Origin of the sequence: Pseudoalteromonas sp. 31A1, assembly GCF_011378815.1 — a bacterium.
Classification (GTDB): Bacteria; Pseudomonadota; Gammaproteobacteria; order Enterobacterales; family Alteromonadaceae; genus Pseudoalteromonas; species Pseudoalteromonas arctica.
Genome location: NZ_WTKY01000010.1, coordinates 1 through 57,671, shown reverse-complemented (window position 1 = coordinate 57,671; position 57,671 = coordinate 1). Strand labels below are relative to the sequence as shown.

Annotated in this window: 53 protein-coding genes (1 of these 53 running past the window's edge); 25 read left to right on the top strand and 28 right to left on the bottom strand. The window is 39.2% G+C overall.

Annotation, left to right across the window (positions count from 1 at the left end):
- The 7 genes in view from GQR52_RS11005 to pelG are tightly spaced (at most 14 nt apart) and all read left to right on the top strand, a layout consistent with a single transcriptional unit that may run on beyond the window.
- Window positions 1-936, top strand: the 3' portion of a protein-coding gene (locus tag GQR52_RS11005) for an endo alpha-1,4 polygalactosaminidase (RefSeq protein WP_165728465.1). The gene continues 1,773 nt to the left of window position 1, outside the view; the window shows 936 of its 2,709 coding nt (coding positions 1,774-2,709); the start codon falls outside the window, past its left edge; it ends in the stop codon at window positions 934-936.
- Window positions 936-4,223: a tetratricopeptide repeat protein gene (locus GQR52_RS11000; protein WP_165728464.1), complete on the top strand. Its 3,288-nt coding sequence runs from the start codon at window positions 936-938 to the stop codon at window positions 4,221-4,223. The genes GQR52_RS11005 and GQR52_RS11000 overlap by 1 nt, the downstream gene beginning before the upstream one ends.
- Before the next feature lie 14 nt (window positions 4,224-4,237).
- Entirely contained in the window at window positions 4,238-4,753 is a 516-nt protein-coding gene (locus GQR52_RS10995; RefSeq protein ID WP_165728463.1) for a protein PelC, read from the top strand.
- Entirely contained in the window at window positions 4,750-6,048 is a 1,299-nt protein-coding gene (locus tag GQR52_RS10990; RefSeq protein ID WP_165728462.1) for a PelD GGDEF domain-containing protein, read from the top strand. The genes GQR52_RS10995 and GQR52_RS10990 overlap by 4 nt, the downstream gene beginning before the upstream one ends.
- Complete coding sequence (locus GQR52_RS10985; protein ID WP_165728461.1) at window positions 6,045-7,028, top strand: HEAT repeat domain-containing protein; 984 nt, start codon at window positions 6,045-6,047, stop codon at window positions 7,026-7,028. Before GQR52_RS10990 ends, GQR52_RS10985 begins: the two co-directional genes overlap by 4 nt.
- On the top strand, window positions 7,021-8,538 hold the full coding sequence (gene pelF, locus GQR52_RS10980; RefSeq protein ID WP_165728460.1) for a GT4 family glycosyltransferase PelF: 1,518 nt from the start codon (window positions 7,021-7,023) through the stop codon (window positions 8,536-8,538). Before GQR52_RS10985 ends, pelF begins: the two co-directional genes overlap by 8 nt.
- Window positions 8,526-9,890, top strand: a complete 1,365-nt coding sequence (gene pelG, locus GQR52_RS10975; RefSeq protein WP_007584803.1) for an exopolysaccharide Pel transporter PelG — start codon at window positions 8,526-8,528, stop codon at window positions 9,888-9,890. Before pelF ends, pelG begins: the two co-directional genes overlap by 13 nt.
- 48 nt (window positions 9,891-9,938) lie before the next feature.
- Here the strand turns inward: pelG and GQR52_RS10970 are convergent, their stop codons facing one another.
- Window positions 9,939-10,913 carry a DNA topoisomerase IB gene (locus GQR52_RS10970; RefSeq protein ID WP_165728459.1) on the bottom strand — a complete coding sequence of 325 codons (975 nt, stop codon included), beginning with the start codon at window positions 10,911-10,913 and terminating at the stop codon, window positions 9,939-9,941.
- 217 nt (window positions 10,914-11,130) lie between these two features.
- Here GQR52_RS10970 and GQR52_RS10965 point away from each other — a divergent pair, with 217 nt between their 5' ends.
- A complete protein-coding gene (locus GQR52_RS10965) occupies window positions 11,131-13,017 on the top strand; it encodes a hypothetical protein (RefSeq protein WP_165728458.1) in 1,887 nt (628 codons plus the stop codon).
- A gap of 213 nt (window positions 13,018-13,230) precedes the next feature.
- Window positions 13,231-14,061: a formyltetrahydrofolate deformylase gene (purU, locus tag GQR52_RS10960; RefSeq protein ID WP_007584800.1), complete on the top strand. Its 831-nt coding sequence runs from the start codon at window positions 13,231-13,233 to the stop codon at window positions 14,059-14,061.
- Window positions 14,062-14,242: 181 nt separating this feature from the next.
- Here the strand turns inward: purU and GQR52_RS10955 are convergent, their stop codons facing one another.
- A complete protein-coding gene (locus GQR52_RS10955) occupies window positions 14,243-14,893 on the bottom strand; it encodes a response regulator transcription factor (protein WP_007584799.1) in 651 nt (216 codons plus the stop codon).
- 104 nt (window positions 14,894-14,997) lie between these two features.
- Window positions 14,998-16,938, bottom strand: coding sequence for an acetate--CoA ligase (gene acs, locus GQR52_RS10950; protein ID WP_165728457.1), 1,941 nt, complete (start codon window positions 16,936-16,938; stop codon window positions 14,998-15,000).
- A gap of 440 nt (window positions 16,939-17,378) precedes the next feature.
- Here acs and GQR52_RS10945 point away from each other — a divergent pair, with 440 nt between their 5' ends.
- Together GQR52_RS10945 and GQR52_RS10940 are read left to right on the top strand one after the other, a co-directional pair.
- Window positions 17,379-18,545, top strand: coding sequence for a DcaP family trimeric outer membrane transporter (locus GQR52_RS10945; RefSeq protein WP_165728456.1), 1,167 nt, complete (start codon window positions 17,379-17,381; stop codon window positions 18,543-18,545).
- Between the two features lie 225 nt (window positions 18,546-18,770).
- A complete protein-coding gene (locus tag GQR52_RS10940; protein ID WP_165728455.1) occupies window positions 18,771-20,894 on the top strand; it encodes a TonB-dependent siderophore receptor in 2,124 nt (707 codons plus the stop codon).
- Window positions 20,895-21,277: 383 nt separating this feature from the next.
- On the opposite strand, the gene recA is transcribed toward GQR52_RS10940, so the two are convergent.
- Together recA and GQR52_RS10930 are read right to left on the bottom strand one after the other, a co-directional pair.
- Window positions 21,278-22,321 carry a recombinase RecA gene (recA, locus tag GQR52_RS10935; protein ID WP_024591486.1) on the bottom strand — a complete coding sequence of 348 codons (1,044 nt, stop codon included), beginning with the start codon at window positions 22,319-22,321 and terminating at the stop codon, window positions 21,278-21,280.
- Between the two features lie 68 nt (window positions 22,322-22,389).
- Entirely contained in the window at window positions 22,390-22,878 is a 489-nt protein-coding gene (locus tag GQR52_RS10930; RefSeq protein WP_101217726.1) for a CinA family protein, read from the bottom strand.
- A gap of 21 nt (window positions 22,879-22,899) precedes the next feature.
- Between GQR52_RS10930 and mutS the strand changes: the two genes are divergently transcribed.
- Complete coding sequence (gene mutS / locus GQR52_RS10925; protein ID WP_165728454.1) at window positions 22,900-25,485, top strand: DNA mismatch repair protein MutS; 2,586 nt, start codon at window positions 22,900-22,902, stop codon at window positions 25,483-25,485.
- A 91-nt stretch (window positions 25,486-25,576) separates the two neighbouring features.
- Here the strand turns inward: mutS and rpoS are convergent, their stop codons facing one another.
- The 11 genes from rpoS to GQR52_RS10870 form a co-directional block, all read right to left on the bottom strand.
- A complete protein-coding gene (rpoS, locus tag GQR52_RS10920; protein ID WP_149594147.1) occupies window positions 25,577-26,551 on the bottom strand; it encodes an RNA polymerase sigma factor RpoS in 975 nt (324 codons plus the stop codon).
- Window positions 26,552-26,586: 35 nt separating this feature from the next.
- Entirely contained in the window at window positions 26,587-27,411 is an 825-nt protein-coding gene (locus GQR52_RS10915; protein WP_165728453.1) for a peptidoglycan DD-metalloendopeptidase family protein, read from the bottom strand.
- A gap of 41 nt (window positions 27,412-27,452) precedes the next feature.
- Window positions 27,453-28,031 (bottom strand): YqaA family protein, encoded by a 579-nt coding sequence (locus GQR52_RS10910; RefSeq protein WP_165728452.1) that lies wholly within the window; start codon window positions 28,029-28,031, stop codon window positions 27,453-27,455.
- 9 nt (window positions 28,032-28,040) lie between these two features.
- On the bottom strand, window positions 28,041-28,679 hold the full coding sequence (locus tag GQR52_RS10905) for a protein-L-isoaspartate(D-aspartate) O-methyltransferase (protein ID WP_165728451.1): 639 nt from the start codon (window positions 28,677-28,679) through the stop codon (window positions 28,041-28,043).
- Entirely contained in the window at window positions 28,669-29,433 is a 765-nt protein-coding gene (gene surE / locus GQR52_RS10900; protein ID WP_165728450.1) for a 5'/3'-nucleotidase SurE, read from the bottom strand. Before surE ends, GQR52_RS10905 begins: the two co-directional genes overlap by 11 nt.
- On the bottom strand, window positions 29,414-30,466 hold the full coding sequence (locus GQR52_RS10895; RefSeq protein ID WP_165728449.1) for a tRNA pseudouridine(13) synthase TruD: 1,053 nt from the start codon (window positions 30,464-30,466) through the stop codon (window positions 29,414-29,416). Before GQR52_RS10895 ends, surE begins: the two co-directional genes overlap by 20 nt.
- Window positions 30,463-30,960, bottom strand: coding sequence for a 2-C-methyl-D-erythritol 2,4-cyclodiphosphate synthase (gene ispF / locus GQR52_RS10890; RefSeq protein ID WP_165728448.1), 498 nt, complete (start codon window positions 30,958-30,960; stop codon window positions 30,463-30,465). The genes GQR52_RS10895 and ispF overlap by 4 nt, the downstream gene beginning before the upstream one ends.
- Window positions 30,957-31,658: a 2-C-methyl-D-erythritol 4-phosphate cytidylyltransferase gene (gene ispD / locus GQR52_RS10885; protein ID WP_165728447.1), complete on the bottom strand. Its 702-nt coding sequence runs from the start codon at window positions 31,656-31,658 to the stop codon at window positions 30,957-30,959. Before ispD ends, ispF begins: the two co-directional genes overlap by 4 nt.
- Complete coding sequence (gene ftsB, locus GQR52_RS10880) at window positions 31,648-31,935, bottom strand: cell division protein FtsB (protein WP_165728446.1); 288 nt, start codon at window positions 31,933-31,935, stop codon at window positions 31,648-31,650. The genes ispD and ftsB overlap by 11 nt, the downstream gene beginning before the upstream one ends.
- 31 nt (window positions 31,936-31,966) lie before the next feature.
- On the bottom strand, window positions 31,967-32,608 hold the full coding sequence (locus GQR52_RS10875; protein WP_165728445.1) for a hypothetical protein: 642 nt from the start codon (window positions 32,606-32,608) through the stop codon (window positions 31,967-31,969).
- A 74-nt stretch (window positions 32,609-32,682) separates the two neighbouring features.
- Entirely contained in the window at window positions 32,683-33,162 is a 480-nt protein-coding gene (locus tag GQR52_RS10870) for a DUF2947 domain-containing protein (RefSeq protein ID WP_165728444.1), read from the bottom strand.
- 60 nt (window positions 33,163-33,222) lie between these two features.
- Here GQR52_RS10870 and GQR52_RS10865 point away from each other — a divergent pair, with 60 nt between their 5' ends.
- The 5 genes from GQR52_RS10865 to GQR52_RS10845 all read left to right on the top strand — a co-directional run bounded on the left by GQR52_RS10865 (window position 33,223) and on the right by GQR52_RS10845 (window position 36,827).
- The gene (locus tag GQR52_RS10865) at window positions 33,223-33,462 is read left to right on the top strand and encodes a DUF1653 domain-containing protein (protein WP_165728443.1); all 240 of its coding nucleotides are present in this window, start codon (window positions 33,223-33,225) and stop codon (window positions 33,460-33,462) included.
- Window positions 33,463-33,514: 52 nt separating this feature from the next.
- The gene (locus tag GQR52_RS10860) at window positions 33,515-34,363 is read left to right on the top strand and encodes a MoxR family ATPase (protein WP_165728442.1); all 849 of its coding nucleotides are present in this window, start codon (window positions 33,515-33,517) and stop codon (window positions 34,361-34,363) included.
- A gap of 1 nt (window position 34,364) precedes the next feature.
- Window positions 34,365-35,552 carry a VWA domain-containing protein gene (locus GQR52_RS10855; RefSeq protein WP_165728441.1) on the top strand — a complete coding sequence of 396 codons (1,188 nt, stop codon included), beginning with the start codon at window positions 34,365-34,367 and terminating at the stop codon, window positions 35,550-35,552.
- A 1-nt stretch (window position 35,553) separates the two neighbouring features.
- Entirely contained in the window at window positions 35,554-35,976 is a 423-nt protein-coding gene (locus GQR52_RS10850) for a hypothetical protein (protein WP_165728440.1), read from the top strand.
- 155 nt (window positions 35,977-36,131) lie between these two features.
- On the top strand, window positions 36,132-36,827 hold the full coding sequence (locus tag GQR52_RS10845; protein WP_165728439.1) for a hypothetical protein: 696 nt from the start codon (window positions 36,132-36,134) through the stop codon (window positions 36,825-36,827).
- 180 nt (window positions 36,828-37,007) lie between these two features.
- On the opposite strand, the gene GQR52_RS10840 is transcribed toward GQR52_RS10845, so the two are convergent.
- The gene (locus GQR52_RS10840; RefSeq protein WP_240914474.1) at window positions 37,008-37,229 is read right to left on the bottom strand and encodes a hypothetical protein; all 222 of its coding nucleotides are present in this window, start codon (window positions 37,227-37,229) and stop codon (window positions 37,008-37,010) included.
- A gap of 66 nt (window positions 37,230-37,295) precedes the next feature.
- A complete protein-coding gene (locus GQR52_RS10835) occupies window positions 37,296-37,751 on the bottom strand; it encodes a GNAT family N-acetyltransferase (protein ID WP_165728438.1) in 456 nt (151 codons plus the stop codon).
- Window positions 37,752-38,368: 617 nt separating this feature from the next.
- Between GQR52_RS10835 and GQR52_RS10830 the strand changes: the two genes are divergently transcribed.
- Window positions 38,369-39,148, top strand: a complete 780-nt coding sequence (locus GQR52_RS10830; RefSeq protein ID WP_165728437.1) for a hypothetical protein — start codon at window positions 38,369-38,371, stop codon at window positions 39,146-39,148.
- Between the two features lie 15 nt (window positions 39,149-39,163).
- Here the strand turns inward: GQR52_RS10830 and GQR52_RS10825 are convergent, their stop codons facing one another.
- The 4 genes from GQR52_RS10825 to tkt all read right to left on the bottom strand — a co-directional run bounded on the left by GQR52_RS10825 (window position 39,164) and on the right by tkt (window position 43,576).
- Window positions 39,164-40,399 (bottom strand): divalent metal cation transporter, encoded by a 1,236-nt coding sequence (locus GQR52_RS10825; RefSeq protein WP_165728436.1) that lies wholly within the window; start codon window positions 40,397-40,399, stop codon window positions 39,164-39,166.
- Window positions 40,400-40,541: 142 nt separating this feature from the next.
- Window positions 40,542-40,898: a ribosome-associated translation inhibitor RaiA gene (raiA, locus tag GQR52_RS10820; RefSeq protein WP_007376058.1), complete on the bottom strand. Its 357-nt coding sequence runs from the start codon at window positions 40,896-40,898 to the stop codon at window positions 40,542-40,544.
- 187 nt (window positions 40,899-41,085) lie between these two features.
- Window positions 41,086-41,400, bottom strand: a complete 315-nt coding sequence (locus GQR52_RS10815) for a pyrimidine/purine nucleoside phosphorylase (protein ID WP_002958974.1) — start codon at window positions 41,398-41,400, stop codon at window positions 41,086-41,088.
- A gap of 184 nt (window positions 41,401-41,584) precedes the next feature.
- Entirely contained in the window at window positions 41,585-43,576 is a 1,992-nt protein-coding gene (gene tkt, locus GQR52_RS10810) for a transketolase (protein ID WP_165728435.1), read from the bottom strand.
- Window positions 43,577-43,879: 303 nt separating this feature from the next.
- Between tkt and metK the strand changes: the two genes are divergently transcribed.
- From metK to serA, 5 genes are all read left to right on the top strand, one after another.
- Window positions 43,880-45,031: a methionine adenosyltransferase gene (gene metK, locus GQR52_RS10805; RefSeq protein ID WP_007584761.1), complete on the top strand. Its 1,152-nt coding sequence runs from the start codon at window positions 43,880-43,882 to the stop codon at window positions 45,029-45,031.
- Window positions 45,032-45,206: 175 nt separating this feature from the next.
- Entirely contained in the window at window positions 45,207-45,755 is a 549-nt protein-coding gene (locus GQR52_RS10800) for a hypothetical protein (RefSeq protein ID WP_165728434.1), read from the top strand.
- An 18-nt stretch (window positions 45,756-45,773) separates the two neighbouring features.
- Window positions 45,774-46,370 carry a 5-formyltetrahydrofolate cyclo-ligase gene (locus GQR52_RS10795; RefSeq protein ID WP_101164181.1) on the top strand — a complete coding sequence of 199 codons (597 nt, stop codon included), beginning with the start codon at window positions 45,774-45,776 and terminating at the stop codon, window positions 46,368-46,370.
- Between the two features lie 53 nt (window positions 46,371-46,423).
- Window positions 46,424-47,077 carry a ribose-5-phosphate isomerase RpiA gene (gene rpiA / locus GQR52_RS10790; RefSeq protein WP_101217710.1) on the top strand — a complete coding sequence of 218 codons (654 nt, stop codon included), beginning with the start codon at window positions 46,424-46,426 and terminating at the stop codon, window positions 47,075-47,077.
- 9 nt (window positions 47,078-47,086) lie between these two features.
- Complete coding sequence (serA, locus tag GQR52_RS10785; RefSeq protein WP_024594074.1) at window positions 47,087-48,316, top strand: phosphoglycerate dehydrogenase; 1,230 nt, start codon at window positions 47,087-47,089, stop codon at window positions 48,314-48,316.
- 67 nt (window positions 48,317-48,383) lie between these two features.
- On the opposite strand, the gene panP is transcribed toward serA, so the two are convergent.
- The gene (gene panP / locus GQR52_RS10780) at window positions 48,384-50,009 is read right to left on the bottom strand and encodes a pyridoxal-dependent aspartate 1-decarboxylase PanP (protein WP_024594075.1); all 1,626 of its coding nucleotides are present in this window, start codon (window positions 50,007-50,009) and stop codon (window positions 48,384-48,386) included.
- Between the two features lie 264 nt (window positions 50,010-50,273).
- On the opposite strand from panP, the gene GQR52_RS10775 reads away from it, so the two are divergent.
- Entirely contained in the window at window positions 50,274-52,157 is a 1,884-nt protein-coding gene (locus GQR52_RS10775; protein WP_165728433.1) for a GGDEF domain-containing protein, read from the top strand.
- 6 nt (window positions 52,158-52,163) lie between these two features.
- On the opposite strand, the gene GQR52_RS10770 is transcribed toward GQR52_RS10775, so the two are convergent.
- The 5 genes from GQR52_RS10770 to mpl are packed head-to-tail and all read right to left on the bottom strand — an operon-like array spanning window position 52,164 to window position 56,509.
- Window positions 52,164-52,835 (bottom strand): SAM-dependent methyltransferase, encoded by a 672-nt coding sequence (locus GQR52_RS10770; protein ID WP_007584750.1) that lies wholly within the window; start codon window positions 52,833-52,835, stop codon window positions 52,164-52,166.
- The gene (locus tag GQR52_RS10765; RefSeq protein WP_007584748.1) at window positions 52,835-53,602 is read right to left on the bottom strand and encodes an ABC transporter permease; all 768 of its coding nucleotides are present in this window, start codon (window positions 53,600-53,602) and stop codon (window positions 52,835-52,837) included. The genes GQR52_RS10770 and GQR52_RS10765 overlap by 1 nt, the downstream gene beginning before the upstream one ends.
- Window positions 53,603-54,532 carry an ABC transporter ATP-binding protein gene (locus tag GQR52_RS10760; protein ID WP_024594076.1) on the bottom strand — a complete coding sequence of 310 codons (930 nt, stop codon included), beginning with the start codon at window positions 54,530-54,532 and terminating at the stop codon, window positions 53,603-53,605. It abuts the gene before it with no gap.
- The gene (locus tag GQR52_RS10755) at window positions 54,532-55,152 is read right to left on the bottom strand and encodes a flavin prenyltransferase UbiX (RefSeq protein ID WP_007584746.1); all 621 of its coding nucleotides are present in this window, start codon (window positions 55,150-55,152) and stop codon (window positions 54,532-54,534) included. Before GQR52_RS10755 ends, GQR52_RS10760 begins: the two co-directional genes overlap by 1 nt.
- A gap of 1 nt (window position 55,153) precedes the next feature.
- Window positions 55,154-56,509 (bottom strand): UDP-N-acetylmuramate:L-alanyl-gamma-D-glutamyl-meso-diaminopimelate ligase, encoded by a 1,356-nt coding sequence (gene mpl / locus GQR52_RS10750; RefSeq protein WP_024594077.1) that lies wholly within the window; start codon window positions 56,507-56,509, stop codon window positions 55,154-55,156.
- A gap of 251 nt (window positions 56,510-56,760) precedes the next feature.
- Here mpl and GQR52_RS10745 point away from each other — a divergent pair, with 251 nt between their 5' ends.
- Window positions 56,761-57,549 (top strand): hypothetical protein, encoded by a 789-nt coding sequence (locus GQR52_RS10745; RefSeq protein ID WP_165728432.1) that lies wholly within the window; start codon window positions 56,761-56,763, stop codon window positions 57,547-57,549.
- Window positions 57,550-57,671: the final 122 nt, after the last annotated feature.

The following is a 57,671-nucleotide window of genomic DNA, read 5'->3' as shown; positions in this document are numbered from 1 at the left end:
TTAAAAAAAGAAATCACCGATTCAATAAAGTATATTGATGAAAACCTGACACCAAAAAACAAAAAAACAGTGATGATGTTATGGTCAGGCGATGCAACTCCCGGCCCTAAAGCGCTTGAATTGGCTCGCGATGCTGGCGTATTAAACGTCAACGGTGGTAATACAGATGTAAATGCCGATAACCCAAGCCTTACGCATGTTTCACCAATAGGTAGACCAGAGCACGATTTGCTGTATCAAATTTATGCCCCCATATTAAATGAAAACGTATATACAAACTTATGGCACGGGCCTTATTATGGTTTTAGACGCTTAACCGAAACATTTGAAATAACAGAAAAACCATATAGATTAAAACCCTACACTATTTATTTTCATTTTTACTCAGGTGAAATCCCTGCGGGACTAGACGCACTAAAACACAATATAGATTATGTTTTAGCTAGGCCAAATACACCGGTACATTTGAGCCATTACGCAAAAGTAGCAAAAGACTTTTACTTTTCTGCGCTAGCAAAAAACAGTAATAATGAATGGTTATTTAGCTCAAAATACATTCGTACTTTACGAATTCCTACTGATTTTGATATGCCTAACATTGCCCAAAGTGAAGGTGTGTCAGGCGTTACTGAAAAAGGTGACTATATACACATTATTAATAACGTAGCTCGTCTTAGCTTTGATCACAGTCAAAATAGTAAAAAACCTTATTTAGCGTCTGCAAATGTTGTTATTGATAACTGGCAAGTTAACGGACCTGTTAGCTTTAAAGCGTGGGTGCCTGCTTCGCTTGATTTAATTAATGCACGTTCTTGCGAATTTGTATCTAGCTTAGGAGAGCACTTTAAAGGTATTACACGCGCTAATGTGACGCACTTTAATCTTCCAAAGGGTCAATTTTATGGTTATCTTAACTGCAATGGAGTCGCTCGATAATGAATGCTAAAAAGCGCCCTCAGTTAATTTCTGTAAAAACAATATTAGCAATATTAGCTGTAAGTTGTTTTGCACTTTATGCATTATTTCCTCACACCTTATTTTTTGAAGATGATGAACTTTCACAAGATTATACCTTTGAAAAATCGTACCTTAATGCAGCGCTCAACACTGAGCCTAACAACGAAAAGCTACGCGCAAAATTGGTTGAACTACATATAGGGCTTAGTGAGTATTCACAAGCCACTAACGAGCTTGAAAAACTACCAAGAGGTGAGCGCAAAGCAACTCTTGAAATAAAGCTGCTTTACTCATTATGGCTAGCAAGCGGCGCTAAAGTTGACGATCGCTTTGAAGAGTTATCTTTAAAAATAGCTGCCCATAAAAACTGGAACGAACAAATACTAACTATTGCAAAAGCAGTTGGGTTAAACGCAAAAGTTGCTCTGTACTATCAAAAAAATAAACAACCACTACTTGCAGCTGATTACTGGTTGAGCGCTGGCGAACCAGCCAAAGCTCTCGCTATTTATAAAACAAATATAAATGCTGACATTGCAGCTAAAGCGATTGAGACTGCACTTGGCGCAAATAATCCGATACAAGCTTACGCCTGGTGGAAAACTTATGGCGACCAAGCTAATGTTAAACGCACCCTTTATTTAGCTAACTTAGCTGGCAATACAGAAGATTCAGCTCAAGCCATTGAAAGCTTATTAAAGAGCGATCCAAATAACACCGAGTACTTAACAAAAGCCATGCACCTGCGTTTAGCAAATGGGAATGCAAAAGGGGCTGAGCAATTACTCGCCAAGCTATTACTACAAACTCCAAATGACAAAGAGCTACGCTTACTAAATTGGAAAATAAAGCGCTGGCAGAACAAGCCTAAAGAAGCGCTTAAAGAGTTTAAATGGCTAATGTCGAACAGAGCTGTAACCCCAGCGATGCTTACTGACAGTGTTAATGACGCTGCGGCATTATATTTATACCAAGACGCCAACGATATATATGAATACAAAGCACAAAACCGACAATTAAAAGGCAATGGCTTTGCTAAGTGGATGCAAACAAACGAATTTATAGGCAACACAAAACAAGAACTCAGTAATATTGACCGTTTTGAACAAATAAATGGTAAGAGTGCATTATCGCAATATTGGAAAGCGAAAGTACTTCACGATTCCGGAAATTTAAAAGCACTAAGAGCTTTATGGCCTAAATATAAAGGGCCTAAAAATGAAGAAGACTTACTTTGGATAGCTCGTGCATTTTGGCTTGAGGATGACTTTAAAACAGCATTGTCTATTTTAAAAAACAAGCAACAAAGTACTAATGGAGAATTTTGGACTGCACGAGTAGATATGGCAATGCGTGTTCAAGATAAAAAAGATGAGCTTTATGCTTTTGAGCAACTAAAAGCAATCAGCACACTAAGTGTTGGCGACACGCTTTATTACCAACAGCTGCGCTTTGAAGGACGGCCTCAAGAGCTTCTCGATTATCTATGGGAAAATGAGTCACTTACAGACCGCCAACTGATACAAATTGCATTATTAAGCACGCAAGTAAACGATGCTAAATCGGTTGCCCGTATTCACACAGAGCTTGATAAACAACGTTATAATAAAGCTCTCTACCCTGCTTGGGTTATTCTTTCAAATTGGTATCAAAATCAAAGTGATTTAAATTCGGCTTATACAACTCTAAACCGCGCCGCTAAATTAAGTGAATACGACCCCGATGTTGTACTCGCACAAGGTTGGTTAGCGCTACAAATGCACGACACTATAATGATCAGCCGTATTTTAACTCGCTATTCGGACAGCGATCCTACCTACGCGTGGACGCAATTATTAGCTAGCCTATCTATTTATGAAAAATCATATAACAGTGCTTACTTTTATTTACGAAAACTAGCTGTTGCAGATCCAAGTGACTTAACAACACTGGTTAACTTAGCCGATGTAATGAAGCAGCTTGGTTATTATGCGAATGCTGCCGAGCTAAATCACTATTTATTACAGCATTTACCTAAAGATAAATACGCATACAGAGGCCTAATGTACCGCTGGGCAGGTGCAATGGCTGTTCCTCATTTAATGCAATTAAACACCATGGATGAGCTCGCGCCCGACACTATTGGTGAGCCTCAAGCAAACTGGTGGTTAGCACGTCGAGCTGCACAAAAGTTAGAACCTTGGCAAAAACTACAGCTTTATATGACCAACGGCGAGTTTAATAAAGCGAAACAGCTTATAGCTGAAGGTTCACTAAGCAAATTAGATGAGCTAAACGCCCTACTCTATTTAAAACAACCCTATGCCACCATGCAACGTTGGTACGAAGAACTTACTGGCGAGGCAAATGAATCGCAATTGAGTTTACTCAGAAATGCACGCGCATCCTATTTTAGAGCACTTGAAATAAACCTATCGCCAGAGGCTGGTTTAAACAGTAGCCAGTACGATGTAAACGTTTATTTTCCTTATGCTAATGGGCAATGGAAATTAAGTTTAAGTAATCAGCAAAATCTTGATAACAACGGATTACTGTTTGCGATAGAAGATAAGATGACATTTGGTCGTTGGTATTTTGATGCAAAAATAGATTCTCACCAAGGCAGCTTAGTTAGTCGCCAAGGTCTTAGCTTAGACTCTCGTTATCAATGGGATTCGCGTACTCAGGTAGGTTTAAAGCTTGAATATAATGTTGAAAACCGCCAATCAGAAGCGCTACTTAGCTATGCTCAGCTAGATAAAGCCACGGCCTATGTTAACTACAATATTGATGGTAGACAAAATGTACAGCTATCAGCAGCAGCGATGTCTTTTTCTCGAAGAAGCGATGGCAGCTCACTAATAAATGGCCAAGAATATAATGCACGTTACCAATACAGTATTTTAAAAGACCGCCCAATTTGGAACGCTTATTTTAGTGCACAGTGGCAAGACTTTGAACGTGTTAATGCATTAATAAATACAGATGCAAGTAGAAGACCGCTAAGAGTTGACCTTCAACCATTTAGACGTTTTGCACTAGGGACCTCATTTGCTTCAACAGGTTCGTTGGAGCCGCCTTATTTAGGCGCAAGCCCTTCATGGTTATTTGATATAAGTACTGGCTATCAAACACTTAACGATACAGTAGATGTATCAGTTTCAAGTGGCGCTGGTTGGTCTGTACTGGGCGATGATTTATTTAAATTACAGCTGGGTTACCAAAGTAGTAATAAAGTGGGTAACTCAGATACACAATTACAATTAGGTTATTACGTACATTTTTAATGTTAGGAGAGAGTATGTTTCGTTTAATTATACCGTGTTTGGTATTACTATTATCAGCATGTACCACCAGCAGAGTTGCTGATGATGTAGAGCTTAGCCCTTCAAAAATTGTGGCATTAATGCCACTTGTTAATCATGCTCAAACACCGCTTGCTGGTGAGCGTGCTGAAGATATTTTGGCCAGTATTTGGCAGCAAAATAAATTGCCAACTCTTATACGCGCTCCTCGCGTAAACACTAAAGAGCTTCCACCACTGGACGATCAATACCGTTTAGACAATGCTATGCAATGGTTAAGCACTCAACAAGCTGACTATGTACTAACAGGTAGCATTGAAGAGTGGCGCTATAAAGCCGGTCTTGACGGAGAACCTGTTGTAGCACTGACCTTATCACTCACAGTTAACGGGCAAACAACGCCAATTTGGACGGGAACTATTGCTAAAAGTGGCTGGGGTCGCGATAGCATTGCAGCAACAGCACAAGATGTGATTGCCGATTTAATTTCTTATATAGAGGTTAGTGAGTGAAAACACATTTCCTTAGACCAAGAGACGTTCCTGAGCTACAAATATGGGCTGAGGTATTTATATTTACCGCGCTTGCTTTAGGGCTGCCTGTATTATTTAACGCAGAGGACCCATTTTGGACTGAGGGAGGGTTTTCGTGGCCTGTACTTGGCCCACTTTTAGTTTCTCTACGTTATGGCTTTTCAAAAGGCTTTATTAGTATTTTATGTTTGCTTGTTGGTCAACTTTGTTTACTTCAAGCAAATATTTTATCACCACAAAGCGACTTCAATATTAACGCCATGATTGGCTACATTATTGTAATTATGATCACTGGCGAATTTAGGGATGTGTGGGAACGTACTAATCAACAACAAAGTATTCAGCTTGAGTACGTAACCGATCGCCTTGAAACATTTACTCGTCAGTATCACTTAATTAATTCATCTCACGATAGAATAGAGCAAATGCTTGCTGGCCACACGTTAAGTTTGCGTGAATCGCTACAAGCAGTAAGAACCTCTATCGGGCTATTAAAAGAAAGAAGGCTTGATAGCGCAGCGCAAAAAATAATCGACCTATTCGTTGAATATGGCTTATTAGAAAGAGCGGGATTATATAAAGTTGAAAACGACACTGTTTTAGAGCCACCACTTGCCTCTATTAGCCAAATGGGTCAAATAGCTGAAAATGATCCTCTTATATTAGCGATGATTGAAGAAAAAGAATTAGTATCAGTAAAAGACGCAAAAACTGCATTAGGTATAAGTAAATACCATATGGCAATCCCACTTATCGACGTAAATAATACAATTTACGGCGTTATTTTAGTTGAAAGAGTACAATTTTTTGCACTTAAAAATACCACTCTTACACTACTTGCTGTTATGGCTGGGCATATTGGCGACCTGCTGCGCCATGAAATAACAAACCCAGTAATGACGTATGAAGAGTCTCCATACTTTATTCGCCAAGTTAAACGCGCGAATAAAGAAGCAAAACGATACAACATTCCATCGCAGCTGCTAAAAATAAAAGCCAATAATATTACTGATAAATCGACTCAACTTATGAGTTATTTAAGTGAAGCACGCCGTGGTTTAGACATTTATTTGTATGATAATCAAAATCAGGTATTACTGCTATTAATGCCATTAGCTGATGAACTTGAAAAAGCAGGCTTTATTGCCCGAATGAACACGTGGTGTAAAGAGCGCACTGGTAGCACTTTAGCTGAGCTTGATATTGTTATTGAGCAACAACTTGCACTACCAATAAGCTCAGATGATATAAAGAGATTGGTTTCACTTTCATGATTATAATTATTATAGCGGCTATTTTAGGGTGTATTTGTCAGTACTTTGCACTAATAGAAGTACTGGAAACACCTAATTGGTTTTTAGCTATACTATTGCATGCTATTGCTAGCATCCTTTTTGCTATTGTTAGTTATGTGTTTATACCTAAAAAATACAAAACGACTCCTTATAGCTCTTTTTTGCTCATGTTTTTATTATTGTTTACATTACCAGTACTTGGAATTATAGGTGTTGTAGTAGCGCTTACGTTTGCTCTGTGTAAACCTCTAAAAAACGATGATATAGAAATTGAAGAGCATAAAATACCTGAGCTTCCTTTTGAAGCCAGAGCTATATCAGCAAATCCAACCTATTCTATGGGCGGGCTTAAAGCAATTTTAAAGCACGCGAGTGAACCAAATAAACGTTTAAGTGCTGTAATGGCAGCTCGTCACATGAGTGACTCACAAGCTATTCCTATTTTAAAGCTAGCACTTAAAGATTTAGAAGATGATATTCGCCTACTCGCCTACTCAACCCTTGATGGTAAAGAAACCAAACTCAACGAAAAAATCAGTTTATATCAGCAAGAAATAGCCGTTACGACTAAGCAGCCTAAATTGAGTCATTTACAAAAACAACTAGCCGAACTTTATTGGGAACTTAGCTACTTAGGTTTAGCCCAAGGTGCACTGCGAAAATACGTTTTAGAAAAAGCCGAAACACTTGCACAGCAAAGTATTGAGCACGTAAAAACACCTGCAACCTTTATATTTTTAGGCCGTATATCTTTAGCCTTAGACAAATACGAAATAGCCCATGAGTACTTACTTAAAGCAACCGAATTTGGTATGGCAAGGCGTCATGTTCTCCCTTATAAAGCCGAAGTTGCCTTTTGTATGAACAAGTTTGACGACTGTAAACGCTACTTAAAAGAACTCCCAGAACAACCTAAAGGCAGTGAATTACGTCATTTGCAGGAGTATTGGCATGAGTAATAAAAATGCAGACATTTTACTGCTTTTGGAAGGTACCTACCCTTACATACGTGGTGGTGTATCTAGCTGGGTTCATCAAATAATTGAAGGGTTACCTCATTATAACTTTGAGCTTGTTTTTATAGGTGGAGCGCCAGAGCATTATGGCGAGATTCAATATACTTTACCTAAAAACGTTACCAAGCTGCATGTTCATTATTTAGTGGAAAATGACACTTCTGAAATAAAAGCTAAGCATGGCATTAAATATAAAAAAGAGCTCTTTGATTTTTGGCAGCAACTACAAAATTATTTTAGAGATTGTAACGAGCCTATTCCGAGTGAATTGTTAAAATTTGCATTTGAAACTTTGGCTAAAAAAGACGGTATTAACGAAGCCGACTTTTTATATAGTGAATCATCGTGGCAAGTGCTCATCAATTACTATTCAACTTTTTGTGATGAATCCTCTTTTATTGACTTTTTTTGGTCATACCGCAATTTATATAAACCGCTATTTAAAATAGCCGAAATTGCACGTGGACTTCCAAAAGTTAAACTTATTCACTCAATATCTACCGGGTATGCTGGTATTTTAGGATCTGGTGCCAGTGTAATAAGCGATACTCCCTTTTTGTTGACCGAGCATGGTATTTACACCAAAGAGAGAAAAATAGATCTTATTCAAGCCAGTTGGATCAAAGAGTCTGAACAAAGCCTAGGTAAAAACTTAAATACCGAGATGGGCTTTATTCGCCGAATGTGGATCAGCTTTTTTGAGCAAATAGGCCGAACAACATACCAAGAAGCAGATAAGATCATTTCGCTATACGATGGTAACAGACAGCGCCAAATAAAAGATGGTGCAGCGCCTGAAAAAGCATTTGTTGTACCTAATGGTATTAAAACAGTGCGCTTTATTGAAGCGCTTGAGCAGCGTCCAAAACAGATACCACCGGTTGTTGGATTAATTGGACGTGTAGTTCCTATAAAAGATATTAAAACCTTTATACGTGCGATTAAAGAAGCGCAATCGATATTACCAGAGGTCGAAGGCTGGATCATCGGCCCTTATGAAGAAGATCCGCAATATTACAAAGAGTGTGAACTACTTGTAGGCAGCCTTGATTTACAAAACAGTGTTAAGTTTTTAGGTATGCAAGATATTACCAAAATTTTACCTAAGCTCGGAATTGTTGCTTTAACCTCGATTTCCGAAGCGCAGCCTTTAGTGCTTTTAGAAGCAATGGCGGCCGGTGTGCCTGTACTTGCTAGTGATGTTGGCTCGTGCCGCGAAATAATCGAAGGCGGCACCGATGAAGATAAAGCATTAGGTAAAGCTGGTGAAGTTGTCTCAATTGCTTCACCTAGCGAAACAGCACAACAAATATCAAATATGCTAACAAATGAGCAAGCTTGGCTTGAGTATCAAAAAAGTGGTTTAGACCGCGTACAAAAATTTTATGACGAGAGCCACATGTTTGCCCGTTACGATAAACTTTATAAGGATACAATGGCATGGCCGGAATAGGTTTTGAGATACGAAAAATTCTCAAAAAAAATACCCTGCTCTCAGTTTTTGAAGCATACGGCTACGCAGGGTTAATAGGCTCAGGCCCCTGGCTGCTCTCTATTGTAGCGTTAATGCTAATTGGTATTTTAAGTTTAGGAATTGTATTACCTAAAGTACTTATTATTCAGTTTTTAACGCTTGTTACCTACATGATGGCAGCCTCACTTATTTTAACGGGTGGCTTGCAGTTATTACTAACTCGGTTTATTGCCGATTTGTTTTTTCAAAAAGAAGAGGCAAAAGTACTCCCTAATTTACTTGGTGCGCAACTTGTAACAACAATAGCTGCGTTATTGGTGGGCTTAGCTGTATGGCCTATGCTCCCTATACCCGTTGTTACTAAGATTATAATTTTAGGTGCCTTTGTAAGCTTATGTAATCAGTGGCTTGGCGCTATTTTTCTATCAGGTATGAAAGAGTACCGGTTAATTTTAATAACTATGCTAAGTGGTTACGCCTTTATGGTATTGCTTGCATATTTATTAAGAGACTGGCAGCTAGACGGCTTATTTTTTGCGTTTTTTGCAGGCGAAGCACTGCTCTTTTTTAGCTTTTTATTTATGATTATTCGCCGCTACCCAGGTGAAAAACTTATAAGCTTTGACTTTTTAAGCAATAAAAAAGTGTATTACAGCCTATTCTTTTGTGGTCTGTTTTATAACATTGGTGTATGGGCTGATAAAATCATTTTTTGGTATTCTCCAAGCACATCAATTCAAATTATTGGTACATTAAGAGCCAGCCCAATTTATGACTTACCTATATTTTTGGCTTATTTGTCTATTATCCCCGGTATGGCGGTATTTTTAGTAAAAATGGAAACAGACTTTGTAGAAGAGTACGACCGTTTTTACACCGCTATTCGTGGTGGCTCATCTCTTGAAGAGATCTACATATTAAAAGACAGTATGATCCAAACTGCGCGTGCCGGTTTATACGATATATTTAAAATTCAGGGTATTACCGTTGCCTGCTTATTATTATGGGGTGAGCAAATACTTACCTTTATTGGCATTGATCCAAACTATAAAACGCTTTTATTTATTGATGTAGTAGGTGTAGGCGTACAAGTTATATTTTTATCTATTTTAAATATTTTGTTTTATTTAGATAAACGCTCAACAGTGCTATTTTTAGCGGGGTTATTTTTGGTAATAAACGTTGTTTTAACTTTGTTATCAATTGCTTTTGGACCGCAGTTTTATGGCTATGGCTTTGCATTAGCAACCATTATTACCTCGGTAGTAGGATTATTTTGGCTTTCAAAACAATTTGAAGATTTAGAATACGAAACGTTTATGCTGCAATAGCATAATATAAAAACTTAGCATAAAGGCTGTAAGCTACAGCCTTTATCGTTACGTTAAAAACTCTAATAAACCGCGCTCAAACCGACTAAGATACTTTGTTTTACGGGGTAATTTAAAATTGTCGCGCCAATGAGTTTGTTCTGATTCATTTTTCTTACAAAGCTCAATAACATCAGGATGAATATAAGAATTACGCGCTATTGTTGGCGTATTCCCAAGCTTTGAAGACACTTCATCAAGCATTTTTTTTAATGTAATAGCGCCTTTTGCTTCATACACTTCTTTAAAAGCAATCACACTTGCTCGCCATGTTCTAAAGTGTTTTGCGCTAAATTCTTCACCCATTATATTTTGAATATACTGATTGATTTCAGTAGAGGTAACGTTAGAGCGCTCCCCCTCTTCTATATATTGAAACAAGTGTTGCCCGGGTAAGTCCTGAAGCTCCTTAATAACACTACTCAATGCTTTATCCGTTATATTTACTTCCCTTTCTTTGCCTAACTTTGCACGGTATTTTAATCTAATATTTTTTCCTGTTAATTTTGCATGCCTTGATCTTAGGGTTGTCGCACCAAAACTTTTATTTTGTTTTACATTACGTTCATTCCCCACCCGTAAAGCACCTAAATCCATTAATCTAACAATGGCTGCTAAAGTACGTTCATAATCGAGCTCATCACCTTGCAATGCTTCCTTTAATTGAGCCCTAAGTAACGGCAGCTTATGTCCAAACACACTACAAGCTTGATACTTTTTAGCATCTTGTTGTTGTGTAAATAATGGATGATATCGGTACTGCTTTCGTCCTTTACTGTCGTAACCTGTTGCTAAAATATGCCCATTTTCTTCAGGGCAAAACCATACACTTTTATAAGCAGGCGGGAACGCGAGTGAATTTAAGCGCTCAATAACGGCCTTCTCTTTAATTATTTTTCCTATTGGGTCAAAAAACTGCCAATGTTTGTTTTTTTTCTTTCGGGTAATTCCGGGCAAACTATCATCAACGTAAATCAATTCCATCATTCCTCCTCAAGCATTTAAAAGAGATATTGTTAACTCGCTTAAGCTTATATTTCAAAGCATAGAATGTACCACTTTAAAATAACCTTAAACTGAACGACTTTATTGATATATAATCAAAAATTGAGCAAAAACAAAAATACGATATATATAATGGTTATTATAACTACGCTTATATTCTCCCTTAATTGGGCATGCTGTTTAAAAGGAGCATTCAATGGCTTTTGATTATGGATCGATTGATCTTGGACTAAAAAACCCCTTCAAACTTGAAGGTAAAGTAACAGCTGTAAGAGGACTCATTGAGTCTATAGCGGGTATTAGTTTACTTGTTATTGCTGCGGGATCAGTAAAAGAAGATACAACCGCTGGATGGATTTTAATGGTGTTTGGCATGCTTATTTTAGCATTCGGCATTCGCTCACTTTCAAGTGGTATTTATGCAACTCTTAAGTATTTTGTAGGCAGAAACCACCCTACTTCACTTGCTTATAACTACAGCAAATCACAAGCATCAACCGCCCAAGAAGAACAAAAAGAAGTAGCCTACACCGCGCAATCACTCGAAGAAATGCTGGTTGGTCGTAAAAACAGTACGTTTAAAGAGCCTAATGGTTTTTTATCACGTTTACTTCACAGCTTAATCCCTAAGTTATTATTCCTACCTTATCCTATTCGTAATGTTGCTCAGCGCTTATTTGGCTCATGGGTAAGTACCCTTGTTGCACTTATTGCTTATGGCCTTGTAGCATTTGTATCTTTATCGGGTTTTACCGGTGAAGCAGGCGAATTAGCATTTCCTGTTTATAGTGCCATATTAATGTTCTACGTGCTTTTTTCGTGGCGCTCTACGGGTAAACCTATTTCTAGAAACGCTGAAAAAAATATTGAAGCACTTGGTACTGGTGCACTCGCTAAAATTATTTCTTTATCTTTTATTCTACCAATCGCTATTGGCCTTTCTATGTCATGGCTGATGAAAGAACAACACATTAGCAAACAAGAAATAGATGGCTGGATTGAGCAACTACCTAGTCTTCATGCTGGCATGTACTTAATTGCGATTATTGTATTAGCCACTCTGAGCTGCGCAATTGCTTTTATTATGATTAAAGCGCGTTTAAATGCAGTTACCCCTTCTGCTGAAGTATCAGAACTACGTGAAAACTGGCAAGAGTCTGTTCATCCAGACGAAATTTTTATAAACCTAGACAATCTAGTAATGGCTAACCGTCGTTATAAAGAAGTACCTAACAGAGTTTATCGCGAATTAGATCCTAAGCTTCAAGAACAAATTGAAGGTAAAGGCGGTTTTAAAGGTGAAATGATCCAAGAGATTCAACCTAAACTGCACTCAATAGACTTAGGTAAAAACTTTACGCTAGCAAGGTTACTTGCTTTAGTAAGTGGTAACTTGCTTTATATTATAGCCTTAGCGTTTACTGTGTTTTTAGCGTATTCGTTTATTAATATTTATCATTACGTTGACGCTGCAAATATTAGTAGCTTTAAACAAGCATTTAATAACCAACATGTTATTCAATTTAGTGAGCTATTAATGACAAGCTTTCACTTATTGCTAATAAGTATACTTATTAAAGCATTTGCGCAATTGCTTACAAATACAGCTCATCTATTTTTTGCTGAAATGCAATTTGAATCACTACTAGTGTACTTTAAATGCGAAGGCACATTTACTGAGTCTAAAATATCAACAGGTACTGGTATTCATGATAGTACCCGCTCAGAAAATACTTTAGTACGCAGTAGCATAACGCCTTGGATTATTGTTTCTCGTGTTATTTCTACTACGTTTGCAGCAACAGGTATGAAAAATCTTGAACATCCTCGCCATATTATGGAAATGCATAAAGACGAAGGACAATTACAAGCAATCAAAAAAGACGTTATCGCGTTCTTGAAAGACCGTGAATCTATCGCCTCAATCACCAGTGAGCGTGATTTAGGTAATGCTTCACAAATACATCAATTAAATCAGCAAACGCGTGCTATACCTACTCAGCAAGCGATAGCTAAAGATGACGAAGAAGCTGCCGGGTATTTAAGACAAGAAGAAAGCTTATCTCCCGAGCCAAAGGGTTAATTAACTTAAACTCTGGATTATTAGTATTAATGCCACCTTGTAAATTAGGTGGCATTTTTTTATCCTTTATTAACCTCTATTCAATACCTTTTAACTTTACTACCTCTTTTATACTCAACAACATGATTAATATTGGATTAGTCCACAAAGCCCTTGCTTTATGTGCCAAAACACAAATAATGAAGTATTAATCACAGGGTAAGAATGAGGACAATGAGCTATATACTAACCACCCAATGTGCTGACGACGTAGGCTTAATAGCTAAAATCACAGGGCTTTGTCATAAAAATAATTTAAATATTACGCGTAACAACGAGTTTGTAGATAAAGACGCACAGCGATTTTTTATGCGCACAGAGCTTACAGGCGAGCCACAAAGCGACTTTTTAGATCAACTACGCGCACTGTTGCCACAAGGCGCTAAACTTGCCCTACATTGCGGTGCAAAAACTAAAGTAGTTTTACTTGCAACTAAAGAAGCCCATTGTTTAGGTGGTATGTTGCTAAAGCAATTTGAACAAACTCTTAATATTGAAGTATTAGCAGTTATTGCTAACTACGCTGATTTAGAGCCTTTAGCAAAAGGGTTTGATGTGCCGTTTCATGTTGTATCGCACGAAGGACTAACTCGTAGCGAGCACGATCAAAAAGTAGGTGATTTAATTGCCAGCTACAACCCTGATATTATTGGTCTTGCCAAATACATGCGTATTTTAAGCCCTGAATTTGTGGGTCGCTTTGAAGGCAAAATAATTAATATTCATCATTCATTTTTACCCGCATTTATAGGTGCTAAACCTTATCATCAAGCATTTGAGCGCGGCGTAAAAATCATTGGTGCTACCGCTCACTTTGTGAATAATGAGCTTGATGAAGGACCTATCATTCTTCAAGACGTAACAAGCGTAACGCACGCTAATACTGCAGAAATGATGGCTAAAATGGGTAAAGATGTAGAGAAAACAGTGTTTTGTAAAGCACTCCAACTTGCATCAGAGCATAAGCTATTTATTAATGGTAATAAAACTGTAGTGTTTTCTTAGCATTGTACCAATTCGCTTAATTAAGTAGTTTATTTTGAGGTAATAAAACAGTGTTGATAACAAGGTATGCATTTTGTTATTAACCTGAATTCTGATTAACTATTCTACACATAAAAATATGCCAGCATTGTTGCTGGCATTTTTTTGCTCATAATTAAGCAAGTGACTTTTTAAATGTAAATTATGCCTGCTCTATTGGCTCGAGTTTTAATTTCGCGGCAATTAAAACGGCTTGGGTACGATTGTACACGCCGAGTTTTCTAAATATGGCTGTAATGTGTGCTTTTACTGTTGCTTCTGATATGTGCAGTTCATAAGCAATTTGCTTATTAAGTAAACCTTCGTGCAGATATTGCAGCACTCGGTATTGTTGAGGTGTTAATGAGGCAACTTGCGCTGCTATTTCTCGGTCTTCACCTTCAATTTCAGCTACTTTGTTTTTTAACTCTTTTGGTAGCCATGTATCGCCTTCAAGTATTTGGTTAATTGCACTGGCAATATCATCAGACGATGACGATTTAGGAATAAAACCCATAGCGCCGTAACCCATTACTTTAGAAACTATATTAGCGTCTTCACTACCCGAAACAACGGCAATAGGTAAGCTTGGGTATTCTTCTCTAATACGAATAAGACCATATAAATCACCATTACCTGGCATGTGAAGGTCTAGCAGTAATATATCAAGATCCTCTTGCTCGCTTAACACTTGCAGTGTGCTGTCAAAATCGGATGATTCAAAAACCTCTAAACCTTCAAATTTTGCGCTCAATGCGCCCTTTAGTGCTTCACGAAATAACGGATGGTCGTCCGCTATTAAAAACTGACTCATGGTTCACTCCTAATAAATTCGGCTGCCAGTTAGGTATAAAACCCTTACTGACAGCCGATATACTACGTTTAGAATCAACTTGTAATCAAGTTTTTAACGCACATTTAACGATTTAATCTGTTCTCGATTAGTTCATCGACTACAGATGGATCTGCAAGCGTTGACGTATCACCGAGTTGTTGGTGCTCATTTGCAGCGATTTTACGTAAAATACGACGCATAATCTTGCCTGAGCGCGTTTTAGGTAAACCTGGAGACCATTGAATCATATCTGGTGATGCTATTGGGCTAAGCTCTTTACGAACCCAGTTACGTACCTCTTTGGTTAACTCATCACTGACTGTTACGCCTTCATTTGGCGTAATGTAAACATAAATACCTTGGCCTTTAATGTCATGCGGGTAACCTACAACTGCAGCTTCTGCAACTGCTGGGTGTGATACAAGAGCACTTTCAATCTCTGCAGTACCTAATCGATGACCAGATACATTAAGCACATCATCTACACGACCTGTGATCCAGTAATAACCATCTTCATCACGACGACAACCATCACCTGTAAAATACACACCTGGGTAGGCACTAAAGTAAGTTTGCTCAAAACGCTCATGATCGTTATAAACCGTTCTCGCTTGTGATGGCCAGCTATCTAAAATAACTAAGTTACCATCTACAGTACCTTCAAGTGTATTACCTTCAGCATCAAATAATGCAGGAGCAATACCAAAAAATGGATGTGTTGCAGAACCTGGTTTTGTATCAGTAGCACCTGGTAATGGCGTGATCATAATGCCACCGGTTTCTGTTTGCCACCACGTATCAACAATCGGGCAATTAGATTTACCAATACTCTCGTAATACCACGTCCACGCTTCAGGATTAATTGGCTCACCAACCGAACCTAAAATACGTAAACTATCGCGATTTGACGAGGCAATTGGCTCATCACCTTTCGCCATTAATGCACGGATTGCTGTAGGCGCAGTATATAAAATAGTAACGCCGTGTTTATCAACAATTTCACCCATGCGCCCAGCTGTTGGGTACGTAGGTACACCTTCAAATAAAACTTGCGTACAACCGTTTACCAGTGGTCCGTATGCAATGTAGCTGTGGCCTGTGATCCAACCTACATCGGCACTACACCAATACACATCGTCTTCTTTTAAATCAAATACGTACTCGTGTGTCATTGATGAGTAAACTAAGTAACCACCTGTGGTATGCACAACACCTTTTGGCTGTCCGGTCGATCCTGACGTATATAAAATAAAGAGCGGATCTTCAGCATTCATTGGCTCTGGCTCACACTGCGCTGGTAAATCAGCAACTAGGTCATGCCACCAAATGTCATGTTCATTCCAATCAACTTCGCCGCCTGTTAATTGATGTACTATAACGTGTTCAATTGAAGTCACAGTATCTTGTGCAACAGCTTCATCAACGTTTGCTTTTAGTGGTACACAATTACCCGCTCTGCGCCCTTCATCTGACGTAATAACAACCTTAGCACCCGAATCTCTAATACGGTCGGCAATCGCTGAAGGTGAAAAGCCACCAAATACAACAGAATGAATAGCACCAATACGTGCACAGGCTTGCATTGCATACACAGCCTGTGGCGTCATAGGCATATAAATCGCTACGCGATCACCTTTTTGCACACCTAACTTTTTTAAGCCATTAGCAAACTTAGCAACTTCATCATGCAGCTGCTGATAAGTAATATTCTCGCTTTGAGATGGACTATCACCTTCCCAAATAAGCGCAACCTTATCGGCTTTGGTTTTTAGATGGCGGTCAATACAATTGTACGAAGCATTTAAATAGCCATCTTCATACCATTTAATATTTATGTGACCTTTGTCGAATGATGTGTTTTTAACTTTAGTGTAAGGAGTAGACCAATCGAGGCGTTTGCCATGCTCACCCCAAAAACCTTCAGGGTCATCAATAGATTGCTTATAAAGCGTATTATATTTATTTTTATCTACAAGAGTCGCATCTTTAATATGCGTCGGAACTGGATAGATACTTTGTGACATCTTCGTCTCCATTAAATTACTTGCCTTAGGCTCTTATCAAGGATTACTCAGCAGTGCCTTATTAAGTATTAGACCTTAGTTGTATTCCTCTTCATTTTGCTCATTTGTAGTTTATAATCCTTCTGCTTTCAATTTTTTTACATAAATAATACAACGCGTTAAATGTAAGTAAATACAAACTTATCTACTCTAAAACCTTAGTCTTATAGACCAATAGGTAATTGAGTAAATATTGCACATATTTAACAGTGTTCGGTACTGTAATAAACGTATTTACTGTAGTACTTACTAAAATCTTTATTTAACGAATGAAAACAATATGTGTATTGAAAAGCTAAATTAACACCCTTTTTATTCGTAAGTAATACTCGTAGCAAGTAATACAACCTTACATGAAAAAAAAAGTAACAAACAACAAGTAGCCTATAAAGGACACCACAATGAAATTTACCCCATTAAAAACATTGGCAGCAAGCGCTGTACTATGTGCACTATCAAGTACTGCATACGCGGCAACTGCTGCAAAAATTGGTGATACCGAATTTACTTACGGTGGATACATTAAACTCGACTCTATGTGGAGTGATTATTCAGCGGGTGCGCCTGCAGGCTCAAACGTAGGCCGCGACTTTTACGTACCAAGTACACTAACAGTTGGCGACGATAACAGCTCAGATGCTGTATTTGACATGCATGCACGTGAATCACGTTTTAACTTTGGTACTTCAACGTTAATGGATAACGGTAAGACCGTAAAAACTAAAATTGAAATTGACTTTCTAGCCTCTGCAACTGGCGGAAATGAACGTGTATCAAACTCTTATGCACCACGTATTCGCCACGCGTTTGTTACTTACGATGGTTGGTTATTTGGTCAAACGTGGTCTAACTTCCAAAATGTAGGCGCACTTGCTGAAACGCTTGATTTTGTAGGGCCTGCTGAAGGCACTGTGTTTGTGCGTCAATCGCAAATTAAATATACCACTGGCGCATGGTCTTTCTCATTAGAAAACCCAGAAAGTACAATTTCTACGACTAGCGGTATGGTAGTCACTGATGATGCATCATTACCCGATTTTACAGCTCGTTACACACACAAAGCTGATTGGGGTAACATTGTTGTTGCCGCGCTTGCTCGCCAACTTACTTATAAAGTAGGCAGTGTTGATGCCGATGAAACATCGTTTGGTGTAAGTGCTTCAGGTAAAATAAACCTTGGTGAAGACAACCTTAAATTTATGCTTACGCAAGGTAAAGGCTTAGGCCGTTACGTAGGCTTAAACGTTGCTCACGGCGCAGTACTTAATGGCGATGAACTAGATGCGATTGACTCAACTTCTGGTTTTGTTGCTTACCAGCACAAATGGACAAGCAAATGGCGCTCCACGTTCTTATACTCATTCTTTAGCGCTGATAACAACACTGATTTATTAGCTATTTCTGGCGATCCGACAGAATCAAGCCAAAGCTACAGCGCAAATATTCTATACTCACCCGTTAAACGTTTAACGTTTGGTGCTGAACTAAAGCATGCTGAACGTGAAACCGAAAATGGCGTAGATGGCGATTTAGACCGTTTACAATTTTCCGTTAAATACTCTTTTTAATAGTAAAAACCTAATTAATTTATAAAGCGGCCTAGGCCGCTTTTTTTATAAGTGAAATTAAGCGCCGTTCTATATAATTCGTTAATCCGTACCTATAATCTTTATATATGACCTTAAAATTCAATAAAACAGAATAATTATAGATAAAAACCCAGAAACACGATTGCAAATCAATATCATTTAGATTAAATTGCGCACTTCTTTTTGAACTAACTGGAAAAACTTATGTCGTCCCCTCAAGTTTTGCGTTTATCTAAACTAAGCTTTGCTACTTCTTTAATTTTATCTGGCTATGCATTTGCCGATGAAGCAAATACAAAAGATGAACCTCTAGAAAAAATTGCAGTGTATGGTCAGCATCATAAAAACTACATAACAGAAGAAGCGCAATCAGCCACTAAATTAGGTTTAACAATTAAAGAAACACCACAGTCAATCTCTGTTGTATCACGCGCACTAATGGACGACTTTTCACTAGACGATATAAACTCAGTACTTGAAAGCACGCCAGGCGTAACAGTAGAGCAAATAGAAACCGACCGTACTTACTTTAAAGCTCGTGGTTTTGAAATTACTAACTTTCAAGTTGATGGATTAGGTATTCCACAAAGCTCAGGCTCTATTCAAGGAAGTCTTGATACATCAATTTACGACCGCGTTGAAATTGTGCGTGGCGCTAATGGCTTAATGACCGGCGCGGGTAATCCTTCTGCTACTGTAAATATGGTTTTAAAAAAACCAACATATAACACACAAGCTAATGCGTCTGTGTCATATGGTTCGTGGAATAAAAAACGATTAGATTTAGATGTATCGACCCCTATTAATGAAGAACACGCTGTAAGAGCTGTATTTACAAAACAAAAAGCGGATTCATACTTAGATCGTTACGAAACAGATAAAACAATTATTTACTTAGCCTACGAAGGCAAATTAACCGACAACACATTATTAAGCGTTAACTACGTTAACCAACAAAAAGATGCTGATAGCCCACTTTGGGGGGCACTACCTCTTTATTACACCGACGGCTCACCAACCGACTATGACGAATCAACCAGTACTGCTGCTGATTGGTCTTACTGGGATAACAGTGCAGAGCAAGTATATGTAACGCTTGAACAAAACTTATCAGCAACATGGGTGGCTAGAGCGCGCTATGCTCACATTGAAAACGAGCAAGACTCAGAGCTGTTCTACGTATACGGTACACCAAATAAAGACACTGAGCTTGGTTTAACCGGTTATGCAAGCCGTTATGATTACGAAGATAAGCATGATTTATTTGATCTATATGCCAGTGGTAAATTTGATTTATTTGGTCAAGAGCACGATCTATCATTTGGTGTTAGCCAAGCAAAAATGGATTACACCGAGCAGTCTCTTTACGATTACACCACAGGCAATGGCTTTCCGGCAATGCCATCACTTAAAACGTGGGATGGGGTAATGCCACAAGCAACACTTGCTGATGGCGTAAATGGAAGCAATATAACAAATGAGCAAAAATCAGCTTACATATCAACTCGTATCAGATTAAGTGAACCTTTAAGTGTACTTGCTGGCGTGCGTTATACAGATTGGGAAACAAAAGGTACAGCGTACGGTGTTGCTCAAACACGTAATGACTCTGAGCTAATACCGTACATTGGTACAGTGTACGACTTTAACGAATCTCTATCGGCTTATGCAAGCTATACAGAAACATTTGTACCGCAAAAAGAACTAGATATAAATGCCAATCAACTACCTGCTGTTACTGGTAAAAGTAGCGAAATAGGTGTCAAAGCACAGCTTCTAGACGACCAGTTATTTGTAACGTTTGCTTATTTTGATGCAAAACAAGATGGCCTTGCTGTTGCTATAGCTAACTCATTACCAAGTGATACGCGTTATTATGCAGCTGATGGCATTAGTAGTAATGGTTTTGAAGTAGAGTTAAGTGGTAAATTTACAGATGATTTAAGTGCAAGTATTAGCTTTAGTAATTTAAATATTGATGGTGATGATTTAGTAAAAGATTACACACCAGAAAACCAACTTAAAGTGGCCGCAACCTACCAAGTGCCTTTAGTTGATGGCTTATCATTTGGTGCAAATTACCGCTGGCAGGATTCAACTAGTCGAGTACAAGTTAGCGATGCTAATGGTATTGCAAGTGTTACTACCAACCAAGATGCATACGGGTTACTTGATTTAATGGCCACTTACAAAATTACAGATAACGTAGGAGTCACTTTCAACGTTAATAACACCACAGGTGAAAAATATTTGCACAGCCTATACTGGGAACAAGGTTACTACGGTGCACCGCGTAACTACGCTCTATCTGTAAATTGGCAGTTATAAATATATTTGATTAATTAAAGGCTGTAGATTTTTGCAGGTTAAATTAAAAAACGACACATTTTTAATGTGTCGTTTTTATTTTTATCTAACCTAAACTCTGGTTAAGAGATTTACTAACGTATTGAATCATAGTGGTATTTAAATTTATTTTCTCTAGCCAGAGATTTTCAGTGGAAACAAGGCGAATTTACGCGTCAATAGCTGGCCTATTGTAAGTAAATTCAACGCAGTTAGCGCTGAAAATAGCTGCTCGAGATAGATTTATTATCCAGAGCTCAGGTTATCTACTTTAAGTTTTTAATAACAAAAAAACGCTAATCATTACTGATTAACGCTTTTTAAAGCTCGGGTCAAATCAAGCTTAAAAACTCATTTTGAGGCTGTTAAAGATCAGCGTCATCGCCCAACTTATCTTCACCATCATCTGGTTCAATAGTTGCTTTTAATAAAAGCATTTCGCGTAACTTGCCTTCAATCTCATCTGCAATTTCTGGGTTTTCTTTCAAAAACTTAATTGAGTTAGATTTACCTTGGCCAACCTTGTTGCCACAGTAGCTATACCAAGCACCTGCTTTTTCAACAATTTTATGCTTAACGCCTAGGTCAATTAGCTCGCCTTGCTTAGAAATACCTTCACCATACATGATGATAAATTCAGCTTGTTTAAACGGCGGCGCTACTTTGTTTTTAACAATTTTAACGCGAGTTTCGTTACCAACAACTTCATCGCCTTCTTTAACAGAACCAATACGACGAATATCAATACGTACCGATGCGTAAAACTTAAGTGCATTACCACCCGTTGTTGTTTCTGGGTTACCAAACATAACACCAATTTTCATACGGATTTGGTTAATGAAAATACACAACGTGTTAGAGCGTTTAATGTTACCAGTAAGCTTGCGTAATGCTTGCGACATTAAACGTGCTTGTAAGCCCATGTGCGAATCGCCCATATCGCCTTCAATTTCAGCTTTTGGTGTTAGTGCAGCAACCGAGTCAATTACAACAACATCTACTGCGCTTGAGCGTACTAACATGTCACAAATTTCTAGTGCTTGCTCACCTGTATCTGGTTGAGATACAAATAATTCATCTATATTTACACCCAATTTTTGGGCATATACTGGATCTAGAGCATGCTCAGCATCAATAAAGGCACATGTTTTGCCTTCTTTTTGTGCTTCTGCGATAACTTGTAAAGTAAGCGTTGTTTTACCAGATGACTCAGGTCCGTATACTTCAACAATACGTCCCATAGGTAAACCACCTATGCCTAAAGCAATATCAATACCTAATGAGCCTGTAGATACAGATTCAATGTTTAACGCTTTGTTATCACCCAATTTCATAATTGAGCCTTTACCAAATTGACGTTCAATTTGTGATAGTGCTGCGTCCAACGCTTTTTGTTTGTTATCGTTCATTTTATTCTCCAAATCCAGCTAATGGAATCAAGTATACTGTATGAAATCACAGTATCAAGCTAATTTTTTTATTTTATCTCATCTATTACACTTTTCAATGCAAATACAATAGCTTGCAGTCTAACTTGAGCCCTATCGCCAGAGAATACTTGTTTAAAGGTCAGTACTTTGTCATTAATTTGTATGCCAAACCACACAAGTCCCACAGGTTTGCCATCAGTTGCCCCGCCAGGTCCTGCAATACCCGATACAGCTATAGATATATTTGCATTTGTTGCTTTAATAGCACCTAATGCCATTTCACGCACTGTTTGTTCGCTCACAGCACCGTACTTTGCTAATGTGCTTGCACTTACATTTAGCAAATCTTGCTTTGCTTGGTTGCTGTAAGTCACAAATGCACGGTCAATATAAGCAGAGCTTCCGGGCGTATCTGTAAGGGCATAACTCACTCCGCCACCAGTACATGACTCAGCACTAGTGATCCATAAGCATTTATCCGTTAAAATAGCGCCTAATTGCGCAGCAAGTGTTTTAATCTCTTGATGTAATTCCATATTCAGCCTTTGGGTAAATACATGTCGTTTGATCTTTATGCACCACACACTATAAAACAACAAACCCCTATGATGCAGCAGTATCTAAAAATAAAATCAGAGCATCGCGATATTTTATTGTTTTATCGTATGGGCGATTTTTACGAACTCTTTTTTGATGACGCTAAACGCGCCGCTCAATTACTCGATATTTCGCAAACTCATCGCGGTAAAGCCGGTGGCGATCCTATCCCTATGGCGGGCGTACCTTATCATGCAGTAGAAAACTACCTAGCACGCCTAGTCCAAATGGGTGAATCAGTCGCTATTTGTGAACAAGTGGGTGACCCTGCAACTAGTAAAGGCCCTGTCGATCGTAAAGTTGTTCGTATAGTTACACCTGGTACAATTTCTGATGAAGCGCTTTTACAAGAACGACAAGACAATCTTCTTACTAGCGTTTGGCAAAGTAAAAAAGGTCTGTACGGTATCGCGTACCTTGATATTAACTCTGGTCGCTTTAACGTTGTAGAGGTTAACACCGACGAAGCCTTTAGCTCAACTATTCAGCGCTTAGCTCCGGCAGAACTTCTGTATAGCGAAAGCTTTGAAAACTTTCATTTAATTGAGCATATAAAAGGTGCCCGCCGCCGCCCAGAGTGGGAGTTCGACTTAGATACGGCTCAGCACTTATTATGCGATCAGTTTGGTACTAAAGATTTAGTTGGTTTTGGTGTTGATAAAGCCCACAGCGCGCTTGTTGCTGCCGGTTGTTTAATGCAATACGTAAAAGATACACAACGTATTGCACTGCCACATATTCGTGCAATTACGCTTGAGCACAACGAACACGCTGTTATTTTAGATGCCGCAACCCGTAAAAATTTAGAACTTACCGTTAATTTATCAGGTGGGTTTGAAAATACACTTGCCCAGGTACTTGATAAAACAGCAACACCTATGGGCTCTCGTTTACTTAAGCGCCGTATTCATACACCTGTACGTAATAAAGACGAGCTAAATTCACGCTTAAATGCAATTAGCGCTATTTTAGATGTACAACTGTGCGGTGAATTACACGAATCATTAAAAGAGATTGGTGATGTAGAGCGTGTTATTGCACGCTTAGCTTTATGTACTGCTCGCCCGCGCGATTTAACTCGCCTTCGCAGCGCATTACAAGCACTTGCGCCACTACACACTTTGTTAGGCGATGCTAACGATCCTCGTATAGCGGGTATTATCAAGCACTCGCCTGAGCTCCCTGATTTACAAGAGTTATTAGAACGTGCAGTGATAGAAAATCCACCGGTACTTATTCGTGACGGTGGCGTTATTGCCCCTGGTTACAACAGCGAACTAGATGAGTGGCGTAACTTAAGTAAAGGTGCAACCGATGTACTTGATCAACTAGAGTTACGTGAACGCGAACGCACGGGTATTAGTACGCTTAAAATTGGTTATAACCGAGTACATGGCTTTTTTATTGAAGTAAGCCGCGCCAATGCCCACTTAGTGCCAGCCGACTACATTCGTCGCCAAACGCTCAAAAATAACGAACGCTATATTATTCCTGAGCTTAAAGAGCACGAAGATAAAGTACTTGGTAGCCAATCAAAAGCCTTAGCGCTTGAAAAGCAACTATACGAAGAGCTGTTCAGATTTATCGCTCCACATATTGAACAGCTGCAAATGATGGCAGCAGCACTGGCCGATTTAGACGTGTTAAATAACTTGGCCGAACGTGCATTTGCACTCAATTATGCAAAACCAGAACTGTGCGATAACGACAATATAAGCATTAAGCAAGGTCGTCACCCTGTTGTTGAACAAGTAATGAAAGAACCGTTTATTGCTAACCCTGTTGAATTAAACAGCCAACGTAAAATGTTGATTATTACGGGTCCAAACATGGGCGGTAAATCAACCTATATGCGCCAAACAGCACTTATTGTACTAATGGCTCACATTGGCAGTTATGTACCTGCAGACAGCGCTAAAATAGGTAATATTGATCGCATATTTACACGTATTGGTGCTAGCGATGATTTAGCATCAGGTCGCTCAACCTTCATGGTAGAAATGACCGAAACAGCGACTATTTTAAATAATGCCACGGCGCAGTCTTTGGTATTAATGGATGAAATTGGTCGTGGTACAAGTACCTATGATGGGCTCTCGCTTGCGTATGCAACAGCCGATCATTTAGCGTCAAAAATATCAGCTAAAACATTGTTTGCAACGCACTACTTTGAGTTAACAGAACTTGCTGAACAAACAACAGGTCTGGTAAACGTGCACCTTGATGCAATAGAGCATAACGATACAATCGCCTTTATGCATACAGTTCTCGACGGCGCTGCAAGTAAAAGCTTTGGCTTACAAGTAGCTGCCCTTGCAGGAGTTCCTAAAGCTGTGATAGCACAAGCAAAGCAAAAACTTAAGTTGCTTGAAAATCATCAAAGCGTTACTGCACCAAATACAGAGCAACAAGCCTTTACTTTTAATAACGAAATTGCACAAAGTGCCCCTTCTGAAGTAGAAGAACAATTAAGCGCAATTGACCCTGATAATTTATCGCCACGCCAAGCGCACGATTTATTATATAAACTAAAAGCATTGTTGTAATTTATATCATCTAATTTACAAGCATAAAAAAAGCCGAAGAATAAATTCTTCGGCTTTTTAACACACATAGTCTTTTAAACTATTTAACCAGTTACGAAAACTGATTAAACAAGCTATCTGTACTTAAACCTTCTTGTTGCAAAATGTCTTTTAAGCGACGTAATGCTTCTACCTGAATTTGTCTTACACGTTCACGTGTTAAGCCTATTTCGCGGCCTACATCTTCAAGTGTAGATGGCTCGTAGCCAAGCAATCCAAATCGACGTGCTAACACTTCGCGTTGTTTAGGGTTCAATTCACCTAACCAATCTACAATGTGCTTATTAATATCATTGTTTTGTACTTCGCCTTCAGGGCCAGCACTTTTTTCATCAGGAATGATATCAAGTAAAACACTGTCGTTTTCACCACCAATCGGCATGTCTACTGATGCAATTCTTTCGTTTAAACGTAGCATTTTAGTTACGTCTTCAACGGGTCTATCTAGGCAAGCTGCAATTTCGTCAGCTGTTGGCTCATGGTCAAGTTTTTGAGTTAATTCTCGAGCTGTACGTAAATAAACATTAAGTTCTTTAACTACATGAATAGGTAAGCGAATGGTGCGAGTTTGATTCATAATGGCACGTTCAATTGTTTGACGTATCCACCATGTAGCGTAAGTTGAAAATCTAAAGCCACGCTCAGGGTCAAATTTTTCAACTGCGCGGATTAAACCTAAGTTCCCTTCTTCAATTAAATCGAGTAAAGCCAGGCCGCGGTTGTTGTAACGGCGTGCTATTTTAACAACTAAACGTAGGTTACTTTCAATCATACGTTTGCGTGAGGCTTCACAACCTCTAAGTGATTTACGAGAAAAAAACACTTCTTCTTCTGCACTAAGCAAAGGAGAAAAACCAATTTCGCCTAAATAAAGTTGGGTTGCATCAAGATTTTTAGTGACTTCTTCTTTAGCAAAAATTTCATCATCTTCTACTTTATCTAGTAGAGTTGTGCTTTCATCAGCAGCGATGTCATCGAATTTTTCGTCAGTCGTAGTGTGTGTGTCAAGTTTTGCTGCGCTAGCCATAAGCCTTCTCCCGAGCAATTATCAATACCTAAAAATTAGGGTAGGTATTTAGCAGGATTGACAGCTTGCCCTCGGTAGCGAATTTCAAAACGAAGCGCGGTGACCGGAGACTCTGAATTACCAATTTCTGCTATTTTTTGTCCTGCCTTAACCTTCTGCTTTTCTTTAACAAGTAATTTCGAGTTATGTGCATAAGCACTTAGGTAATCATCATTATGTTTCAATATGATTAAACTACCGTATCCTCGAAGAGCGTTACCCGCGTATACCACTGTTCCTTGTGCCGCAGCTAAGACTGAAGCCCCTTTGCGATTAGTAATCTGTAAACCTTTATAACCGTTTTCCTTATTAGAAAAGCGTTTGGTAATTTTGCCCTTTGCAGGCCAAGACCATTTAACTTTACTGCTCGACAAACGTTTAGTATTACTAACTTTGTTACTGGCTTGTTTCTGAACATACTCTCGTTGTTTTGGGGGATCAAGCTCTTTCTTTAATATTATGTTATTTTTTTGTGTGTTTTTTATAGACTTTTTACTCAAGTTCGTATATTTTTCATCCCTTTTAATTTTTTCAGGCTTAGGGATTAAGGAGATATTTTGCCCAGGAAAAATGGTGTAAGGTGATGGAATTGAGTTGTTTTTTGCTAGTAACCTAAAATCCTGCCCGGCACTAAAAGCGATAGAATAAAGCGTATCTCCTCTTTGCACTTTATAACTACTTCCATTAATGTTAATAGTATGACCTAAATCATTAACATTATTATTTAGGCTGCTAACAGGTGCTGGAATATGGCGAGAAGAACAACCAAAGAGAAAAATACTAATAAATATAGTCACATACAGTAAAAACTGTTTATTCATTGTATTTTTCTCCCAAATTAGACAATTGATATTTTTAACGCTTAACGCAATAAAAAGCACGCTAGTACAATTAATACCACTAATCCCCAACCAAGTATTTCAATATACTGACGTAATTTTGCTTCCATTTTAGCCCCGCCCCACTTCATTAAAGCTGAAACTAAAAAGAAACGTGCACCGCGCCCAATAGCTGATGCGAGTAAAAATGGCAAAAATGCCATTTGCAAAACACCTGCGCCAATTGTAAATACTTTATATGGTATCGGCGAAAAACCAGCTAAAAACACAACCCAAACACCGTAATCTTTAAACCAATTTAACGCGATATCAAACTTTTCTTGCCAGTGCATTTGTGCAATTAATGGCTCAACAACAGGTTCGAATAACCAAAAACCGAGTAAGTAGCCAATTATGCCACCAAAAACCGACGCTATTGTGGCAAAGCTTGCAAAGCGCCATGCTTTTTTAGGTTGCGCAAGCGACATAGGTGCAAGCATTACATCGGGTGGTATTGGAAAAAAAACTGACTCTGCAAAGCTCATTGCAGCTAAATAACGTTCCGCATGACGGTGTTTTGCCCACACTAGGGCCATATCGTATAATTTGGTAAACAACTTCAAAATGAATTCCTATTCAATATCGCCAGGTACTAGCGGCACAAATCTAACGGGAGCAATAACATGCTCTTTATAATTATCGCCTTTGCGGATAACCATTATTAATTTTTGATCACTCTCACCAATTGGGGCTAATAACACGCCACCATCGGCTAACTGATCAAGTAAGTCTTGCGGTACTTTAGAGGCCGCTGCAGTCACTATAATACCATCAAACGGTGCTTGTGATTGCCAGCCTTGCCAACCATCGCCATGCTTCATGGTTACATTATATAAATCGAGTTGCTGCAACCTGCGTTTTGCCTGCCACTGAAGTGTTTTAATACGTTCTACCGAGTAAACCTTAGTAAACGTTTTAGCTAATATTGCAGTTTGATAGCCAGACCCAGTGCCAATCTCCAATACTTTATCGCGCACACCAGCTAAGCGAAGTAGCTCTGTCATGCGCGCTACTATATAAGGCTGAGAAATAGTTTGCCCTTGCCCAATAGGTAACGCTGTATTTTCATAGGCTTTGTGTTTTAACACATCATCTATAAAAATATGGCGAGGAATGTCAGCTATAGCACTGAGTACTTGTGTATCTTCAACGCCTTCACGCTTTAGTAAGTCAGATAACGCTTTTGCACTGCGAGTATAATTAGCGAGCACGATTAATCTCCAAATCGGCTAACCAGTCTCCTACGGCTTTTAAGCTATCTTTTGCTGTCATATCAACACTCAATGGCGTCACCGATGCATAGCCATTGTTAATAGCGTGAAAATCGGTCCCCTCTCCTGCATCGCTTTCAGTCCCTAGCGATCCATACCAATAAATATCACGACCCCAAGGATCGGTTTGTTTGGTCATGGTTTCGGCTTTATGGCGAGCGCCTAGGCGTGTTACTTGCACCCCTTTTAATTCACTTAATGGAATATCTGGCACATTAATATTTATTATTTGATCTTTTGGCAGCGGGTGCGAAGCCAAGCCTTTAATAATATTTACGGTAACCGCGGCGGCTGTTTCAAAATGCTCGCCCTTATGTGAGCAAAGCGATACTGCAATTGCAGGTAAGCCTAAATGGCGACCTTCAGTTGCAGCTGCAACAGTGCCAGAGTAAAGCGTATCGTCGCCTAAATTGGCACCATGGTTAATACCAGCAACAACAAGGTCTGGTTTTTCATCAGCTAACTGGTTTACACCTAAATGTACGCAATCAGTAGGCGTGCCATTAACCGACATAAAACCATTTTCGAGCGTTGTAGCTCGCAGCGGGTTCATTAATGTTAAAGAATTACTTGCGCCACTACAGTTACGATCGGGTGCAACAAGGGTTACATCAGCAATTTGTATAAGCGCCTGATATAAAACTGCAATGCCTTTAGCATTTACGCCATCGTCGTTACTTAACAGTATCTTCATTTATGCCATTATCCTTTTCTTTGCGCTCTCGTGGGCTTGCATCTGTGTAATCCACCAGTTCGCGTAATAATGCGGTTGCAAAACACCCTTTAGGCAAACCAAAACTCAGTTTTAAACTGGTTTCATCTATGGTCTCAACCGTTAAGTTTTGCGGAATTAAACGCAGCATTCTGCGCTCATTTTTAAGGCCTAGCTCACCTAAGCCATCGCACCATGCTTGATATGGTTCGAGCCATACTTTCTCTTGCTCGGTTAAGCCTTTTTCACTTTTACCTACCATAGGTGCCGACATCATAATATCGCCAGTGGCTAGTCGCTCTATGTTTTCGTCGTTAATTGCGTCTTCAAAAAATGCGTTACTGCCGCTAAGCATAAATACTTCACGGTGCATTGTTTTAGCTAAACCATGTTCTTTTACACGTAGGCTTACTAATTGATTAAACACATGTGAGCGCGCTGCTGAAATAATAATACCGCGCAATTTTTTATCGCGAATGCGCTCACCAGCAAACATTTTTTCTGCCATTACTAAGTTATGACCGCCATGCCCAAAACGTTGTTCGCCAAAGTAATTGGGCACACCTGCGCGCACGGCATTAATACGACATAGAATATCAAGGGGCTTGGTTACATTACGCAGCGTAATAGTAAATTTATTACCTTTGTGGCAACCCGTGCGTAATTTACGGTCGTGGCGCTGTTGCGACACAATAAAAATACTCTCGCTATTTAAATCGCTAAAATCGATAGGCTTTTTAATCGGTACTTTTACGCTAAACCACTGCGAGCACACTCCGTGGCGATCTTTCATGCCGGCGTAACTTACGTCTCGTGGTGACACACCCGCACGCTGTGCAATTAGCTTTGCAACGTATTGCGTATTTTCGCCTTTTTTAACCACCTGCAAACACACGTGTTCGCCACTGCCGGTAAATTCTATACCTAGGTCTTCATCAACCATAAAGTCTTCGGCAGTGGTTTTAAAATCTGCCTTAGAAAGCGGTGCACCGTATAAATAATTTAAATCGCTCATGCGTTTTTTGTACTCGTAAACTCTTTACTCATAATAACCACTGCATGGCTCGAAATACCCTCTTTACGCCCTTCAAAGCCTAGCTTTTCGGTAGTAGTGGCTTTAACGTTAATTTGCGAAAGGTCACAATTTAAATCGCAGGCTAAATTAGCGCGCATAGCTTGAATGTGTGGCAGCATTTTAGGCGCCTGTGCAACAATAGTTACATCGCCATTGCCAAGTACATAACCTTGCTCTTTAGCCAAGCCAACTACATGGCGAAGTAAAATACGGCTGTCGATATTTTCATACTCGCTTGCCGTATCTGGAAAGTGCTTACCAATATCACCCATTGCAAGCGAGCCTAAAATAGCATCGCATAATGCATGAATAGCCACATCGCCATCTGAGTGCGCTAAAAAGCCTTGTGGATAATCAATTTTTTCACCACAAATAGTTAACGGGCCTTCGCCGCCAAATTTATGTACGTCAAAACCATGGCCAATTCGTATCATAATGCACTCTCGTTTTGTTGTTTATGTAACAAAAACCCAGCCAAGTCTAAATCCTCTGGCGTGGTTATTTTAATATTATCGCTGCGACCTGCTACAAGCTTTACTGGCTTACCCGCCCATTCAATAGCACTGGCTTCGTCTGTAATAGTTGCCCCACTTGCTAATGCGCCTTGAAGTGCATTTTTAAGCTCGTCATATTTAAAAAACTGCGGGGTAAGTGCTTGCCATAAATCGTCTCGTGGCACAGTTTGTAGGGCATGAGTGTGGCCGCGTTTTATGGTGTCTTTTACTTTGCTAGCTAAAATACCACCTTCATCAGCGCGTATACATTCATCAATTAAACGCTCTATATCACTGATATTAACTAGCGGACGCGCAGCATCGTGCACCAACACCCATGTAGGCGGGTTAGGCGCTAAAAAAAGTAAGCTATTAAGTACTGAATCTGCTCGCTCTTTTCCACCACTGGCTCGCACAATGCGATTATCAAGCAGTGGGAGTTCGTCAAAATAGGGGTCGCTGTCGCTGAGGGCAACAACAATAGAGCTTAATTGGGGTAATTGAGAAAGTTTAGCTAAGGTATGCTCTAAAATAGTTTTACCAGCTAATTGTATGTATTGCTTAGGCGCATTGTGCTGCATTCTACTGCCAACACCCGCTGCAGGAACAATTGCAGCAATAGTCTGTTTATTTGTCATATTGTTTGCCCGGTAAAACACGAATAAATGTTTCGTCCGGTTTAATCATTCCCAATTCGTTGCGTGCACGCTCTTCAATGCCTTCTTGGCCAAGCTTTAAATCTTCAATATCTGCTTTAAGCACTTTATTTCGTTTAATGAGCTTTTCGTTGGTTTGTTGATGCGATGCAACAGCACCTTTTAGCCGTGTGTAGTCTTGTAAACCATTATGACCAAACCATAATCTGTATTGTACAAACAGTGCTAAGCACAGTAAGCCAACTTGAAAAATACGCATTTAACACTCCTTATTTTAAATTCCAAATACCTTAACTTTCATACGCTAAGGGGCGCTTTAGATTGCGCCAATTAATACTACCCGCTAAAAGCATTTCACGTAGTGATAAAACCCGTGGCATACAACGCTTCGAAAATTGCCACTGGTGCCCACAACATGCCCCCGTTAAACTCACTTTACTTGGCTTTATTAGCTGAGCATTTTGTTGCTCGAGCCCATTACCTAAAAAATCAAACCAACCGAGCTCATTGCAATGCAGCTTATTTTCACCTAACTGATCAATGCTATCTATTCTAAGGCGCACCTGATCGTAACCATGCAATATAACGGGCACTATAAGCCCCACTTTGGCATACGTTTGATAAAAAAGTTCATTAGCGTGAACATTCACATCGGGTGGAGTCGGTTTTTGCTTTTCAAGCCACGTCCCGTTTTGCGCATCCAGCGTAAAAGGCGTGTCGCCATTAGCTACTAACGTTGCCGCTCGCTCAATATAATAAGGTAGGCTTTTTAACTGGCGGCGCAATTTCTTGGCATTAGGCTCTGCAACTAATCGCTGAACCTCACGCTGATAAAACGCATTACACAATTGTGCATACAACACTTTTTGTGCATCAGTTTGCCAAATTTCAACTTGCTGCTGAGCACCAAGTGACTGATTTTTAGCGACCAATAGCTATACTCAAAAATATTCAGGTAAATGTTTTATAACACAGTATTGAGTATTTTTTAAGCGCAGCGCACTATTTAAGCGCTTGGCTTTTCACCTAATTTTGCTTTACCTGATTCTAAAAATTGCACAACCGTATTACGCTTTTTACCGATCAATAAACTGCCATCGGCTAAAAACATAAAGTTTTGCCAATTGCGTTTAAATACATCAAACGTCGTTTCGATAATATTATCGCGCGCCATACAAAAATAAACCGTGGTATTAGCTTCCCAATCTAAAAAAGTTAAGATTGCTTCTGGTGGTTGCGCATCACCATTTTCCCATGCATCTTGCCAATCTACTTCTTGGCTAAGGCTTTTTTCTTGTCCGCACCAATCGGTGTCTTCAAAAAAATCTGGGTGGTCAAACTCACGGCTCACCATGGTTGTCCAAAGTACGGCTGCACGCTCATCGCCCATAGGCTTTATTTTTGCTGCGTCTTCATCAGATACAGGTAAGTCTTTATGACGAAAAACCCATGCTTTTTTGTAATCATCTAGCGAAATATAGTTCATAGTGTTGGCAAATTAGTTAACATTAAAAGTGCAAAGCCAAATTATACAAGAGATCAAAACATGACTACAGCAATAAAACCACTTTCCCTCAAACCAGGTATGTACCAACACTACAAAGGGCCGCAATACAAAGTTATTCACGTTGCCACCCATAGCGAAACCGAGGAACAACTTGTGATTTACCAAGCACTCTATGGTGAATTTGGAATCTGGGCACGTCCACTTAGTATGTTTTTAGAAACCATTGAAAAAGATGGAGAGGTCATACCGCGTTTTGCCTACCTTGGACCTGCCGTTTAACTATGGCATTATAACAAAACAACTTACTCCTCAGACCAGACAAGGGTACACCGTGCAATTTAATTCTACTGACAATTACATCGCAAGCAGCTCGCTAAAACAGGCAGTAAATGCGGCCATTATGCTCGAAAAACCACTTTTAATTAAAGGCGAACCCGGCACAGGTAAAACCATGCTGGCTGAGGAGTTAGCTAAAAGTTTAGATACAGTACTTATTCAGTGGCATATAAAATCGACCACTAAAGCACAGCAAGGCTTGTACGAGTACGATGCGGTTTCGCGCCTGCGCGACAGCCAATTAGGTGACGAACGTGTACACAATATTGGTAACTACATTGTTAAAGGTAAGCTTTGGCAAGCATTTACTCATGCAGAACTACACGGTAAACGCCCAGTGCTTTTAATTGATGAAATAGATAAAGCCGACATAGAGTTTCCAAACGATTTACTACTTGAGCTTGATAAAATGGAGTTTCATGTTTACGAAACTAATGAGCGCATTGTCGCAAAAGAGCGCCCTATTGTGATCATCACTTCCAATAATGAAAAAGAATTGCCGGATGCATTTTTACGCCGCTGCTTTTTTCACTATATTGATTTTCCTAGCAGCGATGAAATGCAGCAAATTATTGACGTGCACTACCCTAACGTTAAACAAAATTTAGTACGCCAAGCACTCGAAGTGTTTTTTAACCTGCGCGACGCAAACGGCCTTAAAAAGAAGCCATCCACCAGCGAATTACTCGATTGGCTTAAATTACTAATGGCTGAAGACATAGACGCTAAAACACTGCACGATAAAGCTAAAAAAGGTGGCTTAATGCCCATGTTTGGCGCATTACTTAAAAATGAGCAAGATATAAGCCTAATCGAAAAACTTGCCTTTATGAGCCGCCGTTAAGATGTTGATTGCGTTTTTCTTCAAACTGCGTGAATACCGCTTGCCTGTAAGCCTGCGCGAGCTACTCGATTTAATAAACGCCTTAAAAAAAGGCGTTATATTTGCCGACGTAGACGCCTTTTACCATTTAGCACGCACCATAATGGTAAAAGACGAAACGCACTTTGATCGATTCGACAAAGCCTTTAGCGACTACTTTAGTGGTATTGCTGACCTCGATTTGCTCGAGAGTTTAAAGCAACAGCACAACCTACCTGAAGACTGGCTACGTAAAGAGTTTGAAAAAAACTTAAGCGATGAAGAAAAAGCTCAGCTAAAAGCTATGGGTGGGCTCGACGAGCTTATGAAAACCCTAAAAGAGCGTTTAGAAGAGCAACAAAAACGCCACGCAGGCGGCAATAAATGGGTGGGCACTGGCGGCACATCACCTTTTGGTGCATACGGCTATAATCCAGAAGGCGTGCGTATAGGTCAAGACGGCAATCGTAACCGCCAAGCGGTAAAAGTGTGGGATAAACGAGAATACAAAAACCTCGACACCGACAGAGAAATTAGTTCGCGCACAGTTAAACTCGCCCTTAAAAAACTACGTAAATTTGCCCGCACTGGCGCAAGCGACACGCTTGATTTAAACGAGACTATTCGCGCTACTGCAAAACAAGGCGGCATGCTTGATGTAAAAATGGCACCTGAGCGCCACAATGCCGTAAAAGTATTGATGCTGTTTGATATTGGCGGCTCAATGGATGACTACATTCATACCTGCGAAGAATTATTTAGTGCCGCCCACGGTGAGTTTAAACACCTAGAGTTTTACTACTTTCATAACTGTTTATACGAGCACGTGTGGCAAGATAACGCGCGCCGCCATTCAAACGTAATAGACACCATGACGCTCATAAACAAGTTTACCAGCGACTACAAAGTAATATTTGTAGGCGATGCCACTATGGGCCCATACGAAATAGCCTACCCTGGCGGCTCAGTAGAGCACTATAACGAAGAGCCTGGCAGTGTATGGTTATCACGAGTCACCAACCACTTTGATAAAGTCGCTTGGCTCAACCCACAACCCGTTGAACACTGGCCGTACTATCAATCAATTGGCTTTATAAAAGAGCTAATGAACAACCGCATGTATGCGCTGAGTTTAGATGGGATAAGTAGAGCGATAAAAGAGCTGAGTTAAAATGAATAATAGGAATATATTAAAATTAGTTTTGTTTGCATCACTTATTATAAATATGGTTTTTATTACTATCTTTATAAGTGACTCTAAAAAGGATGAAAGCATTTATTTATTAGCAAGCAATGTTGAAGCTAAATGCTTGAATGATTGGAAATCACAAGACTCTAGGGTGCCTTTTATTACCTCTCATCAAATTTTAGGGCCAGATCCTTTTACTGAATATAACCTTTTAGAGCTGGGAGGTTATGATCAGTCAACATCTTTCACATACGAATTCTCAGCATGTTTTAAAGATAAATTTTCTACAGTAAGAACAATTGCAGAGATGAAATATGCTATTGATTTCATGGGTAAGCAATCAAAAAATGTTGGATTTTATAAATCACCAAATTCTGATGAAATTGTTGTTTACTCAAATGAGTAACAATTAAACTAGATTGGCTAAACTCATAACTCGTTGAGCATTAGCTGTACTATCAATCAATTGGCTTTATAAAAGAGTTAATGAACAATCGCATGTATGCGCTGAGCTTAGATGGGATAAGTAGAGCGATAAAAGAGCTGAGTTAAAGGAATAACATGAAAAAAAGTATTTATTTAAATGAATGGCTTGTTTGTACCCTTCTTATACTTATTGGATTCATCGTAGGTATTTCTACGAATTCAATTATGGATATACTATTAAGCAAATTTAAACAGGATAGCCTTGCTAATTGGATAACTTCTACCAGTACTTTCTTGATCATGATTGGGACAATTGCTCTAGCTTATCTAGCCTGGAATGCCAGAAATTCTTGGCTTACACAAAAGTCTATTGAAATGAAATTAGAGCTTCTAGGTAATATAGTTAATTACTTCGTTAGTATAAGTGAGTATGTTAGTCAGAGTAATGAATTTGGAAAGCAGCACAACAACGTAAAAGAACTAATCTCTAAACTCAGGCTAAATGGTGGATCAAATGACGATGCATTAAAGAGAGATATTGAGGTGCAACAAAGCTTTTTGGATAAAATACATAGTGATATGGAGCAAATAGTAATAAACATTGAAAGTTCTAAAAAAGGAATTTTCATTAGTTTAGCTAAACTACCTTCAGACAAATACCAATCAAATTTAATTGTCTCAAAGATGATATACCTGAAAGCAAGTCATGCCCACTTAGATTTTTCAAGTTTTTATTATGAAATTAATAATTACTATGAGCAACTACAAGAGTTACTTTTCCCTGATGAACAAAGGTTAGCTCTTCCTGCATCGGAAGAGTCCCATCCATGAAGTGAATAGCCTTGCGGTTATTTAAATGCAAACCAAGTACAAGTAATGGAAGTGGGGATTCCTATTTATTTTAGCTTTCAAAACAGTTTATCTAAATGCCCTCACTTTTGTAAGGTTTATAAAACTCAGCTATATGGCTCAATGTTTCGGACTGACGCTGCACAAGCTTCAACAATGTTATTACTTGCCCATTTGGTGCGCTGCGTCCTTGCTCCCAATTTTAGAACGTTCTTGCTTATGTATTCTAGATGTTTCTAGAATATTCACTATTTCATCGGTTGAAATGGCAAGGTCATTAAGCTCACTTACTGTTTGAATCTGTAACGTAAGTACACCTTGTGAATGCGCTTTAGCATCATCAAGTGCTGTAGTTAATTCTGAAAATAAATCACGTTTGCTCATTACGTCATCTCCTAAAAACTCTTTTATTGCTTTTTTGCTCTGGTGTAAACGGTGAACGCATACAACTCAAAGTGCTTTACTCATAAACAAGCTGTACGGGTCTAGCTCATAATCACCAAACGGTTCACATTCTTTAAAACCAAATTGAGAATAAAGCTTTTGCGCGGGTAAAAACGCCTTTGCCGTGCCAGTCTCTAAACTTAACTTTTTATAACCACGCAGTGTGGATTGCTCAATAATATGGGTGAGCAATTTAGCAGCTATGCCTTGGCGTAAGTAGCTGCTTGATGTACGCATTGACTTAATTTCGCCATGCGTTGTATTTAGTGCTTTTAAAGCACCAACACCCGCTAAATTATTATCAATCCATAAGCTATAAAAGGTTATATTGGGCTGAGTAAGTTTAGTTACATCCAGTGCATGTACGCTCTCCGCAGGTGAGTGTTTTAGCATATCGTTATGATGCCCTTGTAGTAGCTTTATAACGTGTGGGTTTGAAAGTTCACCTGTTCTAATATCCATTTATACCTCGTTTAATCCTAGAATTTAATGCTTGAGGGCTTTAGGGCTTTAATTAAAACCCTAAAGTAAGGGGTTATATTTAGGCTGCTAGCTCCCACACTATAAACGCTACTGCAAAACCTACTAAATACACTAGTCCTAACCACGTTAAGCTACGTAATAACACGCTGTGTTTTATTGCTAAATCAAACTAGACATCCACCTTAATTAAACAAACAAAGCTATCTCAATTAAGATAGGTGTTGTCTTAATTTTTTTACCTCGCGAGTAGTAAAAAAAAACCAAAAACGCGGCTTAAAGCCGCGCCTACAAATATAACCCTAATCCTGTAGGCGCGAGTTTACCTCGCGAACATGCTTAATAAAACATACTTAACAACAAAATTTAGGGTGGGTGTTTTGTTGGTGTCTTGTTTATTTTTGTTTTATGAGCGACCTGATAAAAAGCGGATCGTTACCCAAATCAGAGGGCGAGTATTTTTTTGTTCGCACTACTGAATAACTTATTTACACGTGGTTTTCAATTGTGAGTAAGGGTAATCTTTACCAAATTGAACTTTTGATTAAAACCGTTATAATTCACGCACTTTTGATTAAAGCGGTTGTAATTCATCCATTATGAAAAATATTTTTATTGTTATTTTACTCATTTTAGCCGGTTTTTTTGGCTACAACTATTTCACTTCCAACTCGACAAAAGTTGTATTAGATAGCGCATCCGAAACTTCAACACAAAAACTTGCTAACAATTGGGATGATATCACTCTTCCAAAAGAGATTGAAAATCATTCAAATATTGAAGCTTGTGATACAACAGAGGCAAACATTTGTTTTGGCTCAGGAAGTATATTTTACAAAGAAACCAAAGATGTGACTGTAGCAAGCTTAGTATCAACTGCAGAAACATCGCGTTACGGTGTCCAGGTTAAAAAAACAGGTGAGCTGTTTGTGTTTTCTATAGAGAATGACATTTCTGACGACGAACTGGATTTTGGTAATATTGCTTGTTACAAATATGAGGGTAGTGAAGAAGGCTTTACCGAAACGCGTGAATTAAAATTAGATATTTACGGTACAAAAGTAACAGGGACAAAGTTAGGTTACTCCCAATCAGTTGAATACAGCGTTGGGTATGAAGGTATTGTTGAAGGAGTACTAAACAGCCTTGGAGGAAATACTGTAAATGCTATCACTACACTTACTATTGCAGATGGAGCGGAGATCCGCCAAGAAGAAATATACATTTTAGGTGAAAACTCAATGACTGAAATGCGATATCGTTTAGTCGATGATTTTAAAAATAGTATTTTACGTATCGATAAGAGTATAAAAAAATCCGCAGAAGGTCAGATTTTCCCTATTGAGTATAAATATAACAAAGTAGAGTGCCCGTTATAGGGCTTCGATCTTTAATTAGGCTGCCAACTTCCAAATTATAAAAGCTAAAGCAAAACCAACCAAGTACACTAAGCCTAACCAAGTTAAACTACGTAATAGCACGCTGTGCTTAATAGCTGGCTCTGAGCGTACAAGACTAAAGTTAAGCCATGCAAAAATAGGCGTTGTAACAAATGAAAGCGTCATCGCAAAGGTAAGCATGGGGCCAAGGGCTGATTTAAAAAATAAAATAACCGCCATACCGGCAAGAGCTTGTAGTATTAGCCAAATATTTAAGCTGTGTTTCGATTGCTTAAAGCCAAGTAACTTATGCGATTCGTTTAAAGTACGCGCGTAACCATCTAGTACAGTTAATGTGGTGCCAAACATACATAAAAATGCGATTGCTGATACCAGCGGCCTTGCCCACTCGCCTATTGTTAATGCGTACATATCAATAAGCTGTTTGGCAAACGCGACACCACCGAGTTCTATACTGCTGGTTTGCCCGTATTGCACTAATACGCCTAAGCTAAAAAATACCAAGGCTAAGCCGGCTGTAAGCCAGTAACCTACGTTAAAATCGAACAGGCCTTGGCTTTTAGTGACGGTTTGCTGCGCTTGTTTTTCTTTTAGCCATAAAGAACTTAATGCAGATATTTCGATAGGCGCTGGCATCCACCCCATTAAAGCCACCATAAAACTCAGCATTGCAAGTTCGTACGGTGAAGGCCCTACATAGTCAGCAGGTGCCATTGGACCGTTACTAAATGCTATAGCAAGAGCAATTAATGTTGCAAGTGTAAGCAGCCCCATAATGCCTTTGGCAACGTTATCGAGCGCTTTAAAGTGCCCAAGTAGTAATATAACTAAACATACCCCTAGCAGCATCCAACAAAGTAAGGTTACTTCAATAACAATAGGTAGAGCGTAATGCAGTAAGCTTGCGGTAAGCAGTAATACGCCGGCGGTATTAACAACGGCGGCTACAATGTTTAAACCAATAAAGCTGTAAAAATAAAATGGACCTTTGCTTTTGTAACCCTCCACCAAGCTATTTTTAGTGGCGAGTGTGTACTCCATACCAAAGCGAAAAAACGGATACTTTAAAACATTAACAACAAGTATTAGCCAAAATAATTGCCAGCCAAATATTGCTCCAGCTTGTGTAGAGGCAACTAAGTGAGAACCACCAATAGCGGCCGTTGCCATTAAGATCCCAGGTCCAAGCGCACCTATTTTAGATTTCCATACTGCTTTTGTTTTCTGCATTAATTTCTCAAAATATGTGTGTTGTGTGTTCTTTTTATTAACTTTTATAATTAATAAACTGCAAGAACGCATAACTTACCTAAATTACAGGCAATAAAAAAGAGCCATGCGGCTCTTTTTTACAATACTTTGTGACTAATTCTTATTTAAGATCCATCTCTTGGATGATCTCGTGTGCGATTTCAGGTGTCGTGCTTACAGGCTTTTCGTGTAAGTTAGCTTTTATTTGCCCTTTTCGATGTTTTAGTGCCGCATCGAGTTTTTTAGCTGCGCTTGCAATGGCAGGGTACATAACTTCGTTTTCCCCTTTTACCGATATGCGCGTGCCTTCGTAATTTGTGCTAATTTCAGCTTGGATCTTATGATGCTCTTTAGACAAAATAATATCGAGCGCAATAAGCGATGGGAAATGGCTCTCGATTTTTGAAAATTTTTCGTTGATGTGCTCTCTAATAGAGTCAGTAACTTCAACATGGTGACCAGAAAGATTAATTTTCATAGGGTATCCTTTTATTTGTTACCTACAATTAGTATTGGGGGCTATTTAGATTAACACAAGGAAAAAAGAGAGATATTTGAGGATTATTTACGGCTTTTGGTGATTTAAATCATGTGTTGCGCAAAGTTTATGCAAAGCCCACATTGCATGGGCTTTCAGACGTCTACTTAACTTAAGCTCTGATTGATTAATCTGTGTACGAACAACAGTAGTCAGCAAAATCAGATACTTTTACTTTAAAGCTTACGTTTGCATCTACATTAAACGATTCACCTGCATTAAATGTTTTCCACTCACTTGCACCTGGTAATAAAATATCCCATTGGCCAGCTAAAAGCTCCATGCACTCTTTTTGGTTTGTATCAAAAACAAACTCACCTGGTTGCATAAAGCCTAACGTTTTTGCTTCGCCATCGCCTAAAATAACGGTACGGCTCGACACTTTTCCGTCAAAATATACATTGGCTTTTTTTACTACACTCACGTTATCGAACTTTGGCATTTTTAGCTCCTGCTATTAATTTAAGATTTTTATTTATAAATTTTATCGCACTACCTTGCCTGATAGCTTACTTTCTTGCAAGGAAAGCTGCATTGATCAAGGTGAAGTTGCTTCATGTAAGGGCATAAAAAAACCCGCAACATGTGCGGGTTTTTCAATTACTTACTTTATTTAATCAAAGCGATTAAAAAAGCTCGTTTGCTTTGCTTACAATGTTTGCCACTGTAAAACCAAAGTGCTCAAACAGCTCGCCTGCAGGTGCTGACTCACCAAAGGTAGTCATACCTACTACTGCGCCGTTTAGGCCTACGTACTTGTACCAGTAGTCAGCAATACCAGCTTCTACTGCTACGCGGCGTGAAACAGATGCCGGTAATACGCTTTCTTTATATGCTGCGCTTTGATCTTCAAAGGCATCAGTACATGGCATAGATACAACACGTACCTTTTTACCTTGGCTGCGTAGCTCGCTTGCTGAATCTTGTGCTAGTTGCACTTCAGAGCCCGTCGCAATAAAGATAATCTCTGGATTGCCGTCACAGCTAAGGATGTAACCACCCTTTTTAACATCTGCTAATTGCTGTGCGTCACGTGCTTGTTGCTCAAGACCTTGGCGAGTAAAGATTAACGATGTAGGACCATCTTTACGCTCAATAGCTTGTTGCCATGCAATTGCCGACTCTACTTGGTCACATGGACGCCAGTTGTATAAGTTAGGCGTTAAACGCATGCTTGCAATTTGCTCTACTGGTTGGTGAGTTGGACCATCTTCACCTAGACCAATTGAATCGTGCGTGTATACAAAAATGCTTGGTTGCTTCATTAATGCAGCCATACGTACAGCATTTTTTGCATATTCAACAAACATTAAGAACGTAGCACCGTAAGGAATAAAGCCTTTATGAAGGGCAATACCATTCATGATGGCCGACATACCAAACTCACGCACACCGTAGTAAATGTAGTTACCGCTTGCATCATCGCGTGTTAAACCTTTAGAGCCATCCCAAATTGTTAAGTTTGAGCCAGCTAAATCGGCTGAGCCACCCATAAATTCTGGTAATAACGGACCGAACGCATTTAATGCATTTTGCGATGCTTTACGAGACGCTGGGTTTGCTGGGTTTGCTTGTAATTGCTCAATATACGCTTGAGATTTTTCAGCCCAATCGCCAGGAAGTTCGTTGTTAATACGACGCTTGTATTCAGCTGCAAGCTCTGGGTATGCTTTTGCGTATGCTGCAAATTTTTCGTCCCAGCTTGATTCAAGCTGTTGACCTTTTTCTTTGCTATCCCATTGTGCGTAAATATCATCAGGAATTTCGAACGCATCGCCAGTCCAACCTAAAAATTCGCGAGACGCTTTAATTTCGTCATCACCTAGTGGAGCACCATGACAATCGTGGCTACCTGATTTGTTAGGTGAACCATAACCAATAATTGTTTTACAACAAATTAGTGATGGCTTGTCGGTTACACTTTTAGCCTCTGCAATTGCAGCACTTACAGCATCGCTGTCGTGGCCATCAACACCACTAATCACATGCCAACCGTACGCTTTAAAGCGCGCTGGTGTATCATCGGTAAACCAACCTTCTACTTCACCATCGATTGAAATGCCGTTGTCATCCCAAAACGCAACAAGTTTACCAAGGCCTAATGTGCCTGCAAGTGAACCTGCTTCATGTGAAATACCTTCCATAAGGCAACCGTCGCCCATAAATGCATAGGTAAAGTGATCAACAATATCGTGACCTTCACGGTTAAACTGTGCAGCTAGCGCTTTTTCAGCAATTGCCATACCTACGGCATTTGTGATCCCTTGACCTAAAGGACCCGTAGTAGTTTCGATTCCTGGTGCATAGCCATACTCAGGGTGACCTGGTGTTTTAGAATGCATTTGACGGAAGTTTTTAATTTCGTCTAGCGGTAAGTCGTAACCACTTAGGTGCAATAGAGAATATATAAGCATTGAACCGTGGCCGTTTGAAAGAATAAATCTGTCACGGTCAGCCCACTCTGGATTCGTTGGGTTATGTTTTAGATAATCGCGCCATAGTACTTCTGCGATATCAGCCATGCCCATAGGGGCTCCAGGGTGACCAGATTTGGCCTTTTGTACTGCGTCCATTGACAAGACGCGAATAGCATTTGCAAGTTCTTTGCGAGATGGCATGAATTCTCCTACCTTTATTTGTATTTGCGCGGGTATTTATGTAATCGTTTATGCTCATAAGTCACTTAAGAGCTTTTATGGCACCATTCTTACTTATTGTGGGGGCGGTGTGCAATTAAAAACCCCATAAAAATGAGGCATTATGAATATTTTTTAAGACCAAAAAGTTATTATACATTTTATTTAGACGTCTAGGCGTAAAAACACTATGCAAGATGTTTTGTTTTCGATAAAATACGCCCCTTAATTTTTTAGCGCTAATACCGACGTTTGTGAAGCGCAATATTTGTGAGCAGAATTACAATGGCAAAACATTTATTTACTTCTGAATCAGTTTCTGAAGGTCATCCGGATAAAATCGCCGATCAAATCTCTGATGCGGTACTTGATGCTATCCTAGAGCAAGACTCTCATGCCCGTGTTGCATGCGAAACTTACGTAAAAACCGGTATGGTTATGGTTGGTGGTGAAATCACTACTAGCGCATGGGTTGATATCGAAGAAATTACACGTAAAACAATTCGTGACATTGGCTACACAAATTCAGACATGGGCTTTGATGCCGATTCATGTGCAATTTTAAACACTATTGGTAAACAGTCTCCAGACATTAACCAAGGTGTTGACCGTACTAGCCCAGAAGAGCAAGGCGCTGGCGACCAAGGCTTAATGTTTGGTTACGCATGTAACGAAACAGAAGTACTAATGCCTGCTCCAATTACTTACTCACACCGTTTAGTACAGCGCCAAGCGCAAGTACGCAAAAGCGGCGAGCTTAACTGGTTACGTCCAGATGCAAAATCTCAAGTTACTTTTGCATACGAAAACGGTAAGCCAGTAGGTATTGATGCTGTTGTACTTTCTACTCAGCACAGCGAAGACATTTCGCAAAAAGATTTAGTAGAAGCTGTGATGGAAACAATCATCAAGCCGGTACTTCCTGCAGAACTTATTACAAGTGCAACTAAGTTTTTCATTAACCCAACAGGTCGCTTTGTAATTGGCGGACCAATGGGTGACTGTGGTTTAACTGGTCGTAAAATTATTGTAGATACATACGGTGGTATGGCTCGTCACGGTGGTGGTGCATTCTCTGGTAAAGATCCATCAAAAGTTGACCGTTCAGCAGCATACGCTGCACGTTACGTTGCTAAAAACATTGTTGCTGCTGGTCTTGCTGACAAGTGTGAGCTACAAGTTTCTTACGCAATTGGTGTTGCAGAGCCTACTTCTATCAGCGTTGAAACGTTTGGTACAAGCAAGCTAGAAGAAAGCCGTTTAATCGAGCTTATTCGTGAACATTTTGACCTGCGCCCTTACGGCTTAATTCAAATGCTTGATTTAGAACGCCCTATCTACCTTCCTACAGCGGCTTACGGCCACTTTGGTCGTGACGAATTCCCTTGGGAACGTACAGATAAAGCAGACGCACTTCGCGCAGCTGCCGGCCTTTAAGCCAAAATTGTTGTAGTAAATTAAAAACGGCCCTTTTAAGGGCCGTTTTTACATCTAAAACTTATTCGCTATATTGTTTGTAGAGCGTCTACAAAATAACTATTAAATCGACCTCGAATTCTTTTGTACTTTAGGTATATACTCATTTCATTATAAAAGCTTTAGGGACAGTTAAATGGCCGATAACTTTCGCGTTATATTTGCAGGACTTGCCGATAACGTTGACATAAAAACAGCATGTACAAATTTAGCTGCAAAATTAAAAACATCAGATGAAAAAGTAGCTCTTTTTTTTAAAGGTAAGCCACTGTTTGCACCAAGCGATAAAGACAAAGCGTTAAAACAGGCTAAGTTACTAGCAGGCTTAGGCATTAAAAGTAAGCTTCAAGCTGTTTCAAACATCATTCAAAATGGCTCAAACCCTGCTGCAAATAACAACCAACGTGACGAACGTATTTTTGATGCACTCGATTACATCACTAGCAGCTTAATTCGCCTTGAAGAAAAGCTAGACGAGTTAGAGCAACGCCTTCCTGAAGCTCAATTAAAAGCACCAGACGAAAGTATTGACGAATGGCAAGGTGACGATCTAATGCTAGATGATGATTTAGCGCCTCCTAAAAAACGCAGTAACTTACTTTTATATTCATTGATTGCAACTGCCACAATTTTGCTAGTCGTACTGGCTGTTTTTTTAATTTTTCCCGATTTATTCTCTTTTTAAGAATGGCTAATTAATTTAATGAGTAATAAACGCGCAAAAATAAGAGCAGAAATTCGTAATACCCGTAAAAACTTGTCAAATAATCAGCAAATAATTGCTGCGCAATCGCTAAAAATGAATTTTATTCAACATTTAAAAAGCGAAAAAACAACGAATTCAAAGCATATTGCCATTTACTTAAGTAACGATGGGGAACTAGACACTTCATTGTTAATTAAAGAATTATGGAGTTTAAACCATACCGTTTACCTACCTATAATACACCCATTCAATGGCGCTAATTTACTATTTCAGCGCTATGAGAAAAACTCACCCATGAGAGCAAATCGCTATGGTATCTTGGAGCCTAAGCTGAACTGCTCTCAAATATGCCCATTACCAGTGCTTGATTACCTCCTTATGCCATTAGTTGCATTTGATAAACAAGGTAATCGCCTAGGAATGGGAGGTGGGTTTTACGACCGGACATTGGCACGTTTACACGAACAAAATTGGCAAAAACCACAACTAATTGGCCTTGCACATGAATGCCAAAAAGTTGAGGCTCTACCAATCGAGTCGTGGGATGTACCACTTAAAACCATTATCACCCCAGATAAAACATACTGTTGGTAACAATTAAATTTGATTACTAACCGCATATTTCTGACATACATGAGCACAAAGCAATGACACAAGACGAATTAAAAAAAGCAGCTGCTTGGGCAGCACTCGAGTTTGTAAAAGAAAACACTATTGTAGGTGTGGGTACAGGCTCTACTGTTAATCACTTTATTGATGCCCTTGGTTCAGTAAAGGACACTATTGTAGGCGCTGTATCAAGCTCAGAAGCCTCAACCGAGCGCCTACAAGCGTTAGGTATTGAAGTATTTGAGCTTAATAACGTTGCTGCTTTAGATGTATACGTTGACGGTGCTGACGAAATAAACGATCAAAACGAAATGATTAAAGGTGGCGGTGCAGCCCTTACTCGCGAAAAAATAGTAGCCGCAGTAGCTAAACAATTTGTGTGCATTGTAGATGACACCAAATTAGTAAAAACATTAGGCGACTTCCCGCTTCCGGTAGAAGTTATTCCAATGGCTCGCAGCTACGTTGCACGAGAATTATTAAAGCTTGGTGGTGACCCTGTTTATCGCCAAGGCGTAGTTACCGATAACGGTAACGTTATATTAGATGTATTTAACTTAAAAATTACCAATGCTAAACAACTTGAAGCACAAATAAATTCAATTGTTGGCGTAGTTACCAACGGCCTATTTGCAATGCGTGGTGCTGATAAAGTGATTATCGGTACTAAAAATGGGCCACAAATTAAATAGGATGAGGTTATGAGTAAGGTATCGTTAGCAAAAGACAAAATTAAAATTCTCTTGCTTGAAGGTGTTCACCAAAGCGCTGTTGAAACGCTAAAACGTAACGGTTACAGCAATATCGACTACGTTAAAACATCCTTACCTGAGGACGAATTAAAAGAGCGCATTAAAGATGTTCACTTTGTAGGACTTCGTTCTCGTACTCATATTAACCAAGCCGTATTAGACTCAGCTGACAAGCTAGTTGCTGTTGGGTGTTTTTGTATTGGTACAAACCAAGTTGATTTAGATGCAGCACGCGAACGCGGTATTGCTGTATTTAACGCACCATTTTCTAATACTCGTTCAGTTGCTGAACTTGTACTTGGTGAAATCCTACTTTTATTACGCGGTATTCCAGAGCGTAATGCAGCGGCTCATCGTGGTGGCTGGTTAAAAACAGCAAATGGTTCGTTTGAAGCACGTGGTAAAACTTTAGGTATTATTGGTTACGGTCACATTGGTACTCAGCTAGGTATTATGGCTGAAAACATCGGTATGAACGTTGAATATTACGATATCGAAGATAAGTTATCACTCGGTAATGCAAAGCAAGTGCATAACCTAACTCAGCTGTTACAACGCTCTGATATTATTAGCTTACACGTACCAGAAACACCGCAAACTAAAAACCTTATTGGCAGTGCTGAGCTTGCTGTTATGAAGCAGGGATCTATTTTGATCAATGCTTCACGCGGAACTGTTGTTGATATTGATGCACTTGCAGAAGCACTAACAGAGAAAAAACTAAGTGGTGCAGCAATCGATGTGTTCCCTACTGAGCCAAAATCTAACGATGAAGAATTTGTATCGCCACTACGCCAATTCGACAATGTTATTTTAACGCCGCACATTGGTGGCTCTACACAAGAAGCGCAAGAAAACATTGGTATTGAAGTAGCGGGTAAACTGGCTAAATACTCAGATAATGGCTCAACTATTACCGCGGTTAACTTCCCTGAAGTATCGCTGCCTGAGCTTGCTAATCGTAGCCGTTTATTACACGTGCACCACAACCGCCCTGGTGTACTAACGCAAATTAACCAAGCGTTTGCACAGCACGGTATTAACATTGCTGCGCAATACCTACAAACAGACGCATCTATTGGTTATGTAGTTATTGATGTAGATACAGATCAATCTGAAGTAGCACTTAAAGAACTAAGCGCTGTTGAGGGTACAATTAGAGCACGTATTCTGCATTAGTAATTTAATCAGCTATTCTAATATCAAAAAGGGTCACTTCATTAAGTAACCCTTTTTTGTATTTAGATTACATATACTTTCTTAAGTATTTTTTGAATACCGGATCTGTTGCTGCCAACTCTTTTTGCTCAGCTAATATCTCTTTTAAAATAGCACCTGAAGTAAGCGGGTTAGCTAGTACCACCCTAAATACAACTGTTGGTTGATTGTCGTATTTAGAAGGCGTTAAACGAGTACGTGATACAAATGAGCGACCAGACTCTCGCTGACGTTTTTGCATACTGGCAGTAAAACGGTTCAGTGAAGCAAAAATATCTAACCGAGTTGCTGCATCAGCATCGGCTATTGCTTGTTTAATTTGCTTAGGTACATAACGATACGTTAATAAGCACAACTCAGGCTCCGAAATAAGCTCAAAGTCTTCATCAGCCTTAATTAAATCAGCAAAGTAATGTGCTTTTTTGATGCTTCGATCAATCAGCATTTCGTAACCTTTACGACCAATAACACGTAAGCAAGCATGTACTAACATTGCCATACCAGGTCGGCTGCCTTCTAGCGTGTGGCTACCTAAGTCTTTTGAACCTTTACGTAATATGTACTCAGCGTGATGCTCTATTGCATCGGTTGCTGCCGGGTCTTTAAATAAAACTAAGCCCGCTCCCATTGGTACATACATTTGTTTATGTGCGTCGATGGTAATTGAATCTGCTCTCTCAATCCCTTTAAGTAAAGGGCGATGCGTGTTCGATAAAAGGGTCGCTCCTCCCCATGCAGCATCTACATGAAAATGGCAGTTAATGTCTTGTGCTAAGTCGGCCATTTCATCAAGTGGGTCAATATTACCGGTTTCGGTTGTACCCGCTACCCCAATAATCGCCATTACTTTAATGCCTTGCGATTCAAGCTCACGTGCTTTTTCGCGCATAGCTCCTACATCAACTTTATTATTTTCGCAGGTTTTAATACCAATTAAGTTATCGCGGCCAATACCGAGTAAATCAACCGATTTACCTAATGAGTAATGTCCGCGTTCTGATATTAATACTGCTAAACCTTTATAGCCGTAATGCAGCATACCGGCAATTAGGCCTTGTGCGCCGATACCTCTAAAATCGCCATCGGGTTTTAATAAGCGGTTTCGAGCAATCCAAAGCGCAGTAATATTAGCAACCGTTCCACCAGAGCAAAATGCACCTAATGAGGTTTTAGCACTGTGCATCCATTTAGAATAAAATGAATCTTCTTGCCCATAAGCTAAATGATGCATCATTCCAAGCACTTGACGCTCAAGAGGCGTAAACGCTTTAGACGTTTCTATTTTTACTAGATTTTGATTTAGCCCTACCATCAATTTTGACAGCGGTAATAAGAAATGCGGCAAGGCAGAGGTCATGTGACCAATAAAGCTAGGCGCAGCTGTATGCACAGAATGCGCAACAAGTTGCTCCATTATGTCTTGGGCATAAGCAGATACAAACGTTGGATCCTCTGGGATCACTGCCGACTGAAAATCTTTTTCGATTTCATGTAATGGTTTTTCAATTGCCGCTATATTTTCGTTTAGAAAACCTGCTAAATTACTCGAAATTTCAAGCTCGATTTTGCTTAAAGTTGAGTCTGGCGCTTCAGGTACAGTAAATATACGCTTAAGGCTTTCTTTAGAGGCGACGGCACAACGCTTTTGATCCATCTCAATACCTAGTGTGTGTAGCTAAAACACGCGCTTACCCATCAAAAACGCCTAATTATTAGGACATTTAGAGCAATCGTGTTTCTTTAAAAATTGCGCTAACTTTACTGCAATATAACTAAAATGTCTCGTTTAAACCTATAAAAGCAATCAAAGCGATGACAAAAAAATGATAATTTAATTAAAACTCTACCAAACCTAATTATTTATTGGGCATTTACTTATTTTGGGTATAATAAATTTGATAACAAAAAAGGGACACATATGCCAGAAGGAAGAGTCAAAGTTAGTTGGATAGTGGCAGGCTTTAGCTTATTTTTAATAAGCTTGCTTACTTATGTTTACTACACTTACCAAACCACGCGTGCTGAAATAATGCAGTCGGTTGATAATCGCTTACTTAATGCCGCCACCAGCGTTAAACATATTCTAGGTGAAAATTACTTAAGTGCGGTTAATCAAGGCGACAACATAAGTTTTTCTTACTATCAAAATAAGAGTAAACAGCTCTCTGAGTTTGCTCAAGCACTTGATATTGCTTATGTGTATTCAATGATTTTAAAAGACGGAAAGGTTCTTTTTAGCTCATCAAGCTACACGCAAGACGATCAGAATAATGGCAAAGTAACTCAATTTTTAGATCTCTATCCTGAAGCTACCGATGCAAATATAAGTGCTTTTTACTCAACCGAGCCTGTATTTGAAATATCGAGCGATCAGTGGGGCCACTTTAAAACTATTTTTATTCCTTACGTTGACCCTATTAACGGCAATACCTATTTAACGGGTGCCGATATAACTATTTACAATTTAAACGAGAAACTTAAAGAAAGCGTATCGAAAGCTGCTGCAATGGCTAGCTTCTTCTTTTTTATCGCGATACTTGTTGCCGCCATATATATTTATTTACTAAAGCGCTCTTTAGCAACTGACTCAAGTACTGGTTTTTCAAATCATATTGCTCTTGAGTACTTTATTAAAAAAAGTAATGCTCATCACATGCAGTTAGCCGTTATTTGGGTTAATGAAATAGAAGATATAAACAGTTTCTACGGCACTGAAGTGGGTGACAAAGTAATGAAAAACTTACTTATTCACTTTAAACTCAGAAGCTCTGCGCATTGCCATATATACAGACTAGCAACCAACAAAATAGTATTACTCGCGCCTAAAGAAATGAGTAATGACGAATTTACCGATCTCGTAAAAACATATAACTTTAATACCCCAGTGTTAACTGACCCTTTTATTTACATAACCCTATGTGCAGGTATTGCCAGTGGTAATAAATCGCTACTGCTTGAAAATGCTCATATAGCGGCGCTGCAAGCAAAACAAGGCAGGCATAGCGTAGTTAACTACTCAAAAGCGCTACACGATGTAAAAACGCAATATCAATACAATGTTGAAATGGCTAAAGAGGTGCGTGAAGCGTTTGATAACAACCGTATAGTGCCTTACTTTCAACCCATTATTGATACAAATACCAACAAGGTCGTTCAATACGAATGTTTAGCTCGAATGGTAACGGCGCAAGGGGAAGTGTTGAAACCTGATGCATTTTTAAATGTTGTTACTCGATCAAGAATGGACGGAATACTTACCCGTACTATATTTTCACAATGTGTTAGTCGCTTTAGAAAAACCGATATTTGCTGGAGTTTAAATATAACAGCACAAGATATGCTCGACCCTAATTTAAGTGAGTTTATTGCGGACGAACTAAAGCGTTACCCGCACCCAAGCAACATCACGTTAGAGCTTTTAGAAACCCAAGCTATTGCCAACTTTTCTGAAGTAAAAGCATTTATTGGTATGGTTAAAACAAAAGGCGTTAAGGTTATTATTGATGACTTTGGTAGTGGTTACTCAAATATATCAAATGTACTTAAACTAGAAGTGGATGGTATTAAACTTGATGGCGCGCTAATAAAGCAAATAGTGAATGACAAAGACATTTATTTGTTTATTGAACATATAGCCAGTTTTGCTAATCAACTTGGTTTGCAATTAATGGCAGAGTCGGTAGAAAATGCAACCATAGTAACCGCACTTAAAAAGGCGAATGTGACACTAATGCAAGGCAACTACTTTGCCCACCCAGTGTCACATGTTAGTACGGTTATAGAAGAAGAATTAGCACTTTAACTTACTTTAGCGAGGTAAGTTAATAACGAGTCGGTGGCTTTGCTGGCCACTGGCCCAGTATTTACGCTCAAAAGGCGTAATGGCATCGTCTGACTCATAAAGCGTTACATCGCAAGGGTTGCCTGTTAATTCGAGCGCCCGAGCAAACTCCTTAACGTAAATATCCCAATTGCTGCGTACTTCTAATTTCCCACCTAACTTAACAATAAATGGAAAAATAGCTGCGCCATGCCAGCGCCTACGAATATGCTTAGATTTAGGCCACGGGTTTGGATACAACAAATAATGGTGCGTAGGTTGCCAATTAGCAGCTACCGCTAAACGCCAAAAGTCATTTAAGTCTGCTTGCACTAAGATGTACTGACCACTGTCGGTTTGCTTATATTCAACATCGTGCTTATCTAATCGGTGCGACGATTTATCAATACCAATTATAAGTGCATCTGGGTGGCGCTTAGCTAAGTTAGCTGAGCTTTCACCTACGCCACAACACGAGTCTAAAATAAGCGGGCCACTAAAGGCTTGTACTTTAGCATTAACCTCGTCAAATGCGGCTTGGGTGTGTGCTGCAATTGGCTTTTTAAATTCAGCATCTAAGTGCTTATTTACTATTTCATCAAGCTTTTCGTGAATACCCGCTTGATTAGATACAATACTACGTGAATTTGCATCACTCATTAGTGTCTTAGCCCCACACCTTTTTTGATCAATGTAAGCGCTAATGTAAATAACGCTGTTATAAATACTAAAATAACCCCAAGAGCCACGCTCAAATCAACATCCGACACACCTAAAAAGCCATAACGAAATGCGTTAACCATATAAATTATAGGGTTGATTTGTGATACATTCTGCCAAAATTCAGGCAGCAACGTAATTGAATAAAATACACCGCCTAAGTAAGTTAGTGGCGTTAGTATGAAGGTGGGGATAATGCTTATATCGTCAAAGCTGTTTGCGTAAATCGCATTAATTAAGCCACCTAAAGCAAACACGGCTGAGGTTAAAATAACCGTTGCCATAATTACAAAAATATTATGAATTTGAATATCAACAAATAATAACGATACACAGGTAACTATAAAGCCCACCATAATACCGCGCGTCATACCGCCACCCATATAGCCTAGAACAATGATGTAGTTAGGTACAGGTGCAACTAAAAGCTCTTCAATGCTTTTTTGAAACTTTGTTGAATAAAAACTAGAGGCTACGTTGGAATAGGAATTGGTAATGACCGACATCATTATAAGGCCCGGTACAATAAACTCCATGTAGCTAAAACCGCCCATATCGCCAATTCGTGAACCAATTAAGTTACCAAAAATAACAAAATATAAGCTCATTGTAATTGCTGGCGGTACTAAGGTTTGCACCCAAATACGTAAAAAACGAATACACTCTTTAATCCATAAACTCTTTAAGGCTACGCCATATTTAAACATTTATTCGCCCCGCCCTTGCTCTAGTAATCCTACAAATAACTCTTCTAGTCTGTTTGCTTTATTTCGCATACTCAATACAGTATTACCTTGAGCTGTTAATGCACTAAACACAGCATTTAACCCTTGTGATTTAGCAACTTCCACCTCAACAGTGCGATCGTCTGTCATGGTAAATTTATAGCCATCAAGCGTTACAGGATTTGCAGGCGTTTTTAAATCTAAAATAAACGTTTCTTTATCAAGCTTTGCAAGCAGTGCTTTAATTGTGGTGTTTTCAACAATTCGACCATTATCGATAATCGCAATGTTTTTACACAGTAACTCTGCTTCTTCAAGGTAATGTGTGGTTAAAATAATGGTAACGCCTTGCTGATTTATTTGGCGTAAAAAATCCCACATTGAGCGACGAAGCTCTATATCTACACCTGCTGTTGGCTCATCAAGTATAAGCAACTTTGGTTCGTGCATAAGCGCACGTGCAATCATTAAGCGGCGTTTCATACCACCTGAAAGCGTACGCGCTTGCTTGTCTTTTTTCTCAAGTAAACCAAGTTGAGCTAGGTATTTATCAGCACGCTTATGGGCTTCAGCGCGTGGAACACCGTAATAACCAGCTTGATTAACAAGTATTTGGCTAAGCGTTTCAAACTGACTAAAGTTAAACTCTTGCGGCACTAAGCCTAAATGCGCTTTTGCGGCTTCTAAATCAGTATCAATATCGCAACCGAATACTTCTACTTTGCCTTTTGTTTTATTAACAAGTGAGGAAATAACACCAATAGTGGTTGATTTACCAGCTCCATTTGGGCCAAGCAAAGCGAAAAAATCACCTTCGTAAACTTGTAAATCAACGCCTTTAATGGCCTCAACACCATTTTTATAAACCTTAGTAAGGCCTTCTATATTTAAAGCAATATTTTGCTTAACCATTACTTACCCTCACCATAACCCCAACGTTTTGTTAGGTTATGTTCAATGTTTAAATGATCTAAAATTCTTGCCACCATAAAATCGACTAAGTCTTCAATACTTTGTGGCTTATGATAAAAACCAGGTGCTGCTGGCATAATAGTTACCCCTAAACGAGATAACTTAAGCATGTTTTCTAAATGAATTTCGTTAAATGGTGTTTCGCGCGGTACTAAAATTAGCTGCCCGCGTTCTTTTATTACAACATCGGCGGCGCGTTCTAGTAAATTATCTGACGCCCCTACCGCAATTGCAGAAACCGATCCTGCACTACACGGGCATACCACCATTTTTTTAGGTGCCGCAGAGCCCGATGCCACAGGGCTAAACCAGTTATCTTTACCGTATACTTTTAACTGCCCAGATTTAGCATTAAACAGCGTACTTAACTGCTCAGTGGCTTTATCTTCGTTACCAGAGAGCTTAATATTTGATTCTGTATCAAGCACCACTCGCGCTGCACTTGAGATAAGTACGTAAACTTGAAATTGCTGTTCAAGCAATACTTCAAGTAACCTTAAACCATAAGGCGCACCTGATGCACCGCTAAAAGCGAGCGTAATTCTATCTTTAAATTGCACACTATTCTCCGCTGTATTTATCAGCTAAACCATCAACAAGGTGTTGATGAAGGCCATTAAAACCGCCATTACTCATAATTAAAATATGTTGATTAGGCTCAATATTTTCAAGCACCGTATCAATAATTGTTTGCGTGCTGCTAAAGCACTGCATGCCTGCTTTATCTGCTTGCTCTTTTAGCGACCAATTTAGATTCTCTGGTTCAAAAAGTAGTACGTCGTCAGCATCACGCAGTGAATCTAATAATGTATATTGGTGCACGCCCATTTTCATCGTGTTTGAGCGCGGCTCTAAAATAGCGATAATTTTTTCATCACCTACTTTTGCGCGCAGTCCTGCAAGCGTAGTTTTAATTGCTGTTGGGTGATGCGCAAAATCGTCATACACCTTAATATTATTAATATCAGCCTTTAGCTCCATACGCCTTTTAGGGCTAATAAATTCTCCTAAGGCATCAATACTATGATCAACAGCTATACCCACATGACGCGCTGCTGCGATAGTCATAATTGCATTTTTAACGTTATGCTCGCCTATTGCTTGCCAGCAAACAGTGCCCTGCTTTTCGTTATTTAAAAGTACATTAAACTCACTACCATCGGCTTTTATTAATTCATAGCTCCAATCATCGCCTAGCGTTTCGCTTTCGCTCCAAAGCCCTTGTGCTATTACGTCATTAAGCGCTACGTCTTGCTTAGGCCAAATTACCTTGCCGCTTTGAGGTAATGTACGCATTAAGTGATGAAATTGTTTTTTTATTGCGTTCAAATCTTCGAAAATATCAGCGTGATCGAATTCAAGATTATTTAAAATAAGTGTACGTGGAAGGTAATGGACAAACTTACTGCGCTTATCAAAAAAAGCAGTGTCGTATTCATCGGCTTCAATAACAAAAAATGGCGTTTCACCCACTTTTGCCGATACACCAAAATTTTGGACTATGCCGCCAATTAAAAACCCTGGTTTTAAACCTGCATACTCTAAAACCCACGCAAGCATACTTGCTGTGGTTGTTTTTCCATGCGTACCCGCTACAGCAAGTACCCACGATTTTTGTAATAAATTATGTTTAAGCCATTCAGGGCCTGAGGTGTAAGGCAGACCTTTATCAAGCACATATTCAACACACGGGTTACCACGGCTCATTGCATTACCGACAACTACCATATCTGGTTTTGGCTCTAATTGAGATACGTCGTAGCCTTGAGTCAGTTCAATGCCAAGCTCTTCAAGTTGCGTACTCATTGGTGGGTAAACGTTTTGATCAGAACCCGTTACTTTATGACCTAATGATTTAGCAATGGCTGCAATACCACCCATAAACGTGCCACAAATGCCCAAAATATGTATATGCATATACTTTCCTTAAATCGTATGCTCACTTTACAGCTATGCAAAGTTTAATGGCGCTATAATGCCAAAATTCGTGCTTAGTTACTATGTACGTCTGCACAATTCACTCGTGCCAAAAACACGTTAATTAGTTTTTTAAACGCTAAAAATCAAAAAATAGGCACGTTCACCTACCCTGTATTGCTTTTAATCAATTATTATCAATGTTATAAACCAGCTTGCTGTATAACTTTAAAACTTAAAAAGGACTTAATATGAAAAAACTATTCTTTATAGCCTGTATTTTACTTAGTCAAAAAAGCTTTGCTTTGGAATTTGCTAAGTACCCAATAGAACTAAGTTCGGGCGAAGGCGTTAATGTTGTTATTGCCCCAACAACAGATAAAAAACAAGCTTTAGTAAAAGTAACAGGCATAAACCATGATATTGATGGGATTGTATTTTTAACCGAATTAAAACCTCATGGTAGTAATAAAGCTTACAAATATACTTACGATGGTACACAAAGAAGTTTAGTAAGTGTTGAGGAAGGCTACCGCTGTTGCTCTTACAATCTTTATATTCCAGACACTCGTGATGGAATTTACTTATCAAAAAAAGAAGAGTCAAACCCTGCCATTGTTGAAGACTTAAAAGCGCAATACGATCAACAGTTAAATAAAGGTACTCAAGCTAAACTAGCGAAGTTTAATCGTGAAAAGCATTTAGGGTATCAACAAAAAAATATAGCTGCCGCTAATAGCGAAATAGATAAGCAATGCGGATTAAAAATAAATACCAATGTTGATTGGGAAAGCATTGATGATGAAAACCTAAAAGAATATCCAGTGGGTTCATTTTGTGCACAAGTTGCAAACGAAATGGCATACATGTGCGAAAAAGACCAAAGTTTTAAAAACGACATAGCTCAGTTCAATGCTATCGAATGTAAATTTACTAATGAGCTAAAACTACGTAAAAATGGTAATACACTTATATTTAAAACAGCGCCAAAAGCCGCTAACCAACGCCGCTTTATTGAAGCTTATTTATTAAATTTATAAGCTGAGTTTAAAACCAAAAAAGCACCTAAAGGTTAATGCCAGTCAGTTAAGCTGACTGGCATTTTTCTTTTTATGGGGATACTTAGATGGTTTTGGCTTAACCCATCGGGGATATCGTCTAT

Coding starts and splice junctions, on each gene's coding strand:
- GQR52_RS10955 (WP_007584799.1), bottom strand. CDS start 14,893: ATGAGTCAGTTTTTAATAGCGGACGACCATCCGTTATTTCGTGAAGCA.
- GQR52_RS10930 (WP_101217726.1), bottom strand. CDS start 22,878: ATGGAATTACATCAAGAGATTAAAACACTTGCTGCGCAATTAGGCGCT.
- GQR52_RS10830 (WP_165728437.1), top strand. CDS start 38,369: ATGAAAAATATTTTTATTGTTATTTTACTCATTTTAGCCGGTTTTTTT.
- pelF (WP_165728460.1), top strand. CDS start 7,021: ATGAGTAATAAAAATGCAGACATTTTACTGCTTTTGGAAGGTACCTAC.
- ispF (WP_165728448.1), bottom strand. CDS start 30,960: ATGATACGAATTGGCCATGGTTTTGACGTACATAAATTTGGCGGCGAA.
- GQR52_RS11000 (WP_165728464.1), top strand. CDS start 936: ATGAATGCTAAAAAGCGCCCTCAGTTAATTTCTGTAAAAACAATATTA.
- GQR52_RS10765 (WP_007584748.1), bottom strand. CDS start 53,602: ATGTTTAAATATGGCGTAGCCTTAAAGAGTTTATGGATTAAAGAGTGT.
- GQR52_RS10840 (WP_240914474.1), bottom strand. CDS start 37,229: ATGAGCAAACGTGATTTATTTTCAGAATTAACTACAGCACTTGATGAT.
- GQR52_RS10895 (WP_165728449.1), bottom strand. CDS start 30,466: ATGAGCGATTTAAATTATTTATACGGTGCACCGCTTTCTAAGGCAGAT.
- serA (WP_024594074.1), top strand. CDS start 47,087: ATGAGTAAGGTATCGTTAGCAAAAGACAAAATTAAAATTCTCTTGCTT.
- GQR52_RS10865 (WP_165728443.1), top strand. CDS start 33,223: ATGACTACAGCAATAAAACCACTTTCCCTCAAACCAGGTATGTACCAA.
- GQR52_RS10845 (WP_165728439.1), top strand. CDS start 36,132: ATGAAAAAAAGTATTTATTTAAATGAATGGCTTGTTTGTACCCTTCTT.
- GQR52_RS10760 (WP_024594076.1), bottom strand. CDS start 54,532: ATGGTTAAGCAAAATATTGCTTTAAATATAGAAGGCCTTACTAAGGTT.
- GQR52_RS10945 (WP_165728456.1), top strand. CDS start 17,379: ATGAAATTTACCCCATTAAAAACATTGGCAGCAAGCGCTGTACTATGT.
- GQR52_RS10835 (WP_165728438.1), bottom strand. CDS start 37,751: ATGGATATTAGAACAGGTGAACTTTCAAACCCACACGTTATAAAGCTA.
- rpoS (WP_149594147.1), bottom strand. CDS start 26,551: ATGGCTAGCGCAGCAAAACTTGACACACACACTACGACTGACGAAAAA.
- GQR52_RS10775 (WP_165728433.1), top strand. CDS start 50,274: ATGCCAGAAGGAAGAGTCAAAGTTAGTTGGATAGTGGCAGGCTTTAGC.
- tkt (WP_165728435.1), bottom strand. CDS start 43,576: ATGCCATCTCGCAAAGAACTTGCAAATGCTATTCGCGTCTTGTCAATG.
- GQR52_RS10985 (WP_165728461.1), top strand. CDS start 6,045: ATGATTATAATTATTATAGCGGCTATTTTAGGGTGTATTTGTCAGTAC.
- GQR52_RS10995 (WP_165728463.1), top strand. CDS start 4,238: ATGTTTCGTTTAATTATACCGTGTTTGGTATTACTATTATCAGCATGT.
- ftsB (WP_165728446.1), bottom strand. CDS start 31,935: ATGCGTATTTTTCAAGTTGGCTTACTGTGCTTAGCACTGTTTGTACAA.
- rpiA (WP_101217710.1), top strand. CDS start 46,424: ATGACACAAGACGAATTAAAAAAAGCAGCTGCTTGGGCAGCACTCGAG.
- GQR52_RS10745 (WP_165728432.1), top strand. CDS start 56,761: ATGAAAAAACTATTCTTTATAGCCTGTATTTTACTTAGTCAAAAAAGC.
- mpl (WP_024594077.1), bottom strand. CDS start 56,509: ATGCATATACATATTTTGGGCATTTGTGGCACGTTTATGGGTGGTATT.
- GQR52_RS10915 (WP_165728453.1), bottom strand. CDS start 27,411: ATGAATAAACAGTTTTTACTGTATGTGACTATATTTATTAGTATTTTT.
- GQR52_RS10855 (WP_165728441.1), top strand. CDS start 34,365: ATGTTGATTGCGTTTTTCTTCAAACTGCGTGAATACCGCTTGCCTGTA.
- GQR52_RS10815 (WP_002958974.1), bottom strand. CDS start 41,400: ATGCCAAAGTTCGATAACGTGAGTGTAGTAAAAAAAGCCAATGTATAT.
- acs (WP_165728457.1), bottom strand. CDS start 16,938: ATGTCACAAAGTATCTATCCAGTTCCGACGCATATTAAAGATGCGACT.
- GQR52_RS10965 (WP_165728458.1), top strand. CDS start 11,131: ATGGCTTTTGATTATGGATCGATTGATCTTGGACTAAAAAACCCCTTC.
- GQR52_RS10970 (WP_165728459.1), bottom strand. CDS start 10,913: ATGGAATTGATTTACGTTGATGATAGTTTGCCCGGAATTACCCGAAAG.
- GQR52_RS10800 (WP_165728434.1), top strand. CDS start 45,207: ATGGCCGATAACTTTCGCGTTATATTTGCAGGACTTGCCGATAACGTT.
- pelG (WP_007584803.1), top strand. CDS start 8,526: ATGGCCGGAATAGGTTTTGAGATACGAAAAATTCTCAAAAAAAATACC.
- GQR52_RS10825 (WP_165728436.1), bottom strand. CDS start 40,399: ATGCAGAAAACAAAAGCAGTATGGAAATCTAAAATAGGTGCGCTTGGA.
- GQR52_RS10770 (WP_007584750.1), bottom strand. CDS start 52,835: ATGAGTGATGCAAATTCACGTAGTATTGTATCTAATCAAGCGGGTATT.
- recA (WP_024591486.1), bottom strand. CDS start 22,321: ATGAACGATAACAAACAAAAAGCGTTGGACGCAGCACTATCACAAATT.
- metK (WP_007584761.1), top strand. CDS start 43,880: ATGGCAAAACATTTATTTACTTCTGAATCAGTTTCTGAAGGTCATCCG.
- GQR52_RS10870 (WP_165728444.1), bottom strand. CDS start 33,162: ATGAACTATATTTCGCTAGATGATTACAAAAAAGCATGGGTTTTTCGT.
- purU (WP_007584800.1), top strand. CDS start 13,231: ATGAGCTATATACTAACCACCCAATGTGCTGACGACGTAGGCTTAATA.
- raiA (WP_007376058.1), bottom strand. CDS start 40,898: ATGAAAATTAATCTTTCTGGTCACCATGTTGAAGTTACTGACTCTATT.
- GQR52_RS10795 (WP_101164181.1), top strand. CDS start 45,774: ATGAGTAATAAACGCGCAAAAATAAGAGCAGAAATTCGTAATACCCGT.
- ispD (WP_165728447.1), bottom strand. CDS start 31,658: ATGACAAATAAACAGACTATTGCTGCAATTGTTCCTGCAGCGGGTGTT.
- surE (WP_165728450.1), bottom strand. CDS start 29,433: ATGAAGATACTGTTAAGTAACGACGATGGCGTAAATGCTAAAGGCATT.
- panP (WP_024594075.1), bottom strand. CDS start 50,009: ATGGATCAAAAGCGTTGTGCCGTCGCCTCTAAAGAAAGCCTTAAGCGT.
- GQR52_RS10850 (WP_165728440.1), top strand. CDS start 35,554: ATGAATAATAGGAATATATTAAAATTAGTTTTGTTTGCATCACTTATT.
- GQR52_RS10940 (WP_165728455.1), top strand. CDS start 18,771: ATGTCGTCCCCTCAAGTTTTGCGTTTATCTAAACTAAGCTTTGCTACT.
- mutS (WP_165728454.1), top strand. CDS start 22,900: ATGTCGTTTGATCTTTATGCACCACACACTATAAAACAACAAACCCCT.